Raw genomic sequence first — 57671 nt, forward strand, 5'->3', positions numbered from 1 at the left:
TTGAAAAACAATATGTCGCTTAATGCGGTGTCCAGTCTTACTGGAGCAGATCATTCTTTCTCTATCCAATTTTTATGTTCACAAAGCACGTCTAAAAGCGATTGGTATCGATATCGGTCAACAATTCGATGTTAGCCGTATGTGTCCAACACTTAAACGCTCTGAAATTATCGAAGTCCAGCCACTCGAAATTCCGCCTTGGTACAAAATGCCAGTTGTAGCCGAAACCAATATTTTACCTTTCAAAGCTTACGCATAGGAAATCACAATGTTAAAAATCGAAGTATTCAAAGAAGACGTAAAGGTCACACCTAGAACCATGCCAGGGAAAGACGGTAAGCCACCACGTACGATTTACGAACAAGATGCTTATGCACATCTACAAGGTCGCTTCCCAACACTTACGAAGGTTCAACTGGAAGAAGGTCAACCACCTTATGAAGCCGGATTTTATACCTTTCATAGCTCTTCTTATATCGTTAATAACTTTGGCACTGTGGAGCTAAAGAAGTACGGCAAAATCATCACACCTCTGGAGCTGGATTTATGATTTGGAATTTACCTAAGCGTACCATTCTCTATAAGGGTGGATTTATGATGGTGAGCCGTGAAGATGACCCTAAATATCAATGTACGTCTTGCTATAAATTATTCTGGGATGAGGAAGTCTATATTAGTGGATTCTTATCTAAGATTGAGTGTCCTAATTGCCAATCATCGTTACGAACGCTAACGGAAGAAGAGCCAATTATTACTGATTAAAACAAAGCCCGTAACTGATGAGACAGCTACGGGCTTTAACCACAACCAACTGAAACGGAGTTGATTATGACAGTTAAAGAATACACGCTATCAGACTTAGAATCTAAGCTTAATGAAATCTCTAATATTTCAATCTTCCTTGGTACTGGAGATTGTCCCAAAGAGATAGCTTACAATTTGCATGATCATATTAATGACCAGATTGAAGAGTTACAGGGAATGGTCAGCTTTATGCGAATCTACCCACAGATTCAGGCTCAAGAGCAGCTAGACAGCCCCCAGAAAGAACTTACGCCTTAGTGCGTATTATGGTTTTATGGTTAAGCTCGCTTTCTGCTGCTATAAGCTTGCTTGTAGAGCATAAAGGAGCAACAAACGAAGTTTGTATTGTTTGGCTTTCTAAAAGCTAACAGTGCGTATTATGTACGTGGGGTTAAAGTAAAAACGCACCTTTTTAATCGGGTGCGTTATCTCTTAAAACCTTGATTACTCTTCTATTTTTCTGTTTGTTAGGCAGCAAGCCAAACACGACATTTTGATCACTTTCACCCAAGATATCAGCGATGTGGAACGCCACGTCCCAATCCATACCGGATAGTCCTCTTCTCCAGTTGTAGAGCCTCTTCTCGCTAACCTTGAGTTTCTTCGCCAGTTGGTACTCTGAGGTCAGTTCGTACTTGGCTTTAACTCGATTCAAAAGCGCATTTGTATAGTTGATAACTTGCATGTTCATCCACGTCCTTTCAAACGATTAAAAGATAGAATCCGTCGAATTACCATCCCCGATACGCATTTCCCGTATTAGAAAAGTCATATAGGGTGAGGTAGAGCAGAGATATCAATGTTTGGAGGCGGGATGAATAACCAAGAATCGAAACTGGATGAGACATTAGCGGCAGCTGAGCAAGCGGCCAAACAAGGCAAGCTAACGTCGAGTGTCAGATTGGTGATTGTATCGCTGAGACAAATCGTTGAACGTCAAAAACCGTTGTTCAAAAACCATAACAACAGACCCTAAAGCGCGTCAAAGAGTGATGAAGACGAATCAGCATCAACGTTCCCCACACAAACGAAGTGCGCGGCCATTGGCCGCGCTCAATCGTGATCGCTGGAGAAAGTTACTCGAGAACCCCTCACAATATGACTACCTGTTGTCACGCTCGGGCAAATCGACACAACGCCAATACTTAACCGATATTGGCCGAGTGATGGACTACTTGGTGAGTGAGCTCGAGTTTCGTACCAGCAAAGTGGGCGTGGTGACGGCAAAAGGGTTCTTGTTGCGTACGTGGGCGAATGTGGCCAAAGGGACGGGCTTGCCGGAATGGCGCGTCAAACAGTGCGTGAGTTACGCGAAAGACCGAGGTTGGATCACTTCAAAGCAGCCACGAGAGAACATCAATGGCGATTGGTACGGCTTGGCGTCCATCAAGCGCATCACCGACAAGTATTTTCGCGATCTCGGTTTAAACGTGGCCTACGCGAATGCCAAACAGGCTGCGACTAAGAACCTCAAGAAAATGGCCGCCTCAACTGGCGTACACATCCGTTACCTCCTCACACCGATCACGTTACTGCGTAAGTTTGCCCGTCGTAGCACTCAACGTCATTACAGCCCTGTGCCTTAAGATCAAAGCTCAAACTGTCCCTCGATCCGCCTGAATCCCGATTTTTCGGGGTTTTTCGTCTCTATTCCTATCAAATTTCATCGATTCAACGCGGCAACCATGCCGTTGTGGATAACCGTTTCATTAACCGGTGTTTTATGGCGTTAACTACTCCATGAATTCAGTCTTTGAGATCACAACGCATAGTCTAAAGACTAATGATCTATCTAAAGATAGATGTAAGGGAGAGTTACTGTTACCCCGTGAAAAACGGGGATAACTTATAAGGAAGCGGCTCATCGAGCCCGCCAGCGAGCTGGAGCCTAGAGGCGCGAGAGGTGTTGTAGCATGGCGATAAACACCGAAAATGCTGGCACAGCAACGGCCAGTGAGTCGCTTCGCGACGGCCTGTTAGGAAAGCCAAGGCGAAATCGAAGTGCACATTTTAATTACTTAAACCTATTAAGTTTTACATTTTAATTGTTATAATCTATTAGTTAACGTCGAGAGACAGGGACACACCAACGTCGAGAGACAGAGGACAACACAATGACAATGCATCAACAGCGCTACCAACAATTGGTCAGCGAGCTTGAGCTCGTTGAACAAACGCTGACCCAAGCGGCGCCAGACTGGAGCACCGTTCCCACCTTTAAGAAACCCCTTGTCGCGATCCAAGCGGCCGAAGAAGCCAGCCAACAGGTGGCGACGACCATCCACTTGCTGAAATCCCTCATGAACAATTTCCATCTTCGTTTGAGCGAACTGGAGGCCAAGCATGGCCAGTAAGAATCCCGTCAAAGGTTACATCGCGTGCCCAACGCATGGCTGTGATGAGATCTGCACCGTGCACGCCGTTGGCGAGCATAAGCTCATCGAAGGCGGTGAGCCGCCTAAAAATAAGCGCCGCCTCGGTCAGCTCTATACCATTTGCCCCAGTTGCAAAACCAACCAAAGCGCGGGTAAACCGTTTCAAGATTGGTTACACAACCACATGGTATCGAGTCCAGATAAAGCGACCACTGGTTATAAAAACAGTATCAATGAGAAGCCTCACCCAACTAAGCCCCCAAAATCGAACGAAACCAAGCCCGATAAGGGCTCAAGCAATCCCGACAAACCCAAAGATAACCAACCCGCGCCGGTTACTACCCGATTAGGCTGGTCATTCTTGTTGCTGTTAAGCACCTGTGCGTTGTTGTGGTTTGGTTTAACGAAGAAAAAAGGAGTCACGCATGAGCAATGAAGCCCCATTCACGCCCGTGGAGAACGAACTGGATGAACGTGATCAACAAGCCGTTGAAGCGGTAGAAACCTTACGTGAAGCCCGAGAGCACGACGAGGCCGAGCCGTCAGAGACTCAAGACGCTTCGCCGGAGCCATTGGGTTTCGGGGAAGAAGATGCGCGCATGATGCTCTCTTACGGCTTAGGTGTTGTGGAGATGACCGTCGGCAGTGTGTTTGATGTGCCGTTTGAAATCGACACCCGAGCCGGTAACCAGTGGTTAGACGCCGCATCACCCATGCTGCAGAAGTACGGACCCGCCGGTTTGAAATGGTTCGGCCAGTATCAAGGCGAGTTTGTGTTTGCCATGGCCTCGATGACCTTGATTGGGGGTTGCGCCAAACAAGTGCGCCAACTTAAACAGGCTCAGGAGACAACTGAGCCCGAGACGCCGCAGGAGGTGGACAGTGAAGCTCCCCAATCCAGTGAACAAGAATAACGCCCACAATGCGGAGCACGTTTGTTACATGGGCACCACGGGCAGCTGCAAAACCACCGCCATTCGTCAGCTCAATTTCATTGAGCGTTCGTCTCAAGTGGTGATGTTCGATCCGTACAGCGAACACATCGAGGCGCCGCTCAAAGGCGGCCGTGTGCAAGCGTGCCACAGCTTTGATGAGTTCTACCACAAGGCGTGGTTTGCCCGAAAGAAAAAGGCCGCGTTTCGGTTGGCTCTGGTTGAGCAAGAGCGAACCCGAGAAAACCTCGAGTTGTTTGCCAACATGGTCTGGTCATTGGGCGATGGCCATCATCCGAAAAAGCTCCACTGTGTGATTGAAGAGTTGGCCAAGTTCACCAATACACCGTCAAAGCTCGATGGGTTAGCCGGCGAACTCTGGACGGGTGGCCGCGGCTTTGGCTTGGTGATGCACGCCACGTTTCAGCGCGGACAAGAAGTCCCCAAGACGGTGCTCGATGAATCCAAATATGTGTACGTCGGCGCGGTCAGCTCACGGCGCAATGCGAAGTACATTGCGGACTATTTTGATATTCCCATAGAGGCCATTCTGGGGCTGCAAAGCTGCGTTGATAGGGAGCATTTAGGGCGTAAAAAGTTCGCAGATTACATCTTAAAATCGCCGGGATTAGGCAAGTGGGAGCAAGGAAAAATCTACCCCAAACGATGACGGTAACCTAATAGGTTTAACTTTTAACCTAACAGGTTAAAGGCACTGGTCATTTTCATCTCTATACACCACGTTATCAGTATCAATCACTCTAAAGGAACTCCCATGAGATTGAACGTGAAAAATGTGGCGATTGTCGCCGGAATTGCCGCGGTAACGACGGGTGCGATCGTCTTTGCCGTGAATAATAAAGTCGGTGGCCTCGATAAGTTGTTGGGTCGCTCGGGCTGGTTTTAGAGGGGAATACGATGTCAGTCAAACCAATCAAATTGAACTCAATGGTTGGCGCGTCGTGGGGACAAAAAGGCACATTGCCTATCCCTAATGGCCCGACGTACCACGAGTTGGTACTGGAAACCAACGCCAGCGCCGCGGACATGCAGCGCATTGCGATAACGCTTAACGCCGAAGAGATTTACGTCTTAACCGGTGAAGAGCTCGTGATGCTTGAGCGCTATAAGCAGCGAGACGCCACGGCGGGGCATTTTGTGATCCCATTCAGTGACATCGTGGCGCGCACCAAAAATGGGGTGCGTTACACCGGTTTGGTCACCGAACTGGGTGACAATATTCACCTCGATATTCAATTCAAAGGCAAGGCGGCCAACGCGACGCCACTGTCTATCCAAGTGCATGCGTGGGTGAGCAACTCTCAAGCGATGCGTGTCTTGGTGCCGATGATCAAACGCGAAACCATGCCAGCCAATGCACAGGGCGAGAACGAGTTCACCAACTTGGTGACGAGTCCGCTCATCAGCATTCGTCGCATGCATTTCATGCACGATAAGATCAGCAAATTGGAAATTGAGCGCGACTTTGTCAAAGAGTACGAAGCCAACACCTTCATTTCAGAAGCCAATGCGAAACGCAATGAGCGCACGCCACAAGACGGTTATTTTCATTTTGACCCGATTGTTCGTGGGTTCTCCATTGACGAACTGTTTCCGACGCAGCACAGCTCCAACTTGAAATTCTCCGTGACCACCACCGATGTCCCAGGCTCAATCCCGATCTTGGTGGAGTCAGTGAAAGTCACGCGACCGGAAATGTTGCAGAGCGGCGCGGCCTAAGGAGCGCCAATGAACGCTTTTTTTGATGATCTGTTGGAGTTTGGCGCGGGCGCATTGGATTCGGTCGGGGAAAACGCCGACTGGCTGTTTCCCACTCATGACCAATCCACGAACCCTGATAAGACGCAGCAACCCAATCATCCTCAAGTGGATAACAAGGGGAATACGGTGACCACGCCGCAAGCTCAACCTCAGAAAGACAACACGATGTTGTACGTCGGAGGTGGGGTTGGTGTGCTGCTGGTCTTGATATTGGGCGCGCTGGCGTTTCGACGATAAGGAGACGGTGATGCCGTTACTGTTTTGGGGATTGGGTGGATTTGGGGTCGGCAGCCTGTTTGGGCTGAGTGCCGGCAAAGGACTCAATAAAGTGTTGCTTGTGGTGCTGTTGGTCGGGTCACTGATGTGGCTCAAAGGAGGGCGCTGATGCTTGGATCATTGACATCATTAACCGGTGGCGGTGGCCTTCAAGGGGGCGCAGCAGGACCCGCTACGTCCGGCACCTCGGGTAACACCACGAATAACAGTGGGTTTGAAGGCGGGCACATCAGCCTCGGTGAGCAACGCGGTATGCCGTGGTGGTTCATTGTGTTGATGGCGCTGTTTGCCTTGTATGCGTTATCTAAACGATAGCTTACAGCCAGCAAAGTGGGCGCACGTCCATCAACGGCTAAAACCAGCACTGAGAGACTATTACCAACACGCACAAACCCAAGTCACAAAAGGCTTAGAGGCAACGTATCAAATAAGTGACACTGTCATGTTGTTGCGTGGTGAAAGGCTGAAAAACCACACCAAAGAGCTGGTTGTGGTGGGGTTAGCGGGCGACATGGCCACCGGCACATTGGCCGCCGTCGAGCATGCGAAACAGCATGGCTTTGATTCGGTGCGAGCGCATTTTTATCGTGAGGGTGCCAAGCGATTCATTGCAAGACGATTGAAGTTACCGGTTCAGGAAATTGAACGCCACGGCGATGAACGGGTTTTACAAATAAGGTTAGCGGATATGGGTGGAAGAAGTTCTTCGAAAAGTCGTCAAAGCAACACCACGACGACCACAAACACCAGCAGCAGTGCGGCGGTCGGTGGCGACAATACCGGTGTGATGCTGTCGGGCGTCAGTGACTCGGACATCAATTTGACCATGACCGATCATGGCGCGATGGCCATTGCGGGACGTACCGCCGAAGAAGCGTTTGATTTTGGTACCCAAGCGTTAAGAGTCAATCAATCGGTGGTCGGAGATTCCTTGAACATGGTCGATAACTCGTTGCGTGTGGTCGATAACACCGTCGATGAAGCCTTTGGCTTTGGGACGTCAGCCCTAGAAGAGCAATCCGAAGTCAGTCAATACGCCATTGATTCGATCAAATCGATGGCCGGTCAACAAACCGAAACCACCAAAGCGGCGATTGCCTTAGCCAACAACGCGAAAGCGCGAGAGCAAACGGGCAGCAATGAATCCGACAATTCCACGTTGAAAAAATTATCCCTCATCCTTGGGATCATCGGCACGATGGTCACCATTGGGGTGGTCATGACAAGGCGCGCATCATGAAACAGACCCACACACTCGAGCCCAGCCAAACGCTGACGTTTAACGCCGGTCAATCCGGAAAGTACCTTATCTTGCGTGATACCACGCACTCGTTACTGCTGCAGGGCGATACCATGCGTCCAGTTGAGATCTTTGGTGGTGACACCGTTGATGTGTCCGCCTTTGACAAGCTCGAGCTGAACAATCATCAGTCAGTGGCGGTGACGTTTGAATACCAAGTATCAGATTTACTCATAATGACCAAGGCGCAGAAAATCAGCGTCAATAACGCGCTGTTGGTCAGTGAAATTGAAAAACCGGTGGACGTGAGAAAAGTGCAGGATCCCGTGCAGGTGAGTGAAGTGCAAGCGCCAGTGAGTGTGGCACAGATTGAAACGCCAGTATCGGTTCAAAAAGTACAAGAAGCGGTTAAGGTTAGTGACATTGTCACTCCAGTTAAAGTCTCAGAAATACAAACACCTACCAAGATTAGTGAGGTTCAAACACCGGTTAATGTCAATCGAGTGGCCGAGCCGGTGACGGTCGACCAAATCACACAGCCGTTGACCGTTGAACGTATTCAAAAACCGGTGAATGTCGAGGTTGGGAATGCGTCACTGGACGTGCAAGCGACCATCACCAACACCGAATTGAAAGTGACGTCGGATCCGGAGCGGGTGACGTTCGCCCAAATCGGCAATGGAACTCTGTCATTGACGGGGCGAACACAGACCATTCGCAGCAAAACCGCGAGAAAGGCGCTCATTTTACAAGCCGCTTCGACCAACAAAGCGTCGGTCATGGTGCAAGGGTTTTTGGAGTTACGCCCGGGTGGGCATTTGATGCTCAACACCAATCAAGCGGTGACGCTGAAAGGGGCTTCGAATGACGTCGTTCGATTAGGAGAAGCGCTATGATGCTGTCATTAACCAATCCTGAGATTGTCAGCGCTAATGATGGCGTGTTGAACGTGGAAGCGAAACACGACAATCAGATAAAATTCATTGTCGGCTCAAATCGAAAGGCGACGTTCCCACTTTCCAACCAGGTCGAATTGTTAGACTTGAGTATTGAGCGCTTTTTGCAAGCGCAAGCAACACCGCACAATCAGCGCCGCAGTGGGCCGCCCTTACTTCCGGCAAGAGCAGGTATCGTTCATATTCAATTTACCGCAGCCAATAATACGAGGGTGTCCTCTCGTGTACTGCATCTGTATTTTGCTTTGAATTTCTTTTATAGCTATCCAATATTTCTTATCAAACCGAAAGCTGCGACCAAGCTTGAGATAACCGTCTCCAACATTGATGCCAGCGTTACGCTGCATTCGAGACTCCTTGTGAAATCGGAGGACGAATGAGATGGCTAGTGTTACTTGCCAGTGGTTTACTGGCCGGAGTGTACCTCATGAATAAGAAAACTATCGATGAGACCGTCAGCGGCTTTGTATTATCCGCTCGAAGCGAAACCCGCATGTTGGGTGTGCATGGCGACTTAAAGAAAGTCGTGCGCCGAGCGTTAGAGCTGTCACCGTATGATTTTGGCATCACAGAAGGCCTACGTACGGCGAAACGCCAATACCAACTCTATCAGGAGGGCTTGAGCCAGCTCGATGGGGCTAAACGTCTCAGCCGGCACCAATCTGGCCATGCGATCGATTTCGTGGCTTACGATGAGAACAACAAGGTGACGTGGGACTTTAAGTACTACGACGCCATCAGTAAAGCCTTTAAACAAGCGGCGCGAGAGCTGAATGTCGCCATTGTTTGGGGTGGTGACTGGAAGAGCCTTAAAGACGGTCCGCACATTGAATTAAGTCGTCGGGTGTACACATGATTGGCGCGCTTGTTAATCTCGTGACCGGTGGTGTGTCTGCCTATAAGCAACACAATCAAAACCGAGCCGAAGCGCTTAAGCGCAAAGACGAACTTGAGAGCGAGAAGCATCAGGCGAGGGTGCGTCGACTTCAAAGCGGCGAAGAGCAGGCCAGTAGCCTCGATGAAGTCAGCATTCGAGAGCGGGGATTCAAAGATGAGTTCATTCTCTTGGTGGTGTTTGTGCCGCTTATCCTTTCGTTTATCCCCAATTACGCGCCCTATGTTGAGCAAGGCTTTGAGGCGCTGCAGGGCATCCCGAATCCGTATTGGTTTGTGGTGGGTGCGGTTGTAGTTGATACGCTTGGGATGCGCGCGATGGTGCGTTATCTTCTCGAGTTTTATGTCTCGCGCTGGAAGGGAAAATGATGGAATTTGTCGACACACTGGTCATCGCGCTGATAACTGGCTGTGTCTCAAGCCTTGGCACGATTGCGGCTTTGAAAACAGACATCAACTGGATAAAGCGAGTGCAGCAAGACCAAGAGCAACGGATACGAAAACTGGAGATACCGAATGAAAGGACACAAGTGCAAAGGCCGCCGACCAAACGGCCAACTTAAGAAAGGTTACACGATCAAGAACGGGCGCGTGGTTAGGGCGAACACCACACGAAAACGCTACAAGAAACGTCGATAAATCATATCAAGAAAAGGGCCATTTCCTTAGGGAAGTGGCCCTTCCTGTATTTCTTAAGACAACAATCTGCACTTTAGTCATCCAGTTTCACAGTTAATGATTTAAATCACTGTTATAACTAGGATTGATGATTATAATCTCTTCCCATAAATCAGACTAGACAGAAAAACTCTGTTTTTAAATGCAGAATTTTCTATCTAATAAGCGTTAGTTCTACTTATTAAATGGGCGTATTGGTTCATATGTGTGATTCACTTCTCATTCATATGCGCAGCTACTTCGATATTATTCTCAGGATTTATAAAACAACAATTGAGGTTAAAATGAGTGCTAGGTATTGCGACAAATGTGGTCAAAAAACAGAACATAAAGAATTGATTAAGCAAAAACCGTCCAAATATGGCAATAGTAAGAAAGAAAAGTTTAAGGAATTTATTGCGGGTTTTTTTGGTGGGATGGCTAGTCCAGCAGGAGCGTCACTAGATTTAATCGATCGCTATGTAGTTTGTTTAGAGTGTGGTACTAAAACATTAGAAAATCATGGCGATGAATTTCAATAAATTGTGTTTTGTCCAGTCTAAGTCGTAGAGCTAACAACAAGCAATTAAAGCAGACTGTCAACGCTTGGGATTTTCAACTCAGTTCAGTTTAAGTGATTTTGGTGGTAATTTTGAACGTATTAGTAGCGTTGTCAGCTACTTAATTGGGTGTTATGCGTCACTCCAACTAGAGAAGGTAACACAAGTGGAAAGTGGAGTTAAAAAATCAGTTCGGTATCTTGCCTTGGGTATTCTTATATATCCGTTTCTTTACATGCTACTCAACTTTATTATCCCGATTCTAATGGCAACTTTGGGCGAAGGTAGTAGCTCGTTGATTGAAATTTTTGAGTATCTCACCTGGTTTATAATGCCTTTTTTTTCGGTGTTTTATCTGTTAGCTTTCCATCACTTTTCGCGAGTGTTAGGTAAATGGCATCAACGAGTTGGGTATACTTTGGTTTTAGCCGCTGTGCTAATTGAAATAGCGATGCCTTGGATGGATTCAGGTCTGGTGTTTAAGACAGCATCTTTTCTATGTCAGCTTTTCGAGATAGGTATTTTAGTTAGTTGTCTGTTCGTTTTTAGCAGTAAGTTGGGGCCAAACTCTGAGCCCGGAATAACCATATATCGAACCGTTTAGGATTAATTCGTAACACGTGGCATTTTTACTATGCGTTGAATGTAGTTTTTATAGCGCAATGGTTTAGGGGGCGGTGCTAATGACTTAACTAGGCTGAAATCAAAAGTTTGAAATTATGTACGCAATTATCAAAATTATAATGGTTCTAACCTGTTTTGTACTTGGTCCTATTTTGGGGGAGTGTCCGAGTCCTGAGACTAAACTTGGGTGGGGGATTTACGTTGGCGCGTTAGTGCTTTGGGCGCTGATTGAGTATTTGATAAAAAGAGATGTAATACAATTTTGGAAGTTGCCAGAGGATTTGCAAGAATTCAATGGCAGAGTTTTTTGGTATGTTTTCTTCTTGGCAGTCATTGGGTTTGTGTTTTAGTGAGGAGCCTAGATTGAACTCATCAGCTAACAATAAATTTGTGTATGTTAGCAACGCTTAGCTCTTTGGGATTGAATTAACTTAAGTGTGTCTAGGTTGACTCATTGCACTAACAAGAGAGTTAAAACAGTTGGCTCAGTCTCGCCGTTCTACACATTTTAACTAACTGTTTATATCTGCTTAAACGGGCGTTATTTTCAAGGAAATATTTATATGTATTGGGATTTGATTGGTTCCGTATTAGCATCATTTGGTGGTGCTTCGGTCATTGTTATGGGCTTTGCTCATTTTTTAGGAAAGATTTGGTTAGATCAAATTTCTAAGCGAACTGCAGCAAAGTATAATGCAGAGTTGCTAACGCTGAAATCTAAAGGAAAATTAGCACTTTCTAGCTTTAAAACTAAAGCTGCGGCGGAACTAAAGAATAGAGAAGAGTTTAATGGAATATCCTTGGAAGTGTACCAAGGTTTCTTTCAGAATAGAGTGTCAACTTATCTCAAATTATTGAAAATAAAAAATGCCTATACTACAAAAATGCATGAAGACTTCATTACTGAAGAAGTCGAAGACTGGGGGAATGCATACTATTCAATTTATTCATCATTACGGGATTTAGTTATTGAAAATCAACTATATATCTCAAATGAACTAGAGCAGAGGTTCTCATTTCTTCGAATGAACGCTGCTGAGTATATTAAGGAAGCTGATAAGACGGAAGGTTATAGTTACGGGGATGACTCCAATGTTACCCAAGAGCGAGTATCAAAAGTCTACAAGAAGCTCGCATCTGAAACATATCAAGAAATGGAAGACTTCTTTAACCAATTAGACGCTGATGTAAAAAAACTACGTTCACGCATAGAAATGGACAAAAACTAACAAACTGTTTATGAGTGACAGGCAACGCGTGGCATTTCTGTTCCACCATAGTGTGTAAAAAGCGTTCTTTTAAGCGTTTTCTTCTTGTTTTTCAGTCTGCTTCTTTTGTTTTTTTCTCAACGCTTCCAGTATTTCTTTCATGCGCTCTGGGGTCGCTTTGGGCGCGTTTGGTGCCGGCGCTGTGCGGTTTGTAGAGCGGGGAAGTTGTGTTGCCATATTGTCTCCCTCCATTGAGGCCCATTCGGCGATGAACTCATGATATTCTTCAATTTTAGCCCCGATGTATTCTCGGTAACTGGTGTCAGTATAACACAAGTTGTCGTAGCGCTGAGGCCACACCTTCTTGTGGATCCCGTTACCGGATTGCTCGTCGACGTGGAACGCCATCGTCATCGCTGCATCTATTCTTGTTAACAGGCAAGATAGATTGTCGAGATCTTGATAAAATGTCGCCGCATGGAAGCCTCCAGAGCCCGTAAACATTAGCTCTCCGGTGGTCGCATTATTGCCGATGGGCATGTCTATCAACGCACCGGTGTTTTCCGTTACCGCAATCAAGCCAATCTCATCGCGTTCGTCGAGCGCTTGGGCTAACTGAATGTATTCCTCGTCAGAAATGAGAGCCAGAAGTACGGCTTGCGCGAGGATAATAGGGTGCTCATCACCCGAAAAAAAGATCACTTGTTCTAGACAAACAACGTGTTTGCGCGTCTCACAGTCGACTTCCAAACCGCTGACTTGGCTGGTCCACATGGCGTCGCCTGCGATGAAAACGTTCGGGCTAGCTATTATCGTTGTCATAACGTTCTACGTTCCTAAGGTCAAGAAGCTTATCTCAAGGGTTTTGGCTCTGAATGGCGCCGTTATTTGAATTTGGCCGGGATCCAGGGCTTGGGTGGCATACGTCGACCGCCGCGAAATGGCAAGGGGTGCTCCTTGGCTGGATAGTATTTCGGGGACTCAATTTTGCCGTGGAGCTCAACCAGTTGCCGGTGCTCGTCACGCCAGTACGCAAAACTGAGCAATTCCTTGGGATTGAATTCCCGATCTTCGGGGGTAATGAGGATCGCACGGTCAACGTTGATTCGAAATCCGTTCCAGCGATGATCCAACGGTAAGTAGCCACGGGCGTGAATGTTCATCAATTTTTCGGCCAGTGGATTGACCGGTACCGCGCCAGATAGCCAACGCTTGATCGTGATCGGTTGCACGTAAAAATACGCGGCGGCTTCATGAATGTCGTCGAAGTAGCGATTCAATAGATCGGCAAAACGGGGCGTGAGCATGTGATCTCCTTCAAGTTATCAAACATCCGTCTAATTATTTTTTCGATGACAAAACACTATTTTCATCGGTGAATTCGATGAAATCCATCGTCAAATTGGAAAAAAGAACAGTGACGAAAACTAGGTATAACGGAAAATGGAAGGACGAAAACTAATTAATGATCGTATTTATGTGGAAACATTTTGAATTTCAAGCAGCTATAACGAGCGTGTACGCAAAATCTGCAAGGACTAAGGTGCTGAAACCCCTCAGATTTCACGTACAATCGGTGCGTATTATGTACGTTATGTTAAATTGATTTCTGTGTTTATAAGGCAGGTATATTTATGCGATGCCCTGCCTTTATGTTGTATCGGTACTCTCTGAATTCTACTGTGTATTTAACCAGAGTGGCTATTTACCATAAAATACCTAATAACCAGTGATAATAATCTTCGATTTTACCCCTGGCATTAGTCAGAGCTTAACCGCCAGCAAATTTAACTTTGTAGCCTTTCTTTTCAAGGTGCGCTTTGAGCTTGTCACGAGCGTCGCCTTGAATCTCGATGTTGCCATCTTTTACTGAGCCGCCACAGCCACATACTTTTTTCAGTTCCGCAGCCATGAGTTTTAATGGTGCGTCATCTAGGTCTAAGCCTGTTACGATAGAAACGCCTTTGCCTTTACGGCCTTTGGTTTCTTTTTGGATTCGAACAATACCATCACCTTTAGGGCGCTGGACTTTCTCTTCTTCAGGTTTAATACGACCTGTTTCAGTTGAATATACTAGGCTCATAATTTTACTTCTTTTGCTGTGCTGCTTTTTGTTTTGCGAGTAAGAAAGCCTCTATATGACGCTGGATTGCAATCTTGCCACCTTTAATTAGGCGCCCGTTAAACATGCAATACCAAGCGTTAGGCTCACCGCTATCATTTTTAATTTGGTAACCATGGAAGTTTTCAGCTAAGCCACCACCAGACGCCCTCGACTTGTTTAACGCTGTGAATTCTTTCGGGTCAATAAGGGTCGCAGTATCAATCCACCAATCAATACTCTTTTTCACAGCAGGTAAATTGCCTTGAATAATGTTGTTTTTTAGCTTGGCACGCCAAACGGTGTTGTTTGCATCCGCTGATTGTAGAGGAACGCCTCGGTAAACTGAATTTGCCATATCCATTGATCATCGTTTTGTTTTCATTACGTTAATCATAAGTATACTTCTAATGATATCAAGCATAATATGGCAAAAACACCTGTTGAGGTACGGTAATTTGAGAAAAAAAGTCCCTATTTTATCGGACTCTGTGATAATTAATTCATTTGTTGAAAAATTAAACAGCCACGCGACAATTGAAATTATAGATGAGTTAACAGGATATCAGTACTCTCGAAACTCCTTGTTGGGTATCTACAGTGATTGGAATCGCTACCATTCGTTCTGTACTAAAAATCGTATCAACACACTCCCAGCATCCATCACTGCTGTTCGGCGTTTTCTTGAGACTGAATCAAGTGAAAGAAAATTTGCGTCTTTGAAACGTTACACTGCAACACTTAGCTTGTTGCATACTGTGTTGAGCTTTGCTAACCCAATCAAGCATAGGCAAGTTCGTTTTACCCTGCTCCACTTGCAATCTCGAATGGCTGGCGACGCTAAACAAACCAATGCCATGACATCCGCACACCTCACGGAGTTAAACACGTTACTTTCCCATGAGAAATCGAGCTTAAAAGAGATCAGAGATATCGCGATTTATAATGTGATGTTCGAGTGTGCTTTAAAGCGATCTGAACTAAGGGCGTTGTCGATGGATAATGTGGAGAGCGTTGAGAATGAGTACCAGATTACAATAAAAAATTTAGTGTATAGGCTATCGCGAGTAGCAAGCGCCGCACTTGAGCGTTGGTTTTCGTTTACTGGAACACAAGACGAGTTGCCTGTATTTCGTGCGATAGATAAACATGAAAATATCAGTCTGCAACCTTTAGATGATTCGTCGATCTACAGAATATTGAGAAGAGCAAGTGACTTACTTCAATTGGCTGACAACCACCATTTCTCCGGGAACTCTATTCGTGTAGGTGCCGCACAAGAACTGTCGAAACAAGGCCTTAAGGTGAGAGAAATCCAAGATTTTGGTCGTTGGCTCAGCCCTGCAATGCCTGCGCAATATGTGGGTTATTCGGGTACCTCTGAGAGTGAGAAGATGAAGTTTAAAGCACTAATCCCTTGGCAATGAGCTGATGGCTTTGTTAAGAGGCGGCTTGTTTATCTACGGTTTTTTATAGGCAGATTGTTAATAAACTGCTTAGTCAATCAACTGACTTTGCAAACCAAAAACTTCCGACTTAAAAACAAATAGCGCCTTGGCAGGTAAGCTCAAGGCGCTATTTGTTATCTAATGAGTTATATAAAACGGCTAAGATATTTTGGGTGAACTAAGAAATGCTTGTTCTCACGCAGTTCTCTAAGAACTGGCTGAATTTGTGGCCGTCATGTTCAACCATTTTTGGGAACATGGAAATTGGCGTCATACCTGGGAAGGTATTCACCTCGTTCAGGTAGATCTCATTGTCTTGTGTTAAGAAGAAATCGATACGAGACAAGTGACGAAGCTTCATCTGCGTGAATACCTTGCGGGCGCTGTCTGCAATCAATTCACGCTGTTCATCGGTTAAGTTAGTTGCTTCAACTTCAGTAATTGAGTGGCTGTCTGCACTGTACTTCTCTTCGTAAGAGTAAAATGCGCCATTAGGTGCAATCACCTCGCCTGGCTTGCTTATCTGTAGTTCGCCATCAATTTCATAAGCGGCAACTTCTAGCTCTCTTGGCACCACGGATTTCTCAATAAGCACTTGATCAGAGAAGGTAAATGCCTTGTTGATTGCTTCACTTAATTCTTCTGCTTGATTGACTTGGTAACAGCCAACGGAAGATCCCTGACGAGCCGCTTTGACGAACACTTTCCCCCAACTTTCAAAGGCTTGTGTCGCCTGTGCATGAGCTTGCTCAGTGTTGTCGGATAAGAACAGATAAGGCGTATTTGGGATACCCAGAGCGTCGTACCAAAGTTTTGATGTGATTTTATTGAAGCTGTTGTTGCTTGCTTCAGAACCACAACCTAGGTACGGAATCTTAGCCATTTCAAACAGTGATTGAATGTCACCTGTTTCGCCCGGGAAACCATGAATACATGGAACAATGAAATCGACTTTTGATTCTAAGTTGTCGCCACGTAAGGTTTGATCGTTAATATCAAGATAAACCAACTCACCAGAATCAAGACACCAGCCTTCGTTTTTAATTTCAACTCTCACAACGTTAAAATCTGCAACGCTATTAAGTTGTTCAAAAAGGTAATTGGCTGAAACGATCGACACTTCATGCTCTGAAGATCCACCGCCGCAAAGTAGAAGGATGTTTGTGGTGTTCATGGGTAAATTCGGTCCTTGAAACTAGGAATACTGACTTCAATGATAAACAAAAGTCGAAATAGGTACAGTGTTTTGAATGCTAAAATCGTCATCTAAGGAGTGAGCGATTAACTATTAAACAAAACTAACCGTCATAAAACAAAAGAAGGAGCATTTGCTCCTTCTTTATGATTTAAAACTTAGTTTAACTTGTTAAGCGTTGGGTATTCAGAGTTCTTGATATCATCAATGCTCTTAACGAATGGCTTTAAGTTTTGAAAACTGCTCGGCAAAGATGAAATCGCCTTTTTAGCGTCTAAGCGTGTCGCGTAGTCACCGTAAAGTACAGTGAACCACTTCGTGCCGTTAACCATTTTGTAGTTTTCCCAAATTGGCTGGGAAGTGGTTGGTAGCATTTTTACAAAAGAATCGACTTTGGCTTGGCTGCCAACAGCAACAACTTGAACTGTGTAACCAAAGCGTTGGTTCATGTCTTGTTGCTTCTTGGTTGGAGCTGTAATTGTTGCAACCGGCTTAGCTCTAGTCGTGTGAGTGATTTTTTGTTCTACAGGTGTGGTTCTGACAACGTTGACCACGTTCTCTTCAACAACGGCAGTCTGCTCAGATTGAGATACAACTGGAGCTTCAACTTTAGCCGTTTTGAACTCTTCTTGATAGCTATCTGACGTTACATTGGTAACGTAGTTGTCAGATACACATGCAGCCAAGAGCAGTGGCAAAGTCACAATTGCAAGTTTTTTCATGGAAAGCTCTATATCCTTAATAATAATTACTATAAATCATGCCGATACGTCGGTTTAGAATCAAGTTAACTTTGAGATTATACACCATTAGTGGGTGACCTATTTCACAAACTTTATGCAGTGTTTGCTTATTCATCTTAATTCGGTGAATTTGCCATCAACCCGTGAATGAAAAGTAAGTTACGATGAACTTACGTGCATTGCTAGGATATGTCTATGAATCATCTTGATCCCCTACTTAAACCCCGTTCAATCGCTGTTGTTGGTGCATCTCAACAAGAAACGCGCGCAGGATATATCGTCATGAACAATTTGTTGCACGGGGATTTTAAAGGTGCGGTGATGCCGGTAACACCAAAATACGATTCTGTCGCGGGCGTCCTCTCTTACAAAAACATCTTATCGCTGCCTATCGTGCCTGACCTTGCTATTTTGTGCACTAATGCGACACGCAATGTGGCTATTTTTGAAGAGTTGGCCGAGAAAGGCATCGCTTCCGTTATTGTGCTCTCCTCCGACATGCAACAGCAAAGTAATAGCGGTGGAACATTTGATGAGAGATGTATTGCAATCGCCAAAGCAAACAATATTCGGGTACTTGGTTCCAATAGCTTGGGAGTTATTGTTCCGTGGTTAAATTTGAATGCCTCTTTCTCTCCGGTGACGGCGCTGCCAGGTAAAATAGCCTTTGTTTCTCAATCCGCTGCAGTGTGTACAACGATTCTAGATTGGGCGAACGATAAAGAGATCGGCTTCTCGGCGTTTATCTCGATAGGTAATGGCAGTGACATAGAATTCTCAGAGCTGTTGGATTATCTGAGTACCGACTCTCACACCGAAGCAATATTGCTTTATGTTGATAGTATTAAAGATGCGAGGCGCTTTATCTCTGCTGCGCGTGCTGCGTCACGTAATAGACGAATTCTAGTGTTAAAAGGCGGACGAACCGCTAAAGGCCGGGCGGCGGCAATGCTACATACTGGCGGTGCCGATACGTTAGATATTATCTATGACTCAGCGATCCGACGCAGCGGCATGTTGCGAGTTAAGAACTTACACGAACTGTTTGCAGCGGTAGAGACTCTGACTCATTCAGTGCCATTACGTGGAGAGCGCTTGGCTATTGTGACCAACGGCGGCGGCCCTGCGATCATGGCGGTGGATACCCTTTTTGACCGTGGTGGTAAGCTTGCCGAGTTTTCTGAAGATACGCTAGAGAAACTCAATAAGGTTTTACCATTGAGTTGGTCTCAGAGTAATCCAATCGATATAGTTGGTGACGCCGGTGAGCAACGTTATATCGATACGATAAACATCTTGTTAGATGGTGATGAAGCGGACGCGATTCTTATCATGCACAGCCCTTCTGCGATCGCACATTCAGCTAAAACAGCTGAACGAATTATTGAAGCCATTAAAAAGCATCCTCGCCACAAGCGATTTAACATTCTAACGAATTGGTCTGGCGAGCTAACAGCAAAGCCAGCACGAAAGTTGTTTACCGAAGCGGGTTTTCCAACCTATCGAACACCTGAAAGTTCAGTGGTCGCATTCATGCACTTGGTCGAGTACAGGCGTAACCAGCGTCAGTTAATGGAAACGCCAACCACAGCAGAAAAAGTCCATATTGAAGATCTAGCAGATGCAAAAAATTGGATAGAACGTCAACTACTGGATAAAGATACAGTCAGCCTTGATACGCATCAAAACAGCCAATTTTTCAAGCACTTCAACCTAGATGTATTACCAACTTGGATAGCTTCTGATCCAAGTGAAGCGGTACATATTGCTGAAACGATTGGTTACCCAGTCGCAGTTAAACTACGTTCGCCAGACATTGCACACAAGTCGGACGTGCAAGGTGTCATGCTTAATTTAAGAAACAGCAATGAAGTCGCCAATGCGGCTCAGGCGATTCTCGATCGCTCTCAACTGTCGTTCCCTACTGCGCATATTCATGGCTTGTTAATTCAAGGAATGGCCAAACTCGCCGGCGGGCAGGAGCTACGTGTAAAAGTGACAACGGACGAAACCTTTGGTCCTATCATTTTACTTGGTCATGGAGGTTCTGAATGGGATGAATCCATTGACGCTGCTGCAGCCTTTCCACCTCTCAATATGACACTGGCGCGTTACTTGATCATTCGGGCGATAAAAAGTGGCAAGATTCGCCTGCAAAAACTACCTAACCCGATTGATATTGAAGGTCTCTCTGAATTGTTGGTGCGTATATCTCAGATGGTAGTGGATTGCCCTGAAATACATGATTTGGATATCCATCCAGTACTGGCCAATGGTGACAAGTTCACGATATTAGATGCCGATATCATCTTGAAAGCATACCAAGGCGATCCTCAAGAACGTCTTGCGATTCGCCCTTATCCAGTCGAATTGGAAGAGAATATCGTACTTAAGGACGGCACTGAGGTGTTGTTACGCCCGATCCTTCCTGAAGACGAGCCGCTTCATGCTGATTTTATTCATCGTGTATCCAAAGAAGACCTTTACAAGCGTTTCTTTAGTGATGTGGGTGAATTCAATCATGAGGCGTTGGCTAACTTTACTCAGATTGACTTTGATAGAGAAATTGCATTTGTGGTCGTTCGAAAGGAACAAGGCGTACCCGCGATTATTGGCGTATCGAGAGCGTTGATTAACCCAGAGAACACCGATGCAGAGTTCGCTATTCTGATACGTTCCGATCTGAAAGGTGTCGGATTAGGCCTCATTTTGATGACTAAGGTTATTGACTACTGTCGTACAAAGCAGACCAAGCAGATGTCGGGCATGACGATGCCGACCAACCGAGGGATGCTGACACTAGCCCAGAAGCTGGGCTTCGAGCTAGATATCAGTTTTGAAGACGGCACTGCAGATATGGTGTTGCCGTTACTTTAACGCCCATGTTTTTTTTAGGTGTTGAATACACCAAGACTTGGCGTCGCCCATTTTGTTACGTCGCCAAGCCATTACGATGTCGATAGGCTGTGGTTCGGTACCCGAAATTTGTTGTAGAACGCCAGATTCAATCAAAGGTTTAGCTACACTATTCGGTAAGGTGCCGATCCCTAACCCTGCAGTTAGAGCCTCTACCTTGGCTGGGAAGCTTGTTACGGTTAAACGTGGCTGCTTTTCTAGAATATTGATGCTTAATGCAGGTTGGTCACGCGCTGTATCTGCAATTGCGATAACCCTGTAACTTTCTCTCGCCTTTTGGTCGAAATCACCAGATCGCTTATGAACATAGTGATTCGATGCTGCAACCCATACCATTTCCATCTTACCGATAATGTCACTTTTCATATCGTTTGGTATGGTGTCAACCTTTGGGCACACCAATAAATCAGCTCGGCCGTCTGAAAGAGATTCCCAACATCCAGCTAGAATCTCTTCTTGTAATCGAACCCTAGTTTTACTTATTTTTCCGAGTTCATCGACTAATGGGAAGAAATTAGCAATCGGAATAATGCCATCAAAGGCAATCGTTAAATCCAACTCCCAGCCATTAGCAAGAATACTCGCGTCATTAACGAGCTGTTCAGTGGCACCAAGAATGATCCTTCCTTGCTCTAATATTAACTGCCCCGCTTCCGTGAAATTTGCACGGTGGCCTGAGCGATCAAAAATCATAATATCTAAGTCTTGTTCTAGCTTCTGGATTTGATAACTCAATGAAGAAGGTGCTCGGTCCATTTCATTAGCCGCTGCCGCAAAGCTTCCACGACGATCAATGGCATCTAATATGTGTAAGGCTTCAAGTGTTATTAGGCTATGCATAACTTTCCTACTTTGTAAGTGAGATCTAAATCACAAAAAGAGAAGCATTCACATGGTGAATGGAACTGAAAAACTCTTTTTAATACATGTGTTTAATAACGCTAATTATGAATTAGTTGATAATATTGAAAATTATTTAAATGCAAATAATAGTAATTATCATTTAGATCCAATATCATCTTTCGCAAATCAAGATGATATTATGGAACTAAGGTAACTATCAGATGTATAAGCAATCCCTACTCTCTGCTTCAATCGTTTTAGCGCTTTCATCAACATCAGCCTTTGCTGAAGATTATGCCCTATTTGACGAGGTTGTTGTATCAGCAACGCGTACCGAACAAAACAAAGAAGACGTTTCAAGCTCAATTGAGTCTGTCTCTGCAAAAGACATAGATAATCAAATGTCTAGCGACATAAAGCAAGCTCTTCAATACACGCCAGGAGTAGAAGCTCAAGGCGGTGGCCGTTTTGGTATTTCAGGCTTTAACATCCGCGGTGTTGAAGGTGATCGCGTTAAACTTATGGTAGATGGAGTTCAACAACCTACACCATATAACCCTGGCGCTTCTGAGCAACGTAAATATTCGAATGCGATCGAAGTCGATACATTAAGTGTCATAGAGGTGAATAAAGGCCCTGCTTCTACGCTTTACGGTTCAGATGCCATTGGTGGTGCAGTACTGCTAAGAACTAAAAATCCAGAGGATATGCTTAGAACTGACGGGGATGAAAACCGTTTTGGCATCAAATCTACCTATACATCTGCAGATGAACAGTTCAAGAACACAGTTTCTTGGGCGATGCGTAAAGATAAGTTAGAAACGATCGTTATGGCGACATACGCTCAAGGCCACGAGACAGAAACTCATTCATCAGGAAGCGAAGTTCAAGGTCCAGATCGTGGTGCAGAGAACCCAGCAGATACGGAATTAAGTAATATCCTAGCCAAAGCATTCTACAATGTATCAGATTCAAATAAGGTTGGTATTACGGTTGAGCATTACCAACGTCAATATGATGAAGATGAGCTAAACTACAATGGCTATCAGCTTATGCCGGGCTTTGTATATACTGATAATTACAACAAAGACACCAACAAACGTTTTCGTGCAACATTGGAACAACAGCTTAAGCTAAGCTCTTCAATTGCTGACTCTTTAGACTGGTCTCTAAGTTACCAAGACTCAAGTACTCTGAATAAAAACTACGATACAACTCGCTTCAACGGACGTCGACTTCGTGAGCGTGATGCTTCTGATGTAAACATGCAAGTTGATACACAGCTTTCGAAGCTAGTGAATATTGATGGTGCGGATCACGAATTCACATATGGTTTCACATACCTGAAGAATGACTTTGAGCTCGAAAACTACGACCATAAGTTTGACCGAGGCACTGTTACACCGGGTAGCACTGGTATCCCTGATGCAGAAATAACGCAATGGGGTGTGTTTGTTCAAGACCAAGCATTTTTCATGGAAGACAAGTTGATTGTAACTGGCGGTCTTCGTTATGACTCATTTGTTGCTGACCCATCAACGGATGAAGGCTACAAGACTCAATATGAGAAGAATAAAGATGACGCCGTCACAGCTAAGCTAGGTTCAGTTTACCACATCAATGATAACCTATCGGTATTTGGTCAAGTTGGGCAAGGGTTTAAAGCACCTTCAGTTTACGACCTCTACTACTTCTATACTCGAGGTGCCATCATTGAAGCTAACCCTAACTTGAAAGCCGAAAGAAGTATCTCTTACGAGCTTGGTCTTCGTGGCAATAATGAACATGCTCGCTTTGAACTAAGCACTTTCTACACTGATTACTCTGATTTCATTAACCAGACGAAAACGGGCAAACAAGGCGGTAAAGACGTATACACCAAAGAGAACTTAGATAAAGTAACTATCTATGGTGCAGAGCTTTCTTCAACGATTAATCTAGACACTTTGTTAGACGCACCATTTGGAACCTACACTCGTTTAGCGGTCGCTTATGCTGATGGTGAAGATAAATCTACGGGTAAATCCATTGACTCTGTAGCACCACTAACGGGTACGCTAGGTCTTGGAATCGAGCGCGAGACTTTTGGTTCAGCTTTAAATGTTAAGATGGTTGCTGCGAAAGATGAGTGGAACTCCGATGACAACGTAAACGTGGCTGGATACACAGTTGTTGATTTGACTGCTTATTACCGCCCTGTCACGGATTTAACCTTACGAGCGGGTCTATTCAACGCATTAAACAAAAAATATTGGCTGTACAATGACATGTCAGGCCGTGGGCACGATTCTAAGTTCAACACCGATATTAAGTCTCAACCGGGTCGTAACTGGGGTATATCTGCAAACTACGAGTTCTAACTGGTTAGAAATCTAGTTCGTTGTTGAGCTAAGTTTATTAAAGGCCTAGGTCATTAAAGATCTAGGTCGTTCCAAAATAAAGCCATACAAAAAAATACTGTAGAAACTAAAAAGCCAGCTTACGATAAGCTGGCTTTTGTTATTTCACTAAAAGTTGTATCAAAAAGGGGTAAAGTGAAATTATTTCTCTGCCATTTCTTTCTTAACCATTACTGCAGCAGCAATGATGAAAGTGATGATTAGGCCTAGTTCCATGATTAACTCCAAAGAAAATTAACATTAAACATATAATTCGCGAGCATGATAACAACAACCGATACAGAATGATACTTTTTAACCACCAAATCACTTTTTATTCGATTTAGATCAAAAAAGATGCCCTAGAGCATCTTTTTGTACGTTAACTATTCATGAAATCACTCAATCAACCAGGGAAACCATCAGGATTTGTTGATTGCCAGCGCCATGTATCTTCAGTCATTTCAGCCAGTGTGCGTGTCGCATTCCACCCCAGTTCTTTCTGAGCTTTCGCTGGGTCGGCCCAACACTCTGCGATATCTCCTGGACGATGCTCAACGAGTTTATAAGGTATCGCTTGGCCGCTCGCTTTCTCGAAGGCTTTAACCATATCTAATACACTTGAACCGTTGCCAGTACCTAGGTTATAGATGTGAAGACCGTCTTTACGCCCTACTTTCTCAAGTGCTGCAATGTGTCCATCAGACAGATCCATAACGTGGATGTAATCACGAACACCAGTGCCATCCTTTGTTGGGTAATCACTACCAAATACAGATAGGAATTCACGTCGGCCAACTGCAACTTGAGATACAAATGGCATTAGGTTGTTTGGAATACCACTTGGGTCTTCACCGAGTTCACCACTTGGGTGTGAACCTACGGGGTTAAAGTAACGTAATAACGTAATGCTCCAATCGGGGTTAGCCTTTTGGAAGTCAGTTAAGCACTCTTCAACCATGAGCTTGCTACGACCGTAAGGATTGGTTGCGCTTGTGGGAAAATCTTCTGTGATAGGAACACTAGCAGGATCGCCATAAACCGTTGCTGAAGAGCTGAATACTAATATTTTTACGTCAGCGTCACGCATTGCATCGACAAGGACTAACGTGCCATTTACATTGTTATCGTAGTATTCGAGAGGTTTGGCAACAGATTCGCCAACCGCTTTCAGGCCCGCAAAATGAATAACAGCTTCAATATTGTGTTGCTTCATGGTTTCAGTTAAAAGCGCTTTATCACGAATATCACCTTCAATGAAATCAGGACGAACGCCAGATACTTTTTCGATACGTCCTAAAACGCTTGGTTTACTGTTATACAAGTTATCGAAAAGTACAGGTGTCATACCTGCGTTAATCATCTGGATACTTGTGTGGCTACCAATGTAACCCATGCCACCTGTAACTAAAACATTCATGTTTAGCCGACCTTTAATTAAAACCACTTAACGTATCACTTATGATACAACAGCTTAGGGTTGAGTCACAAACGCCTATGGCAGATACACCGCACGAGAGAACAAAAATCGACCGGTGCGTTTCGCTTAGCCGTTCCTTCATTGCCAACCTTCAGAGTTACATCAATGTCGCCATATGATTCATCACCCTATGTTTGCTCCATAAACTGGAAACAAAGTAGATGGAACGCTGTTTGTCGATTGCTTCTTTTTCAATTATCTTTAACCATAGTTTCTATACGTTATTGATGAAAGGAAGCATTTTTCACAATCCATTCTTTAGCGGGTTTGATACATGCCGTGACCTCATAGTAAATGCAGTTCTTGGTGTCGAAAATTTGAGTTAGGTCACTGTTTATTTATGGTATTTATAAGACCGTCATTACTCACCTCAACGTAAAGGGTTAGCACCACGTGACAACGAAGATTTTGCTTAATTGCGACATGGGAGAAAGTTTCGGCAATTGGAAGATGGGCGATGACGAGTCGGTCATGGAATGGGTCGATATGGCAAACATCGCTTGTGGCTTTCACGCGTCTGATCCGCACGTTATGTCTAAGACCATAAAACTGGCGCAGTACTATCACACCCAAATTGGTGCCCACCCTGGTTATCAAGATTTAGTTGGGTTTGGTCGCCGTTCTATTCCTCATACCATGGACGAGATCAGTGAGCTAGTTTGTTATCAAGTCGGTGCACTACAAGCGCTGTGCCGCTATCACCACACCTCTGTTGGCTATGTGAAACCTCATGGCGCCCTTTACAACGATATGATGGCGAACATTGATGTGTTTAATGCCGTTGCCCAAGCCGTCGCTGAATTTAACATCCCCTTGATGATTCTCTCTTCATCAGACAATCAACAGTATCTAGATATTGCTGACGATCATGACTTACCCCTCTTGTTTGAAGCGTTTGCCGACCGTGCATACTTGAATAATGGGCAGTTATCGCCGCGAACTCAAAAAGGCTCGGTTTACGTCAACCAAGACGACATCTACAACCAAGTCATGCAAATCATTAACTACGGTTCAGTCACGACCATTGAAGGTGAAAGACTGCCTATTGAAGCCGATACCATTTGTGTTCATGGTGATAACCCCCAATCCATCGCATTAATTAGAAAAATCAGACAAGACCTCAACGCTTTTAACTAATATGAAGCGTGTGATTGGTATGACGCATGGCCTTATCGCTCGCCTTACGAGCACCTAACCAATTGCTCGTAAGGTCTAATTGCTTTGTATTGGTTTGGACACGGAAGTTAGAAACGCCAAATAAGCAAATAAGCAAATAAGCAAATAAGCAAATAAGCAAATAAGCAAATAAGCAAATGAAAGACACTAAGTAAATCAAAGGCAAGTAAAAGTATGGAAACGAAATGACGACGAATCAAATTGAATTCAATATAGCGCCAGTCGCGGAATGCAGCGTTTTGGTGACCTTGACGCTATCGCCTTCAAATAATCAATCTAGCGCCGAATATGCGCAGTACATGGCTCATTTTTCCGATGCTATTCGTCAACACTTAGCATCTGTATTGATGAATGTGACACCGGCTTACCAAACAATATTGGTCGATTACTTACCTTATAGAATTTCAGAACATCAGCTCATGGAACAACTCAACTCTTTGTTGAGTCATGCTATTTCGTCCTTCTCTAGTGTTAGTAAAACGCGTAACACTATCGAGCTTCCCGCTTATTACTCACCAGAAACAGCACTCGACTTAGACCGATATCAAGCCAAAGGCATGTCGCTAGATGAGATCATTCAACATCACACCTCACAGACTTACAGCGTCAGTGCCATTGGGTTTACGCCTGGTTTTGCGTTTATGTCTGATGTAGTCAACGAGCTTGCTTTGCCTCGTCATTCAACCCCACGCTTAAGTGTGCCGAAAGGCAGTATCGCCATCGCGGATACGAAAACGGCGGTGTATCCTTCGGACTCACCGGGCGGTTGGAATATTATTGGCAATTGCCCACTCGCACTGTTTGATCACAGCCAATTAAAGAACGCTGATACCACGCAAACGCCGCTGTCTCTGCTTAATGTCGGTGATACGGTCCGTTTCATCGCGATTTCAAAACAAGAATTTGTTGAACTTAGGTTTATGGAGATTAGTGGAGGTGTCGCTAATGGTTAAGACTAAAGCCAAACCAACGCTGACAGTCATTAAGCCCGGCCCGTTGAGTTTGATTCAAGACTTCGGACGATTTGGTGTCGCTCATCTCGGGTTGACACAAGGCGGCCCTGTTGATGATTACTCGTATAGCTGGGCCAATCACCTGCTCGGAAACCCAGTCAACCGAGCAGCGTTGGAAATCACGCTTGGGCAATGTGCGTTACGTATCGATTTTGATTGCGAAATGGCGTTGTGTGGTGGCGATTTACAAGCGAAGCTCGATGGCAAACCACAGTCTAACTGGCGTACTTTTCAAGCTTTTGCAGGGCAAGTTCTCTCATTTGGTTTACCTATAAATGGTCTAAGGGCGTATTTAGCCGTTAAGGGGGGCTTCGATGTTCCATCAACTCTTGATAGCTGTTCAACAGTGACTCGTGAAAAAATTGGTGGATTAACGCAAGATGGAGAGCCATGCCAGCAAGGGCAACACATTGCTTTTACCCAACACCAACTCTCTCGCTCGTTTAAAGCGTTGAGTGTCACCTTCCGATACACGCCTAATTACAACCTACCAGTGAACCTGCGAGTGATTGAAGGCTATCAAAGCGAGCTGTTCTCAGAGTCAGCAAAAGCGACTTTGTATAACGCACAGTATCATGTTGACCAAAATTCTAATCGCATGGGTTATCGACTCAGTGGCGACCCCGTGGACTCGCCTGACATTTCGCTATTGTCAGAAGGCATTGCCTTAGGTGCGATTCAAATCCCCCAAGATGGGCAACCTATTGTGTTGCTTAATGACAGACAGACTATTGGTGGCTATCCGAAGATTGGATGTGTCGCCAGAGTCGATTTACCGCGCTTAGCACAAGCCAAACCTGGACATGAAGTCTCGTTTAGTAAAGGTGATCGCTTAGGATTACAAGATGTGTGGTGCCAGTGGGCTCAATTTTTCGGCTACTAGTTTTTGCGATGTGTTATGTGCTAATTGCTATGTAGCTAAGAATCATTAGCTAGAGAGATGTCATTCGGATAAGTTTCGGTATCTAAGCAGGCATTTGAATGAAGATTCGGCTTACCTATCGCGCAAGCCGAATTGAAGATGTTCAGCGTAGTAGATTGTGACTGAGTATTAAGCGTGATCTTGGCCTGATACCTTTGCAAGGGCTTCTGGGTATCCGCGTTCTTGTGTCAAATCTATCGCTCTATTCTCAATATCACTTAGATTAAGTGACATTGTCACTGAATGTGTATCTTCAATCGATACTGATTCTGCGACATTAAACCAATGCTCAGCGACCTTTTGCGCAGCCTCTAAGGTTGAGGAAGCTTTGACGACTTCAAGTCGAGCATAGCGATCACCACAGAATGAAACGTCTGAAGCTCTTAAGCTCGGATCGGTTCCCGGAATCTGCTGTGCACCGAACAGAGGCTTACCACCTACCAGTGCAGAGCTGAAACTTGGGATGAACTGAGACATATGTGTTATCGCAGCTCGAGTTCTTAATTCGAGCTGCTCTTCACTCCAACCTGATACGATTTTCTTAAGAAGCTTAGAAGGCAGCTGAGGCTGTGATGAATCTGTTGATGATGAAACAAGCCCACCCTCAAACAGAGTAATCCCTTCTGTCATACCGTGAAGTTGGAATACACCATCAGCGTACGGTGTTAACTGAGCCATGCCTTGCGGTGTGCCTCTCGGGCCATGGAAGATAACCTCTGGCCACTCTTCCTTACATTCTTGCGAATACGGCCACTGCGTAACGTATGCGGCTTTGAACTCAACAAGCCTTTGTTGCTTAGAACCGACAAAGTCATCCACGATGCCCGTTTCAAAGCCACTTGCATTAATCAAGTAGTCGGTCGTTAGGTGACAGCTTTGGTTCTCAGCGTCTGTATAAGTCAAAGACCAACCTTGCGCTAACGATTCAACAGATTGTAATCGGCTGTTGGTTAACACGGTACAATTAGACTGTTGCCCCAAAGAGAGTTGAGCGGTTGCAGATAAGCGGAATACACTCCAACCATACTCTTGAACCATAGCAACAGGATACTTAAGGGTTTCTAGATCCGTATGTTTAGCGAAAGGAATACACCATTCATCAAGCGATATTGGTTTTAGAGGCTGTGTTTGAGTAGCAAGTGCTAGTAACTCTTCTTTACTATACAGCTTGTAATACTCTTCCGGTTTACCAAGCACTTGGTTGCTTTTATCTTGATTAACAAGCTCAGCATAAGCGTTCTTGATTATCTTTAGGCGCGGAAGAAGATCCAACGGCTCTCCACCATCACTGTGTGGAACAGCGATAATTGTCGGACGAATATTGATCGTATGGGGAAACAAGCGGACGGTATCAATTGACTGCGTGAGCAACTGAAGACACTGCTCTACAGAAATATCTCGATACAAATTGCCGCCAGCGTGCAGGTGGCAAATTGGTGGACCATTAACCAAACTCGGTCCTTTTTCCAAAATAGTGACCTTATAACCCAACTCACTAAAATGAATTGCGCTCGTCGTTCCGGCAATACCACCACCAACAATGGCAATAGAAGGCTGATTTGTATCCGTTTTGTTGTGGTTCATCGTGTTCTGTAGAATATGATTAACTGCCGCTATTCTACTTTTGTTCTGCTACGAATTAAAACACATTTTTATCAAGGTCTTAGATAGGCAGTATTTAATATCTATGTAAAAAACCTAAATAATCTCTTGACTCAATAACTCCAGATTGAGTTTTAAAGGTTATTATAACCGTCACATTTGTCCTAAGTGACGCCACATAAAGGCTGCCTCAGTACTCTTAAAACATAGATGTTAACTTATCCCTAAAGTTATCCACCGTTTTTGTGGATAACTGTTGATAACGTTCTTGCTAAGTTGCGCAAACCCTTTGTTTACAGGGACTAACCGCTGTTCATTAAATCGGCATTATTGCGCAATTAGTTTTAAAAAATACTAAAAAATTGGGAAATTAAGGTGCGATGTTCGTAACTTGTGCTACGCATTGGTCAAATAAAAAGCGGTCTAAAGAGACGTCTTATAAATAGTGAACGACTAAGTATAAGTAATGTCACTTTTAGACCGTTTTAAGCATTTGGTTAGATCTTGCTAGCGACTAACCAAAATCCTTGTTTACTGGTGCCAACAAACGTTTGATTAAGCTATTCACTACCGCGGCCAATGTGATAAACGTCAGCACGGGTAGCGCTATCCACAGTATTGGGTGGAGTGAAGGTTCTAACTCAAAGCCAAAGTTCATTACCCCTGCAACACTGAGTTCAGAACCTAGCGCAGCAATTGAGCCAGCTACTAACGCCATCACCCCGTATTCACACCAAATAGTGTTGAGAATACGCTTCTTACTCGCGCCTAAGGTTCGGTACAAGCGTATCTCTTGTTGTCTTTGAGATAAGCTCAGTCGCAACAGAGTGAAGATAAGCAATAGCCCCGCCACTACACCTAACGCGGCAAGTACGGTTATCGACCAAACAATCTGTTTGAGCAACTCTTGGATCTTGCTACCCATTTTACGAATGTCCATCAAACTCACGGTCGGGTGATTTCGAGATAATTCGTTGAGCATTTGGTTGTGTTGCTCTTCTAATCTGAAGCTCACCAACCAAGTAGAAGGAATAGCGCTTAAAACATCGGGAGTAAAAATGAAATAGAAGTTTGGCTTCATTTCACGCCATTCTACTTTTCGGATGCTGTTCACCTTGGCAGAGACGTTCTGGCTGTTGATTGTGAATGAAAGATCATCGCCAATTTTCAAACCAAGTTGCTCTGCGACATCGGATTCCACAGATACGCCCTGCTCTTGTGTCCAGCTGCCTTCTAATACTTCATTGTACTCAGGCAGGCTATCTCCCCAAGTGAAGTTGATCTCGCGACTTAGTGCATCTGTTTCTTCTGAGGTCTCGCTGTATTTCGCCGCCTCAACGCCGTTAATGGTTGTGAGCCTTCCTCGTATAATTGGAAACGCTTGAGTACGCTCTACTTCGTTTGCATCAATCGTCTCGAGATAACTGTCTTTCTCATAGCTCGCAATATTCAGCGCAAACGCATTAGGTGCGTTCTCGGGCAAAGTTTGCTGCCAATCTGACAACAAGTCACTTCTCACTAGCCATATGATCGATAACAGCATCAAAGACAGCGCTAAAGAACCAAATTGAATCCCTGTTGCTAATGGTGTGCGATTAATTCGGCTCAATGCCAAGCGCATAGATGTCGACGTCGGCAGTTGACCCACCAAACGCAGAACAAACGTACTGACAATCGCGAGTACTAAGAACAGGCAAGCGATACCCGCTAGAACTATCCATACCAACAGATTGTCACCGTACATCAGCATCATTGGAATAATAGGTACTAGCAACAACAGGTATTTCTTGTAGCTTTCATTAGACTGGTGACTTGATTGAATCACGCTGATTGCCGAAGTGCTTACCAAGCCAATTAACGGAATACCAAGAGCAGGCACACCAATGAGAATGCTTGATAAAATCGCCAAAATGACAGGTTCAATACCATAGCTAGGAAGTGGTGTTGGTAATAAGTCGCCCAGAGGTATACGAAGCAAAAATTCTAAGCCGATACCGATGGTAATTCCCAGTACTGCACCGATAACCACCAACAGAGACACCTGTACAGACAACCATTTAACGATCCACTGCTTGCTCGCACCTAAACTCTTAAGCATCGCAATGGTTTTACGACGACTCGCAACATAATGTTGGCAAGTGAGTACCAAAGTGGTCGCAGCCATGATCACAACGATAGCAACCGTTAGCGATAAGTATTGAGTCGTACTTTCGAACATCTCGTTGGTACGACTGGCTGAGTCTTGTGTACGCCAGCGATCACTTGGTGTCAGTTCGATACTGTCTTGTGCTGCTTTGAGTTTCGATTCATCACCATTTAAAAACAATCTAAAGCTAACACGGCTGCCAGGTTGAATAGCGCCAGTGGCATCGATGCCACTTGTATGAATCAGCACTGCGGGCATTTGTTGGAAAGGGTTAAAACTCAGGCCCGGTTCTTGAGCGATACGCCCTGTGATTGTTAAATCGGCATCGCCTATCGTGACATTGTCACCTATCTCAACTTCTAGCTGAGCAAATATACGCTCATCAAGCCACAATTCCCCCGGTTCAACATGATTGCTTGCCGCGTTATCTGCGCCTTCCAGTATCATTTCACCGCGTAAAGGGTAATTGCTCTCTACGGCTTTAACAGTAACCAACTGCATCGAGTTATCACTGAATGCCATGGTTGAGAAGCGAGTTAACTGAGAGCTTTCTAACTGTTCAACCTGAGTCAGGTCTAATAAAGGTTGGGGGATTGGGTTTGCCGATACAAATACACTGTCGGCGGTTAACGCATCTTTGCCCTGCTTTACGATCACTTGTTCCATACGCTCAGCTAAAGCTGAAAGCGCGAACACACAAGCTATAATGAGCGTTAGAGCGATGGATACCGGCCATAGCTGACCATGTCGAATCTCTTCGATGCTCCATGAAAACAGTCGTTTGTTCAGTCCGTGTGATGAATTCAATTTACACTTCCTCTATGTGACCGACATGCATTTTCAAGGTTCGCTGGCAACGCTGTGCGAGTTTAGGGTCGTGCGTGACGAGAACAAGCGTGGTGCCGTGCGATGAATTAAGTTCGAACAACAGCTCGACGATTTTCGCTGCCGTTTGTTGGTCTAGGTTGCCCGTTGGTTCATCGGCGAACAAAATTTTAGGCTTAATCATAAACGCACGAGCCAATGCTACCCTTTGTTGTTCACCACCGGACAGTTGAGACGGCAAGTGATCAAGCCTGTCTTTCAAGCCGACTGATTCAAGCAAAGCCGTCGCACGTTCGATGTCTTCGTCTTCACCTTTCAACAAACAAGGCAACGTGACGTTTTGCAGGGCAGAAAGGCTTGGGATCAATAAGAAGCTTTGGAAAACAAACCCAACGGATTCACTGCGGATTTTGGCTCTCGCTTCGTCATCAAGCTGTGATAGAGGTTGGCCTAACAAACTGATTTCGCCAGAAGTTGGCACATCGAGCCCTGCAAGCAGTGTCATTAACGTGGATTTACCCGCACCTGAAGTACCGACAATCGCAACCGTTTCACCCTCACGAATATCGATATCAACATGCTCTAAGATTGTTAAATGTTCTTGATTAGTAGACACTGTCTTGGAAACAGCTTCTGCTTTTATGATGGATGTATGCATGACTCGACTAATTTCCTTTTTATTCTTAATTATATTTTCAACCGCTTCTTTGGCTCAAGATACCGAGTTAGATTCTAAGTTACTGGTGCTTGGTGATAGCCTGAGTGCTGGTTATAACATGGACATCAAACAGAGTTGGCCAAGCCTGTTACCAGACGCGTTAGCAAAGCATGACAAAACGGTAACCGTGGTCAACGGAAGTATTTCTGGTGACACAACTGGCAATGGCTTAGCTCGTTTACCACAATTGCTTGAAGAACACGCCCCAGACACTGTTCTTATCGAACTCGGTGCGAATGATGGTCTTCGTGGATTCCCACCTAAGCTGATGTCTGCGAACCTTGATCAAATCATTAAGCAGATAAAAGCTGCGGGCGCGAAACCTATTATGATGAAGATTAAAATCCCACCGAATTACGGTAAGCGTTACAACCAGCAGTTTGAATACGTCTTTGCAGCGCTTGCTGATCAACAAAGCGTGCCACTTTTACCGTTTTTTCTAGAGCATATCATCCTCAAACCGGAGTGGATGATGAACGATGGACTGCATCCAAAACCAGAAGCTCAGCCTTGGATTGCTGAATTTGTCGCCAAAGAATTATATCAGTATCTTTAGGTTTTAATGGTCTAGCTCAATAAATTTTACACAGCTTTACGTTAGCCTGAGTGCATATCACCGTTAACTGTAAGGTTATTTATGCTGATCGAACCTATTATCAAGGGTGTGGTAGCCAAAAGCGCTCACCCTCTAGGCTGTCAAGAAGCCGTAAAGCAACAAATCAAGTTTGTTAAGAGTGCGCCGCAGATCAAAGATGGCCCTAAGCGAGTACTGATTATCGGTGCTTCCTCTGGCTTTGGCCTTGCCGCTCGCATTGCCCTTACCTTTGGCGGTGCAAAAGCTGACACCATCGGCGTCTCATTCGAGCGCGGTCCTAACGAAAAATCCCTAGGCAGCGCTGGTTGGTACAACAACATCTATTTCAAAAAAGAAGCCGAACGAGAGCAACGCACTGCTATCAACATTGTTGGCGACGCATTTTCACAAGAAACACGTTCACAAGTTGTCGAAGCCATTGAAACCTACTTCGAAGGTGAAGTGGATCTGATTATCTACAGCTTAGCCGCTGGCGTAAGACCCAAACCAAATACCGAAGAATTCTGGCGCTCTGCCATTAAGCCAATCGGTGAAAGCGTGACTGGTGCGACTATCTCCCTAGAACACGACAACTGGGTGACCAACACACTTGATGCTGCAACGGAAGAAGAAGCCGAAAGCACACTCAAAGTCATGGGCGGCGAAGATTGGGAACAGTGGATAGATGAGCTGATCAATGCTGAATCTATTGCCCCAGGTTGCAAAACCATTGCTTTTTCTTACGTTGGTCCAGAAGTCACGCACCCTATCTACTTAGACGGTACTTTGGGCCGCGCTAAAATAGACCTTCATCAAACCAGTCACGCACTTAACCTTGAACTAGCAAACTTTGGTGGTAATGCTTACGCGACCGTGTGTAAAGCATTAGTGACCAAAGCGAGTGTGTTCATTCCGGGGCTAAGCCCTTACCTACTCGCTTTATATAGAGTGATGAAAGAAAAAGAGACCCACGAAGGTTGTATCCAACAAATGCAACGCTTATTCAGCAGTAAGCTGTATGGACAAACCAAAGTACCACTTGATGGCGAGCGCCTAATTCGGATGGATGAATGGGAACTCGACCCAGAAACCCAAGCTCATGTGACTGAACTACTTGAAGCTATGGATGAAAACAACTTCCAATCAATCGGTGACTATCAAGGTTTTAAAGAAGAGTTTTTACAGTTGAACGGTTTTGCTCAACCATCGGTAGACTATAAAGAGAAACTTAACACTGATGATTTTATAAAGTTAAAGCCTTAATCGAAACTTATCTCATTACTGAGACCCAGATTCACATTTGAAAACCTCCGCAAAATTGCGGAGGTTTTTTTGTGCAACATTTCTTATACTTAGTTAATGTAATATTCACAGTTTATTTGGTTCATCTTAATTAACACAGGATGTGTTGATGCATTTAGCATAATTGACTCGGAGTCATATGAAGAAGATAAAAACGATAGACTTAGATATCCCTGACGATATGGCCTCCAGCTGGCAGAATATTGTCGACCTCTTAGCTCAAATCACTCAAGTGCCTGCTGCACTTATCATGCGTGTTCATACCAACTACATTGAAGTTTTCTCTACCAGCCACAGTCGGGATAACCCTTATAACAAAGGCGATTCTGAAACATTAGGAAATGGGCTTTACTGCGAAACGGTGATGGAGTCTCAGCAGCAGCTTTTAGTACCCAATGCGCTTGCCGATGTTGATTGGAAAAACAACCCCGACACAAAGCTTGGCTTAATCTCTTATTGTGGCATTCCGCTATTTTGGCCTAACGGCGAATTGTTCGGCACCATTTGTATCTTGGACTCGAAAGAAAATCACTACACGCCTACCTATATTAAGCTATTAGAAAGCTTTCGCACCTCTATAGAATCTCAATTAAAAACCTTGTTTCAACACGCTAAGCTCACTCAAATGAATCGTGACTTAAAAAGCCGAGTTGCGACTCGCACTAAAGATCTCGCGAGTCTTAATTATTCATTAAACCAAGAGATTGATAAGCGCAGAGCGGCAGAACAAGAGATCAATTTCCAAAAAAATCACGATCTCGGCACGGGTTTTTTGAACCGAAGTGCTTTTGAATCGCGCTTAGATCAGAAGTTGTTGTCACAACAAAGGTTTACTGGTGGCTCACTCGCAGTAATCCATATTGGATTTACTAATGGCAGGCGCATTCAAGCTCGATATGGCTACAACGCGTTAGACCAAGTGCTTGTTGAATACCGGCAACGCATCGACAGTATCTCTGATGTCGAGGTACTAACTGCGCGCCCTACTTCAGTTGACCTTGTGTTGGCGTTCAGCGTTAAAGATTTGCACCAGCGTATCGAAGAACTATGCCAGACATTAGTAAAAGTGGGTCATTCAGAATTTGACATCGGTAGTGACAAAGTTCATCTGCATGCCTTTATAGGGATTGCGATTACTGATCACGACGATGGTGCTGACAGTATTATCCAAAAATCTTCAGAAGCGATGCTGGCATGTAAAGATTCCGGACAGAAGTTCGCTTACTATTCTCAGTCTCATGCTGAAGAACAAAGCCATATTAATAAGATTGAAGGTTATTTACTCCAAGCGGTTCGCAATGATGACCTTATGCTCTATTTTCAGCCTAAAGTATGCCCGTTGACTCATCGCTGGGTTGGTGCAGAGGCTCTACTGCGTTGGCGACACCCCGTTTTGGGAGATATCTCTAACGAAACCTTAATACACATGGCCGAGCAAAACGGGTTAATTTTCGAAGTAGGAAATTTTGCTCTGCGCAACGCGATTGAGCAAGCGAAAGAGTGGTCCGAATACGTTGAAGATTTCAAAATAGCCGTAAACGTATCTGCTATTCAATTAAAGAATGTTGATTTCGCAGACCAAATTATTCACCTGTTGGAAACCTATCACCTAGAACCTCATTTCTTAGAACTTGAAGTCACGGAAAGTTGCCTCATTGCAGATGAAGTCGTCGCGAAAAACACATTGGAATCGTTACACAACATTGGCGTTACATTGTCACTGGACGACTTTGGGACGGGCTATGCCTCATTCAGTTACCTTAAGAAATTCCCATTCGATACGATTAAAATTGATAAGAGCTTCATCGACCAAATGCTCAACTCACAGGAAGACTCAGAGATCGTTCGGTCCATAGTCCAAATCGCGAAAAAGCTCGACTTAAAAGTCACGATTGAAGGCATTGAATCGGAGGTTCAGGAGCAATTTATCATCAATGAAGGCTGTGATGTGGGACAAGGTTACCTTTATGGCAAGCCAATGCCGAGCCAAGAATTCGAACACAGCTTAATCAATCAAAACTATTTGGGGACAACTCGTTACGCTTAAGGCGAAAAAGAGCACTTTGTTTTGGATTTAGGCCTACTTTCTCTTTACTCTATAGGTGGTGATTTTTATAATCGCCGCCTTTCTGTTTTATCTTCCCTTTATATAGGCATTCCTCGTTATGGATCAGTTGACTGCAAAGCTTAAAAAGCTCGAAAAACAAAACTTCCGCGCATATCAACAAATTAAAGGTCAATACGACTTTGCTGATTTCGAATTACACATCGACCACGTTCAAGGTGACCCGTATGCATCATCTTCACGTTTTCGCGCAACACGCGCTTGGTCGTTAACAGGGTTAGATTGGCTTAAAGAAAAATCTTACGAATACCAAGTAGCAGCGCGTGATTTTATTGCACGTAGCTTCTCTGAATTTGCTAAGCAAGAAGCGACCGTGTCTATCGCACTAACAGGCCAAACTGTTTTGGATAACACATCTGTGGTTTTCACCGAGCACGGTATCGAAATTCGTTTTCGTATCAACCTACCCGCTGATGGTCGTAGTATTCTTGCAAAGAAAGCAATCAACATCATTACATTCTATTTGCCTAAGTTTATTCGTCGCGCAACGCTTGAACGCGAACTCAACATCGAAGCGATGATTAAGCATTGTGAAACTGTTGAAGACCAAGACGCATTGCGTGCTCAATTGGAAGAAAACAACCTAGCAGCATTCGTTGCAAATGGCAGTGTATTACCTCGTATTGCAGGTAACTGCGACCTGCCAATGAAAGGCGCGGTTCCTTTCCTAGCACCAGAGTCTTTAAGTGTGACGCTAAACGCGCCAAACCAAGGTGATGTGACTGGCCTGGGTATTCCTAAAGGCATCACGCTGATCGTTGGTGGTGGTTTCCATGGTAAATCTACACTATTGAACGCCGTTGAACGTTCTATCTATAACCATATTCCTGGTGATGGCCGTGAAGGTATCGTGACTGCGACCGATACGATGAAGATCCGTGCTGAAGATGGCCGATGTGTACACAACTTGAATCTTTCAAACTACATCAACCATTTACCAATGCAGAAAGACACGTCTAATTTCAGCACACAAGATGCATCAGGTTCTACATCGCAAGCGGCTTGGCTACAAGAATCGATTGAAGCAGGCGTTCAAACGCTCCTTATCGATGAAGATACGTCAGCGACTAACTTCATGATTCGTGACGAACGTATGCAAGCGCTAGTATCAAAAGGTGCTGAGCCAATCACTCCACTTGTTGACCGTATTGGCCAACTACGTGAAGAGATGGATATCTCTACCATTGTTGTAATGGGTGGTTCTGGCGATTACCTAGACGTGGCTGACACTGTGATTCAAATGCACGACTACCAAGCAGTAGACGTAACTGATAAAGCACAAGAAGTCATCGCTCAACACCCTGCTCAGCGAACTAACGAATGTGAGACCGCATTAGAAACGTTTGTTCCTCGTTCGTTAAACCGTGCAGCATTGATGAACATTCTTACTGACGGCAAATTCCGAGTTAACGCAAAAGGCAAAGAGTCACTGCGTTTTGGCAAGGAATTCGCGGACCTTTCTGCATTAGAGCAGTTAGAATCAACGTCAGAAGTGAACGCGATTGGTTGGGCCTGGTTCCAGTTTGCACAAACTCCAGGTTGGTCAAACAACCCTGCTAAAGAGTTTAGCGCTATCTTAAGCGATGAGTGGCACGTGAACATGCCAAACTACGGTGACTTAGCGAAACCAAGAGTATTGGATGTAATGGCCGCACTAAACCGTATGCGTAAATCTCAGTTCAAACCTTCGAACTCGAACTCCAACTCGAACTAATATGTCGCGTTAAGTTAACCTTATCTCGTATTACGGCTCTCATTTATGAGGGCCGTTTTTTTCGTTCAATTCCTATATTTCTAACTGATTCACCCACTCTTTACGTGACTACATTGTTGGTCAGCGCTCTAATCATAGAAATCCCCAAAATCATGACACAACTTTTACAAAACTATGGCGATATTCAGATAAAGTTCCGACTCGATAGGTGTAACTAAATGTAACAGACTCTTGAGGCTTCAATGAATCATAAACGCGTTAAGATGCGTGACCATAAAATCGAAGTAAACCTATTCAAAAACCGTGTAATCGTGGCGTTTTGTGGGATCTTACTGTTCACTCTCGTCTTAGTCGCCAACCTGTACCGACTTCAAGTCGACAATTTTGAAAGCTATCAAACTCGTGCTGATGGCAACAGAATCAAAGTATTGCCTATCGCGCCTACTCGCGGGCTAATTTACGATCGTAATGGTGTGTTGCTTGCCGAGAACAAGCTTGTGTTTAATCTAACGATGATTCCCGAGCAAACAGATGATGTCGATACCATGCTCGCCAAGCTCGACAAATACATCCCGCGTGATGTTGAGCAGATCGCTCGATTTAAAAAACGTTATCACAACACGCGCCGTTTCAAATCTGTCACTATATTAGAGAACCTAAGTGAAGAAGAGATTGCTAAGTTCTCGGTGCACCAGTACCAATTCCCCGGCTTATCGATTGATACGAACTTAAAGCGCTTTTACCCAAATGGAGAGGTGCTGACACATGTCTTAGGGTATGTGGCACACATCAATGATAGTGACCTAAAGAAGCTAGAAGAAAAAGGCATCGAAGCGAATTATCAAGCGACGACCATTATCGGTAAGCTCGGTGTCGAACGCTATTACGAAGATATCCTACACGGAACCAAAGGCTATCAAGAAGTTGAAGTAAACAGTCGTGGCCGTGTTGTTCGGACTATTGAGTACGTGTCGCCAGTTGCAGGCAAAGACATAGTATTAAATATTGACCTTGAACTGCAAAAATACGTATTTGAGCAACTTGATCACCGAACCGGAAGTGCGGTTATCCTCGATCCGAAAGACAACAGTGTACTGGCGATGGCATCTAGCCCAAGTTATGACCCTAATCTATTTGTCGACGGCATTTCGAGTAAGAATTACCAACGTCTATTGAATGACCCTGCTCACCCGTTGGTGAATCGCACCACACTGGGCGTTTACCCTCCAGCATCCACCATAAAACCATTTATGGCCGTTGCTGGATTACAAGAGCATGTTATATCAGAAAACACCATTCGTGATGATCACGGTTCATGGCAAATTCCCGGTTCCAAACGCAACTCTAAATCATGGCGAGACTGGAAACGCTGGGGTCACGGTCCTGTTGACGTAACTCAAGCGATTGAAGAGTCGGTGGATTCATTCTTCTATCAAACCGCCTTTGATTTAGGTATCGACCGCATCTCAAGTTGGATGAATCGCTTTGGTTTTGGTGAACCTACGGGCATCGATATCTATGAAGAAAGTACCGCCAACATGCCAACTCGAGAGTGGAAGATGATGCGTTATCGTACCCCTTGGTATCAAGGTGACACCGTCCCTATTGGTATTGGTCAAGGGTATTGGACATCCACGCCAATGCAACTTGCCAAAGCAACCTCGGTACTAGTTAATCATGGGAAGGTAATGCCACCTCATATCTTGAGAGCTACCTTAGATCACGGTGAAGATTTTGATACGCAAAAACTGGTTGAACCTGAGCCGATGCTGTCGATCACTGAAGTACCAGACGAGATATGGGATGTACCTATTAATGCGATGCGACTCGTAAACCACGGCAGTCGAGGTAGCGGCAGACGTGCATTTAAAGGAGCTGATTACACTAGCGGCGGTAAATCGGGTACAGCCCAAGTATTTGATCTTGCGAAAGATCAGGTCTACAACTCCAAGAAACTGGCTCGGCATTTACTCGACCACGCGCTTTACACGGCATTCGCACCTTACGAACACCCTGAATATGTTGCGACTGTGGTCATCGAGCACGGTAATGGTGGTTCCAAGGTCGGTGCTCCTTATATCCGTAAAGTACTCGACTATGCATTCGAACATAAGAGTGGAGAAAACAAAGATCACTCATAGCACAATAAATGAAGTTGTAACGACGCTTAATCTAGTAACAACGCATAGCCTAGTAACAATACAAGCATAATGACGACAAAGCCCCACTTGTGTCACTCACAACATGGGGCTTTCAATTTTATATAGGGCTTAAATTTCACTCTAAAGAGTCAATAAACAGCGCAGTAAGAGTTACGTCGATTATGAACTTCGTAATACATGCCACGCCTCACAAAGCGTCTGGAATTTTGCCGTATTGCCCTCGTCTCTATCGGGATGCCACCGCAACGCCAGCTGTCGCCAACGCTTTCTAATTTCCTTATGCGTTGCGTCTACAGGGAGATCAAATAACTTCAATGCACGGTTTTTATCTAAATTGAGCGTATCAGCGCCAACAAACTTTCTGTACCGAGTCCAAAACTCGTTCAGCAGCCTTTTGACTTCACCTTCATCCGCTTCATAGTTAGTCCAATTAGTGTAGTAGTCTCGAAGAGGGTCTTGGTGATCAATGCTGTGGCTATTTCCATGATAGCTTCCATTCATTAATTCAATATCCATTGCTTGAACTTGAAGCCAACCATCAGGGTGCAAGGTTTCTTGAAGCTGATACAGCGCATTCATAATGAGAAAGTTCTTTTTAAATAACTCCTTCTCGGGTGCTGCATCTAATACAGGCATAAACCCAAGGTCGTTTAGATAAGCCGCCAGTGTGTGTACTTTCCATCCACTTGGTTTTCGCTTAAGCACTTCCATAATGGGCCAGAGCAAAGGGTTCTCCATATGGCTATGAAAGCTCGCTCTCACACCTTGATTATTCGACATAGTTGGCTCATTTGGGTTATTAAGTTGTTAGCTTGTTAGGCATGATGAATTGCCCTAGGTCAGTGGGCTGACTTCTCTTAATTGAAAGCGATTTTCTACGATTTGTCGAGCTTAATGGAACACCACATTCAATTGCTTGGCTCAAGAGCCCGTTATCCATCAAAATTACGCAGCTAAGGTGACCAGTAATTGGCTATGATTGGTTTAGCTCTTTGGAAAAACAAAAAAAGGCCAGCAATTTTGCTGACCTCTGATATCTATACCAATTTTAGCACAAGGAACTAGTTAATTAGATAACACCAAGCTCTCTTAGACGTTCCATTAGGTATTCATTTGCGGTGTACTTCTCAGACAGTACAACTTCCGGTTTTGGGTGAAGGAATAGTGGCAAAGAGATACGAGATTTCTCTTGGCGTTCACCTGATGGATTAATTACACGGTGAGTTGTCGATGGGAAGTAACCACCTGATGCTTCTTGAAGCATGTCACCAATGTTTATGATCATATTACCGAAGTCACATGGAACATCTAACCACTCGTCATTCTGAGCTTTAACTTGAAGGCCCGGCTCATTTGCTGCAGGAAGAACAGTCAGTAAGTTGATGTCTTCGTGAGCAGCTGCGCGGATAGCACCTGGCTCTTCATCGCCTTGCATTGGTGGGTAATGAAGAACGCGAAGCAGTGTTTGTTCGCTGCCATTAATCATTTCAGAAAGCGCGATTGAGAACTTCTCTTGTACTTCTTGAGGCGCATGTGCTTCAACCCAACCTAATAGTTCTTGAGCAAAAGCATTAGCACGTTGGTAGTAATCTAGAATCTGTTCTTTTAACTGTTCAGGAATCTGACCCCAAGGGTATACGTGAAAGTATTCTTTGATGTCTTTTACAGTGTGGCCCTTAGCAACTTCAGAAACAGAAGGTGGAAAATATCCATCTTGTGTTTCAACATTGAAGTGGAAGTTCTCTTTCTCTTCAGAAATGAAGAATTGGTACCAGTTCTCGTAAATTGACTCAACAAGCTCTTTTGGGATGGGGTGATTCTTAAGAACACCAAAACCCGTTTCACGTAGAGATCGAACAAATTGTTCTGCTGCGTCGTCAGCAAGGTAATCGACAGTTTCCAGTTTCATGACTTTTCTTTCTTGTTATGTAGTAATGCAATGATTTTAAGGATCGCTTTGTTGTAAATCAAACTTTTGTGAAACTCCGCCAACCGTTTGTCTAGATACTGGGCGATAACACTACTTTTCAACAAATCTAGTGATTAGAACACAATTGAACACTGTTCATTATTATGTAACTATACAAAAAACTTATAAAGGATCTGATGATGACAATTACGCCACTTGCTCAAAATAGACCTCTACTCTCACTAACTGCTGTCTATCTTGTTATCTTTCTCTTTTCAGCCTTTGCGCCATCTTCAAGAGCCGTTTGGATCGCTGAGATCGTCCCAGCTCTCGGTATTCTTATCGGGATATGGTGGTTATCCACCAAGCTCACCTTTTCTAAGACAGCTTATGCTCTGTTGTTTATCTGGCTTATTTTGCACACGATAGGCGCAAAATATACCTTCGCAGAAGTGCCATTTGACTGGTTCAATAACCTTATTGGCTCTGAGCGCAATAACTTTGACCGAGTAGCCCATTTCTCCATTGGTCTTTATGCCTATCCACTCGCAGAGTATTTGATTCGTAAGAAATTGGCTCAGCCGATACTAGCCTGTTTCTTTGCCCTATTTGCGATCATGAGTGTTGCAGCAGGTTATGAAATTATTGAGTGGTGGTATGCAGAGATTGCAGGTGGTGATGAAGGTATCGCGTTCCTTGGCTCACAAGGTGATATTTGGGATGCACAGAAAGACATGCTGTGTGATACAACGGGTGCGATTGTCTCGCTATTACTGTTGCAACTTCAAGGACGAGTTAGAGCTCAGTAGTTCGTAGATAGCCCGCTCAACTTCTTGCTTAAAAGTTAATTAGTCGATTTAAATGCCACACACATGATGTGCTGCGGCATTTATTCTTCTCAACTACTTCATCGTTACCTTGCCACCCACAAACTTGTAGGCAGGCGTACCTCGAACCAAAGTATCTCGCGCAAATTCAATTCCACATTCAGGGCACACACAAGGGTCTTTTGTGAAATCTTCAACGATCCGTTCCTTAAAACACTTTACGAGCACCCCTTTGCCGCCTTTCCGATATTTAAAAAGTTGCGTTTTGCATTTCGCACAGAAAATCTGAACCGTTTTAGTCGGTTGTTTTTTGTTTGGTTTAGCCATAGAAGTTAATGATTGAACCCTTTATTTCTTAAGTTTAGGTGCGACAAGAACCAAGCTTATCCCAAGTAAGATAACAGTCGATGAGATAATAAATTGCATAGTAACAGGTTCAGATAACAACAAAACGCCACCAAGTGTCGCGATAACGGGAACAGAAAGCTGTGCAATGGATGCGACCACTGTATCCAGTTTTTTCACCACGTAATACCACAAACTATAACCCACACCAGAAGCCACTGAGCCCGACAATATTGCGTAAATCAAGCCTTGTTCTGTGATGGATATTTGCGATGCCACATTAGGGATGACAAGTAACAGGCTTACTAACACAAGGATCACTAACGAGCTAAATCCAAAGTTGGCAGTAGTGGATTGCAACGCGTTCGTGGATTTCTTACCCGCAAGTGTATAAATCCCCCAACCTACTCCAGCCAGAGCCATCAATATGATGGAGGTTATATCGGGCGAACTTGTCGAATCCGTCGGCATGAGTAAGTAAACGAGCCCAGAAACTGACAACAAACAACCGCACCACTCTAACAATGACATTCTATTGCCAGCTATCAGGTGCGCGGCAATCATCGTAAATTGAACCGCGACAAACAGAACCAAAGCACCGAGACCTGCACCAAGCTCTAGGTAAGCAAACGAGAAGCCAAACATATAAACGAGGAGTGACAATATTGATGTGAATTGAAACGGTAATTTGAGCTTTGTCTCTACCGACGTGTCGTTGTTTACTAGCTCCTCTCTAGACTTACAGTGGGAAGACAAAGTGAATAAAATCAGAAGTGTAAGCGCACCCGATATGATACGAACGATCGAGAAACTCAAAGGATCAATCGTTTGATCCATCAAAGCCCAACGACACAACACTGAATTGGCAGCAAACGCCACCAGCGTTATAAATGTGATCATCACCGTTTGCATCGTGTTGTCCTAATCAAGTTATCTCTGGTCTTAGTCAACGTCCGGTTTTACCCAAACTTGGCTAAAGTCGAACCAACCCAGTGCATTGCACTTGGCGTTCTGCAGCGTACCGCATTGATCTTTGTTAACGCCTAACCAACAGTGGAACATTGGAATCAATTGATTGCTTTGCACCAATTGTTTACCTAACTGTCTTGCTGGGAATTGCTCGAATTCGCCCGAGCGCCAACGATCGATCATGTGACACCATTGATCGAAGTCTTCTGCCGGGCTAGATTCATCGAGAAAGCTGTAATCCATCAACCAGCCCGCTAACGCGTCATCTCTATTGTTGGCGATACCCATTGGATTGATCCAAATATCGACATTATCGGCGTGTGGAGGATCGGTTTCGTAACCATAAAGTTCAACGTCGACGTCATATTGCTTCAACACTGTAACAATAGCCTTCGCAAGTGTTGGAAACATTGGGTGTTGGCATTGGTAAGCCAATCTAATGGTTGGTTTCGCATTCGCTGGTGGACAAACCGGCGTGTTCAACTTGATGTCATACCAACCGGGCTTTATCCCATAAGCGTGTAACACTCCCAAATCGATAACAGTTTCTTTCGGAATGTGTACAAACAGATCGGCCGCATTCAAAGTATTAGATAAAAATTGCGCCCATGCAGGATCTTGTGCGATGCCCTTTTTCCGATTCAACAGTAGATAGGTACAGCCGGGATCAAGTTCGACTTCGTCGCTATCGCCGCGATCCGCCATTACAGGCTTAGAAAGACTTGGGTAAACCATTGAAGAGTAAGCCTCATCAACAACCCAAACCTCAACACGATCAATCAATGGCCTAAAACCAAAATATCCGTTAAAAGCCGTTAGCACGAGTTGCTTCTCATCGTTCTTTTCAATGCGATAAGGGCCAGTACCAATCGGTCGAATATCGTAGTCTTCACCACGTAAAATCATCGGTAAGGTGACTTTGGCAACAGATTCAGTCAGAGCGAGTGGGAAGTGTTTATCTGGTCGCGTTAAAAAGACATCAACCACACAGTTTGCCGGAGAAGAGACGTCTTTTATATGTGAGAACATATTGAGAGGTTCGAGTGCTAGCAGCGTATCCACAACATGATTAGTTAACAAAGGCTCTCCGTTATGAAAACGGACTCCGGGTCTCAAGAAGAATCGCCATTGATAATCGCTGATTTTTTGCCATGAATGAGCAAGATCGGGCTGTAATTGATCGTTCTCATCCAAACGTGTTAACCCACTGAATACCTGACAGGTAATATGCTGCTCAGATCGTCGCATCGACTTTGTCGGGTTAAGCATAGAAAGCGGTCGGTAATAAGGCAAACGAATAACCTGCTCACCTTCCTGGTATTGCACACCCAAGTAATTTTGAATAACTTGAGTCAGCTTGGCTGCATTGTGATCAAGCACTGACAGCGCTTGTCCAATTTTACCTTCTTGTAAGTAGCGTCTTGCTAAGTTTTCACTGACATCGCAACGATTCTGCTTAAAAATAAGTTGAGATAACTTGCCTCGCCCAGCCGCAGGTAACCACTCAACCCATCCTTCTTCTTCAAGCTTATTGAGTACCATCCGGGCATTACGACGGGTACAACAAAGTACATCCGTGATGTCGTCGAGCTGAACATCAGAATCTTTACCATCGAAGTATTCAAACAGGGTTTCAAATTGAACGCGAAGTCTTGGGCTGCTCATAAAGAGGAAAACTTATTCAAAGGATATTGAATTCAGTTTCCCTATTTTAAGACTTAAAATCAATCTTACTGATGTGATTTTCTTGCGATTTATTAGGTATGGTGTCCTAATGTTTGATTCAAATAGAAGGTCTAAGTACTTTTGCAGTATACGATTACATCACATCGCAGCCGATTTCATTGGCAATATCTCGGAGCTGCTGTTCGTTGTCTAATTTAATCGACCACTTGCATTCAGAACCATTGGCTGAAATGACATTTGCCCCTTTTCCTATCAGTTGGATTGCATCAACTTGAGCTTGTAGCGTTACTCTGTGCTCACCATCCAAACGAACGACAAGCTCATGTGCGGTTGCGATGATTTTCCCACTTTTAAACGTTATGACCATGGATTTCTCGGACTATTTTTAAATACAGCTTACTTCTTATAAATACAAACACAGCTAACTAATGCTTAGCCTATTATCGCTTATGTTTCTTCACGGCAATAGTTAAACGACTTGTACAGACTAAGCGTTGACGCTCATCAGTGATGTTTATCTGCCATACTTGGGTAGACACACCCAAGTGAATAGGCTCAGCAGTACCGACAACATGACCTTCGCGCATGGATCTAACGTGGTTTGCGTTGATATCTAGCCCAACGCAATAGTAGCCTTCTGGAACGCAAAAATTAGCAGCCAATGAGCCAAGCGTTTCTGCTAATACAACCGATGCGCCGCCATGGAGCATACCTAAAGGTTGGTGGGTAAAATGACAAACCGGCATGGTTGCCACCAAAGAGTTGTCGTTGACCTCGGTGTATACAATATTGAGGTGTTCAATTAAGGTATTTTTTGAGGTCGCGTTGAAGATCTCTAGGTCAACGGGCTTTTTCCAAATACTCATGTAGGTTCCTTAATTATTGGCTTTGTTATCGCGTGTGCAGTTTTATCATCGTTAATAGGTTGATAAAACCAATAACGTTAGCATTACTGCTGGGATTATTACCGAAATAGTTATCTTACTGCTACTAGCTATTACACAAGTTGATGTTAACATGCATAAAAACCGAATACACAGAGGATATTGTATGACGTCATGGATGAAGTTTGCCTCGCTTCTTACACTCGCTGGGCTAAGTGCATGCAGCGCTTCCCCAACAGGCAGAAACCAATTACTGCTTTTTTCAGATAAAGATATGTCTCAGCTTGGAGCACAGTCTTTTGAACAAATGAAGAAAGAACAACCCATCAGCAAAGATGCAAAAACGAACGCTTATGTACAGTGCGTTGCAAACAGCATCACGCAATACATTCCTAAACAAGGTTTTAGTGAATGGGAAGTTGTTGTCTTTGACAGTGACCAAGTAAACGCATTCGCCCTACCAGGCGGAAAAATTGGCGTATATACCGGGTTGCTTAAGGTAGCGGTTAATCAAGACCAACTCGCAACAGTTATCGGACACGAAGTGGCGCACGTTTTAGCAGACCACAGTAACGAGCGCCTATCTCAGTCTCAAATCGCTAACACTGGCTTATCGGTTACTAGCATCGCATTAGGCGCATCAGAATACAGCCAATATCAAGGTATGACGATGGCTGCTTTAGGTTTAGGCGTTCAGTACGGCGTTATTCTACCGTATGGACGAACTCAAGAGTCTGAAGCCGATGTTGTTGGCCTAGAGTATATGGCTAGAGCTGGATTTGATCCTAACCAAAGTGTCGACCTATGGCAAAACATGGCGAAGGCATCGGGTGGTAATCAGCCCCCAGAACTGCTTTCTACACACCCTTCGCACAGTACGCGTATCAAAGATCTGCAAGCGACGATCAAAACGCTTCCCCAATCGGGTTCTCCAAGACCAAGTTGCAAAGCGTAATTTTACACTTGTCTAGACGCTAAACTTCGAATACAAAAATGCCCTATCCATATTGGCTAGGGCATTTTTTTGTTTTGGTTCTTGTTAAGTACCAAGAATTTGCAATGGTAGGCTTAATAGCTGATCACCAGTAGATGCAAAATACCAGATAACACCAATCAAACTACTCACTAAACCCACATACCAAACAAACGACACGACTTGACCGTATTTGTCTAATGGCAACAAGTGACTGTGGTGACGCCCTTTCCATTCGAACAGTATTTCCACACTACCCATAATCAATAAGAAACCAAACAAAGTCAGATTCAACTGATAACTCAGTACCACACCAGCAACAGCTGCTGCGATACACAATACAATACCAAGCACGCTGTTCATTGAGAAACTGATACTTTTCAGTACATGTCCGCCATCGAGAGGCAGAATTGGCAATAGATTAAACAAGTTCAATAGCGCGTTAAATACCGCAAGCCCAGCAAAGAACATCTCGCCAGTGATCCAGTACAACACCATAAACACCAAAGACAATATCAATCCGAACAATGGCCCCATGATTGAGATAACTACATCCTGCCAGCGCGTATTGATCTTCTCATCGGATAACGCTAAACCACCAAGGAATGGTATCAAATAGATGCCTTTGGTCTTCATACCAAAGTATTTCATCGCTCTAATATGGCCGTATTCATGGAACATAAGGCAAGCGATTAGAGCTAAAGCAAATTGAATTGAAAACAGCCATGAATACGCAGCCAAGCTCGCTGAGGCAAGTACGACTTTGATTAGCTTGGCACTTTTTAATGCTTTCATACCAAGCGACACTAATCCAATTAAGCTAAAACGCTTCTCAGGTTTAGGTGCTACAACGGGAGTTTGTTGCTCGATGTCTTTAGTGTCGCGGTTACCTTCGGCAATCGTTTGACCATTGACGGAGGCTTTGTAGTACATCTCAAATGGCTGCCATTGAACTGACGCTTTGACGTGACACTGCAACGTATCTTCGCCAGATTGCAACATGAATGAGTGAGTTCGAGCATTATCTTGCTCAGAGGTCGCATCCAGTTGAGACACAAGTGTATTATCCCAGAACAGCTGTTGCCAACCAGCCATTGAACCTTCTAAACGAAGCGGTTTTCCAAGAAACTCTATCGCGAGTAATTCCAAACTTAAATTCCAATTTAATGCCATCGTAAATGAAACCGTATTATGCCGATTTAGCGATTAACGGTAAACACAAACGAAGTTGTTACATATTTAAGCAATTGAACACTATTTATTCCGATAATGCGCATAAACATTCTGGTCACACCTCCAACCACGAATAAACCATTGATTGTATGCATATTATAAATGTTAAAGTCCCGCCCCTTAAAATTATAACTTCACAAAATGATAACTCATTCTTTGACTTTACATGAAACATGAATTTAACATGTCATTTACATTGGAGCATCACAAATAAGAATGCTCAGTGTGTTTTCAACAATAAGAATGAGATTTGATGCCCTAGGAGGGTCAAGGATGAAAACAATACAACGCTCTCTCGTTTCGCTTTCTGTACTATTTGCATGTAATTCACTTGCGGCTGGTTTCCAAGTCGCTGAGCACTCTGCCTCAGGTCTTGGACGCGCGTTTTCAGGTGAAGGTGCAGTTGCCGACAACGCGAGTGTACTTGCGAGAAACCCCGCTGCAATGACCCTATTTGATACAGCCCAATTTTCAGGCGCGGTTTCTGTCGTTGATCCAGAAGTAGACATTACTCAAAACAATGTTCCAGGTTCTGGCGGGCAAAGTCAGACATCTAAAGACGTCGCTCCCCTTCAGATTGTACCTGGTGCTTACTACATTAGTCCAATCAATGAACAATGGGCTTGGGGCATTGGTATGTTTTCCAACTACGGTGTTGCTACCGATTACCCAGATGATATCTACGCAGGTGATCTAGCTGGTGATACATCACTAATGTCTGTCAATTTAAACCCAAACGTAGCGTATAGAATTGACGACCAATTCAGCATTGGTGCTGGTGTAAACCTTGTTTACGCAGAAGCAGAGCTCAACCGACACCATGGTGCTATTGGTGAATTTGCTAACGAGTCCTACTCTAAAAAGCTAATCAGTATGACTGGCGAAACATTCGCATTTGGTTGGAATGTGGGTGGCTTATATGAATTGAATGAAAACAATCGATTTTCTATCGCTTATCGTTCGGAAGTTGACCTTGATTTTGACGATGGTGATTTCAAAGATTACACCGGTGGAATCGTACAAGGTAGCGCAACTGCAACGACTGGCCGCTTAAAAATTACCTTACCTTCAATTATTGAAATATCGGCTTTCCACCAACTGACCGAACAGTGGGCTATCCACTACGGTTGGCAACAAACGGGTTGGAGCAGTTTTAAAGAACTTAAAGCCACCAGTCCAGATTGTAAAGATGGTGTGTGTTTTAAAAAGACAGAACACTACGAGGATAACAACCGCTACTCGTTGGGTGCGACTTATCAGTTGAATCAAGAGTGGACACTAAGGGCGGGTCTTGCCTATGACGAGCAAGCTGGTCAAGCAACGTTAAGTATCCCAGATAGCGATCGTTACTGGTACAGCACTGGCTTGACTTACCAATACAGCCCAGATCTTTCTATTGATGCTGGTTTTGCACTTGTACAAAGTAAAGATGGTGATTTCACGGAAACTAACGAACTGGGTCAAAAGCTTGAGTTTTCAGGTGATGCAGTAGCTTACCTATCTGCAATTCAATTGAACTACACCTTTAACTAAACGGAATTCAAACATGAAAAAGTTATTTAGTGTTTCGCTGCTTGCTTCGGCGATATTTCTTGCAGGTTGTGGTGATGACTCTTCGAGTTCAGGTGCCTCAACTGCCGTTAAATATGAGCAGTACATTCAAGATTCACTGGCTCGCACAACGAGTATTAAGTTTCATCTAAGTGGTGCGAACAAAGCGGTTCCACTGCCAAGCTTTGCTCTGATGGACACGACGGATGGCACTCTCGGGTTACCAACGGGTGGCAAAGATTCGTTAACGAATCCAATCGCGGCAATGAACACCATGGATGGCTGGTCTACTTCGATGCCAATCGTTATGAATTTCGAAGGTACCGGTCTTGCCGACGGTGTCGCGACTGGCGGCGTTTACATTCTAAAACTTAGCAGTTCATTAACATCCACAACAGCGCCAAAGGTTACAGGCGTGTTGACTCTAGGTGCGCACTTTAATGTGTTATCTAGCGCTGCAACGGATGCCTTTACTATTGTATTTAAAGATTCACTCGATGCTTCAAGCGAATACGTGTTGGCACTGTCGAATGAACTGACCGATGTTAATGGCGACCCGGTAGGTATGTCGTCAAGCTACGCAGCTTTGAAGTCAAGTTCAGTAATATATACTGACGGAAGCTTAGCTCAAGCACAGAAAGTGACTCAAGGCGTCGAGAAGATCTTCGCCGGAGCGAACGCTCAAGGTGCAATTACTCTTGATACTGAGAACATCATTTACTCGACGTGGTTTACCACCGAGTCGGTTGGCGGTTCGCTTTTCGCGACAAAAGCAGCAACAGCGACTGGGTTGGCTTCTGCGAACCTAAATGGTGTATGGAAAGGCAGTGCAAACCCTAATTCGGTTGACCTAAAAGCCGCTTACACTATGTCCTTTAATCCTGCAGTCACATTCAAAACAGCATTAGCCAATGACACTGATTTTGATAAATACATTGGTGGCGGCGACTCGACTAAGATTGCTAAAGCCAAATTTGCTATTGGGGCGATGTACGATGCATCAAGTGCAGATGTCAATGTAAGTCAAGGGTCGGTTAAGTTACCTCACTACTTAGAAACAAGCAGCAGCAAATGGAATACTCAGCCGTTTGAATCCGCTATGCCTAGCCTAGCTAAGGTTTCAAATGCTCTAAGTAATAGTGCAGAAAAGGCGAACATGGCCGCTCAACTTATTGCTGCTGGTATTGATGCAAGTATATTAGCGACGAGTCAAACAGAGCAGCTTAAACTCATTGGTTTAAACCTGACTCTTAAAGATGGTTCAGCACTTGATAGCGAGCGAGTCATCACCAAATACTCACCTGTCCCTCAAGTTAAATCATTAGAAGACGTCGAATTCTTACTGTTTACTCCAAATGGTTCTGATCCTACTAATGTTGTGATCTACCAACACGGTATCACCTCAGCGAAAGAAAACGCTTATGCTTTCGCTTACAACCTTGCAAAAGCTGGTGTAGCAGTATTGGCCATTGACTTACCGCTCCACGGTACACGTAGTTTAGATGATACTCGTTCGGCAAATACTGACGTTTTGGCTTATCTAAACTTAGCGAACTTACCCGTCGCTCGCGATAACGTACGTCAAAGTGCACTTGATGTTATGGGCTTACGCGCATCGTTAGCTGTTTCATTAAAAGCTCTCAGACTCGGTACTTCTCCATTGAAGGCATTTAATCTAACTACTGGCTCACAAGTGAAGTTCTTAGGCCACTCGCTAGGTGGTATTGTTGGAACAACAGCAGTTGCAGCCTCTAACCGTACTCTCGGTAGTGTCGCAGCTAATTCGCTTTACTCATTCAGTTCAGCAGCGATAGAAAACTCAGGCGGTCAGATATCTAACCTTCTACTGGGTTCTACAGAGTTTGGCCCTCAAGTTAAGCACAGCGTTGCATTGAGCGCTTCAACTGAATACGCAGGTTTCGCAACCGCGAACTGTGGAAGCCTCTCTAGCAAACAGTGTTACACAACGTTTGAAGCAAACGCGACTGCAGCACAGAAAGCAACCATGACAGCCGCTTTTCAGCAGTTCGCTTACGCTGCACAAACTGTGTTGGATACTGTTGATCCATTTACCAATGCTGCTTATCTAGTTGCTTCTGGCTCACCGGTTCTGCCTATTTATATGGGGCAAGTACAAGGTGATGATACAGTACCAAATTCTGTAGCTAACGCTCCGTTTGCGGGAACGCAACCGTTAGCAACAAAGCTAGGCTTAAAAGAGGTCGATTCAAAAAATCTAACTGTTGACGGTGCGAAGGACTTTGTTAAGTTCAGTGATGTTGCTGCACACAGTACGTTTGTAATACCGCAAGATACCACTACACCAACACCTTTGGACGCAGGTCATCATGTAAGCATGCAGACACAAGCTGTAGACTTCTTGATCGACAACGCGTTAACTTCAGCATCTATTACTGCTTCTTTCTTGGAATAAAAATAGTTGCAACTAAACAAATGCCAGCCTAACCGCTGGCATTTTTGTTTCTACCACCAACCAAACATCCCTAGTTAACCGTTTGCATAAAACGTTAAAACACAAATGGTTGATCTCGGCTAAAATTAATCAAGACAGAATACCGTACGACCTCTTTCTTTATTGTAAATAAAGTGGATAATAGCCCCGTAATTAATACCTAATAAATGTGAGTCCATTATGTCTTCTGAAGCTACTATGCTAGAACGCTGCCAATCTAAATGTGAACTATGTGGTTCTGATTCTTCTCTTACTGCGTACGCAGTGCCGCCACACAGCCACGTAACAGTGGATCACGGCATCATGGTATGTGACAAATGCCTTGGTGAGATTGACGAGCCTAAAGATATCAACCACTGGCGCTGCCTAAGCGACAGCATGTGGAGTCAAGAGGCACCAGTTCAAGTAACGGCATGGCGTCAACTTACTCGTCTGAACACTGAAAGCTGGGCTCAAGACGCACTAGACATGATGTACCTTGAAGAAGAAACATCAGTTTGGGCACAAATCGGCATGTCTGCTGATGATAAGCCTCTTGATGTGAACGGCGTTGAACTTAAAAAAGGTGACGACGTAACAGTAATCAAAGATCTGCCAATCAAAGGTACTAACCAAGTGATTAAGCAAGGTACTGTTATCCGTGGCATCAGCGTTGGTGACGATCCTAAGCTTGTTTCTGGTAAAACAAACGGCGGTCAATCAATGTACGTAATCGCTGAGTTCTGCCGTAAGAAGTAATGACTTTTTACTCGTAGAATTAAAAAAGGCGCTCTATTGAGCGCCTTTCTTGTATCTACTATCTAACCATTCTTAGTTTAGTTATTTCTCAACCAAACGTCTTGGTTTTTAGGTGCTTTCTTCTTTTTCTTCTTGCCTGTACCAGCCGGTGGAGCAACGGGTTTTAACGCAGCAACAAGTGCAGCGGTTGCTTCTTCATCCACTTCAAAGCCTTCGATTTGCTCACGCTCAAGACGAATTTTGTTCTTCTTCTCGATGATTGTGAAGTGATGGTAGTCTTCGTGATCGATCAAAGATAATGCTAAACCAACCTCACCTGCACGACCGCTTCGGCCAATACGGTGCATGTAGTCTGATGGGCTACGTGGTAAGTCAAAGTTGATAACTACAGGAAGCTTTTCAATATCCAGACCACGTGCCGCGATGTCTGTCGCGATAAGAACGTCAATCTCGCCAGATTTGAAATCTTCAAGAATACGAGTACGTGAACCCTGCCCTTTATCGCCGTGGAATACTTCTGCGATGATACCGCGCTTGTAAAGCTTGTCTGCAAGGTGCTCACAGCTGTTTTTCGCGTTTACGAAGATAAGAGCTTGGCGCCATTCGTGCTGTTGAATCAGGTGCGCTAACAATGCTGTCTTACGACCTTTTTCTACTTCGAATACACGCTGAACCAATGTGCTCGCATTAGCACTTTGAAGTTGAACTTCAATTGGATCATTCAGTAGTTCGTGAGTCAGCGTTTTAACTTGCTCGGGGAAAGTCGCAGAGAACAACAAGGTTTGTTTTTTGCTTGGCAGAAGTTTCAAGATCGCGTCTAGTTCTTCTGTAAAACCAAGGCTTAACATTCGGTCAGCTTCATCAAGCACTAACGTTTTTACTTTATCTAGCTTGATAGCATTGCTTGAGATCAGATCCAGTAAACGACCCGGTGTCGCCACCAAGATATCAGTGCCGCCACGTAGCGCTTGCATCTGAGTGCTTACCGATACACCACCAAATACACAAACCGTTTTGATCGCACCATTGAAGTGTACTGCGTAAGACTTAACGCTGTCGGCTACTTGCTTAGCAAGCTCACGTGTAGGCACCAAGATAAGGCCAGACACAAAGTTACCTTTGCCTGCTCTGCGGTCTAAAGGTGCATCTTCATGGATTTGTTGTAACAGCGGCAGTGCAAATGCTGCAGTTTTACCTGAACCCGTATTTGCACCTGCAATTAGGTCGCTTCCTGCTAACACACTTGGAATAACTTGCGCTTGGATAGGCGTTGGCTGTTGGTATTCAAGCTCTGTTAAACGAGCCATCAAAGGAGAGATTAGGCCAAGATCAGAGAAGTTGGTTGGTGTTGTGGTGTTAGTCATTAATTGCAGGAACTCAAAGCTAAAATAATAGCGCGCTATATTAACGTATTTCAGCAGTATTACGTAACTAAATCGCCCCTTTCTCCCGTGTTTCAGCGATTAAGCCCCTCTAAAACACATCCAGATATCAAGTTATCGCAAATTTAGTTAAGCCACCCTGCTACCGTTTGCTCTGGCGTGTACGAGTTGAGCTCGGTTAACCAAACGGCTACTGCATCTGGCTTAGCGACTAGTGGCTCGAAATCGATATTGAATTGCCAATCAGACTCACCACGTTGATAGCCGTCGTAAACCACGACAAAATCGTGCTCAAGTTTCTTACCTCTGTTCTCGCCTCCTTTAACGCTGGTGACTTCGTTCATCGCTAACAAAGCAATATGAGCGACATAATCCCCTTTGCCTTCGTAACTCACGCTGAACGTATCGCCTTTATGGTTCACTGTTAATTTGGGATGAGTTTGTTGTTGGAGCGAAGGCAACGTTCTGTCTTGCCAATTAAAGTAACCACGCCACTCTTTTCCATCGACAACAAAGCCCGGTGTATAAACGCCACTTGTTACGCCATAAGCTTTGTATAAACGCTGCTTCTGACTGAATGCCTTGCTGGCGAACTTGTCTCCCCAGCCTAAGTAGTCCCAGTAGTCTACGTGATAAGCAAGCGGTATGACCTCGGTCCAAAGTTTTGGATGCTCTGCAAAAGTACTAAGGTACGTGTCAGCAGGCGGACAACTAGAACAACCTTCAGAGGTAAACAGCTCAATAACCTGAGCAGGCTGGCCTTCGTTACTCCACGTTTGTGCATACGACACAGAAGAATGGGCGCCGATTGGCAAGGCAAGTAAACAGAGTTTAATCAATGATGAATTGCGTGTGGCGTGTGACATACCATGATCCTTGTACAAAGCGAATTGATTGGCGCTCAAATACAGACCGTTATGCCTAAGTATTTCTTTCAGGTGATGAGTTTCTTTCAGGTGCTGGGTTTATTTCAGATGCTTAGTTTATTTCAGATAGACAGCTTGTTTTAG

The 57671-nt window shown here is 44.4% G+C and carries 60 protein-coding genes and 1 pseudogene; 39 read left to right on the plus strand and 22 right to left on the minus strand.

All coding sequences use genetic code 11. The features are described from left to right. Nucleotides 1–55: 55 nt before the first annotated feature. The 3 genes and pseudogenes from ACED59_RS12800 to ACED59_RS12810 form a co-directional block, all read left to right on the plus strand. Nucleotides 56–259: pseudogene (locus ACED59_RS12800) on the plus strand (phage/plasmid replication protein); the annotation flags it as partial. Between the two features lie 9 nt (nt 260–268). After that, complete coding sequence (locus tag ACED59_RS12805) at nt 269–550, plus strand: single-stranded DNA-binding protein (RefSeq protein WP_371704979.1); 282 nt, start codon at nt 269–271, stop codon at nt 548–550. A gap of 278 nt (nt 551–828) precedes the next feature. Continuing rightward, complete coding sequence (locus tag ACED59_RS12810) at nt 829–1062, plus strand: RstC protein (RefSeq protein WP_371704980.1); 234 nt, start codon at nt 829–831, stop codon at nt 1060–1062. Nucleotides 1063–1216: 154 nt separating this feature from the next. Here ACED59_RS12810 and ACED59_RS12815 read toward each other — a convergent pair whose 3' ends face one another. Next, nucleotides 1217–1489, minus strand: a complete 273-nt coding sequence (locus ACED59_RS12815) for a helix-turn-helix transcriptional regulator (RefSeq protein ID WP_048666317.1) — start codon at nt 1487–1489, stop codon at nt 1217–1219. 129 nt (nt 1490–1618) lie between these two features. Here ACED59_RS12815 and ACED59_RS12820 point away from each other — a divergent pair, with 129 nt between their 5' ends. From ACED59_RS12820 to ACED59_RS12915, 20 genes are all read left to right on the plus strand, one after another. Continuing rightward, complete coding sequence (locus ACED59_RS12820) at nt 1619–1780, plus strand: hypothetical protein (protein WP_017093600.1); 162 nt, start codon at nt 1619–1621, stop codon at nt 1778–1780. Nucleotides 1781–1796: 16 nt separating this feature from the next. Beyond that, nucleotides 1797–2390 (plus strand): hypothetical protein, encoded by a 594-nt coding sequence (locus ACED59_RS12825; protein ID WP_371704981.1) that lies wholly within the window; start codon nt 1797–1799, stop codon nt 2388–2390. A 528-nt stretch (nt 2391–2918) separates the two neighbouring features. After that, entirely contained in the window at nt 2919–3158 is a 240-nt protein-coding gene (locus tag ACED59_RS12830) for a hypothetical protein (RefSeq protein ID WP_017093602.1), read from the plus strand. Next, entirely contained in the window at nt 3148–3615 is a 468-nt protein-coding gene (locus ACED59_RS12835; RefSeq protein WP_371704982.1) for a hypothetical protein, read from the plus strand. The genes ACED59_RS12830 and ACED59_RS12835 overlap by 11 nt, the downstream gene beginning before the upstream one ends. Next, nucleotides 3605–4093 (plus strand): hypothetical protein, encoded by a 489-nt coding sequence (locus tag ACED59_RS12840; protein WP_231904644.1) that lies wholly within the window; start codon nt 3605–3607, stop codon nt 4091–4093. The genes ACED59_RS12835 and ACED59_RS12840 overlap by 11 nt, the downstream gene beginning before the upstream one ends. Next, the gene (locus ACED59_RS12845) at nt 4062–4781 is read left to right on the plus strand and encodes a hypothetical protein (RefSeq protein ID WP_285955048.1); all 720 of its coding nucleotides are present in this window, start codon (nt 4062–4064) and stop codon (nt 4779–4781) included. The genes ACED59_RS12840 and ACED59_RS12845 overlap by 32 nt, the downstream gene beginning before the upstream one ends. 105 nt (nt 4782–4886) lie before the next feature. Further along, nucleotides 4887–5018, plus strand: a complete 132-nt coding sequence (locus ACED59_RS12850) for a hypothetical protein (RefSeq protein ID WP_016787086.1) — start codon at nt 4887–4889, stop codon at nt 5016–5018. An 11-nt stretch (nt 5019–5029) separates the two neighbouring features. After that, a complete protein-coding gene (locus ACED59_RS12855; protein WP_017100413.1) occupies nt 5030–5851 on the plus strand; it encodes a major capsid protein P2 in 822 nt (273 codons plus the stop codon). A gap of 9 nt (nt 5852–5860) precedes the next feature. Further along, entirely contained in the window at nt 5861–6130 is a 270-nt protein-coding gene (locus ACED59_RS12860; RefSeq protein WP_017100412.1) for a hypothetical protein, read from the plus strand. A 147-nt stretch (nt 6131–6277) separates the two neighbouring features. Beyond that, a complete protein-coding gene (locus ACED59_RS12865; RefSeq protein ID WP_016787082.1) occupies nt 6278–6484 on the plus strand; it encodes a hypothetical protein in 207 nt (68 codons plus the stop codon). Nucleotides 6485–6611: 127 nt separating this feature from the next. Further along, nucleotides 6612–7409 (plus strand): hypothetical protein, encoded by a 798-nt coding sequence (locus ACED59_RS12870; RefSeq protein ID WP_371704983.1) that lies wholly within the window; start codon nt 6612–6614, stop codon nt 7407–7409. Next, nucleotides 7406–8305 carry a hypothetical protein gene (locus tag ACED59_RS12875; RefSeq protein WP_371704984.1) on the plus strand — a complete coding sequence of 300 codons (900 nt, stop codon included), beginning with the start codon at nt 7406–7408 and terminating at the stop codon, nt 8303–8305. The genes ACED59_RS12870 and ACED59_RS12875 overlap by 4 nt, the downstream gene beginning before the upstream one ends. Further along, entirely contained in the window at nt 8302–8745 is a 444-nt protein-coding gene (locus tag ACED59_RS12880; RefSeq protein WP_371704985.1) for a hypothetical protein, read from the plus strand. The genes ACED59_RS12875 and ACED59_RS12880 overlap by 4 nt, the downstream gene beginning before the upstream one ends. Beyond that, the gene (locus ACED59_RS12885) at nt 8742–9221 is read left to right on the plus strand and encodes a M15 family metallopeptidase (protein WP_371704986.1); all 480 of its coding nucleotides are present in this window, start codon (nt 8742–8744) and stop codon (nt 9219–9221) included. Before ACED59_RS12880 ends, ACED59_RS12885 begins: the two co-directional genes overlap by 4 nt. Further along, nucleotides 9218–9628, plus strand: a complete 411-nt coding sequence (locus ACED59_RS12890) for a hypothetical protein (RefSeq protein ID WP_102533710.1) — start codon at nt 9218–9220, stop codon at nt 9626–9628. Before ACED59_RS12885 ends, ACED59_RS12890 begins: the two co-directional genes overlap by 4 nt. Continuing rightward, nucleotides 9625–9822, plus strand: a complete 198-nt coding sequence (locus tag ACED59_RS12895; protein ID WP_017083697.1) for a hypothetical protein — start codon at nt 9625–9627, stop codon at nt 9820–9822. Before ACED59_RS12890 ends, ACED59_RS12895 begins: the two co-directional genes overlap by 4 nt. Continuing rightward, nucleotides 9776–9898, plus strand: a complete 123-nt coding sequence (locus tag ACED59_RS12900) for a hypothetical protein (protein WP_269461004.1) — start codon at nt 9776–9778, stop codon at nt 9896–9898. Before ACED59_RS12895 ends, ACED59_RS12900 begins: the two co-directional genes overlap by 47 nt. A 323-nt stretch (nt 9899–10221) precedes the next feature. Beyond that, the gene (locus ACED59_RS12905; protein ID WP_371704998.1) at nt 10222–10458 is read left to right on the plus strand and encodes a hypothetical protein; all 237 of its coding nucleotides are present in this window, start codon (nt 10222–10224) and stop codon (nt 10456–10458) included. A 184-nt stretch (nt 10459–10642) separates the two neighbouring features. Then, complete coding sequence (locus ACED59_RS12910; RefSeq protein ID WP_371704987.1) at nt 10643–11080, plus strand: hypothetical protein; 438 nt, start codon at nt 10643–10645, stop codon at nt 11078–11080. A 583-nt stretch (nt 11081–11663) separates the two neighbouring features. Beyond that, nucleotides 11664–12329 (plus strand): hypothetical protein, encoded by a 666-nt coding sequence (locus ACED59_RS12915; protein WP_371704988.1) that lies wholly within the window; start codon nt 11664–11666, stop codon nt 12327–12329. Between the two features lie 69 nt (nt 12330–12398). Here the strand turns inward: ACED59_RS12915 and ACED59_RS12920 are convergent, their stop codons facing one another. From ACED59_RS12920 to ACED59_RS12935, 4 genes are all read right to left on the minus strand, one after another. After that, nucleotides 12399–13130: a hypothetical protein gene (locus ACED59_RS12920; protein WP_371704989.1), complete on the minus strand. Its 732-nt coding sequence runs from the start codon at nt 13128–13130 to the stop codon at nt 12399–12401. Nucleotides 13131–13192: 62 nt separating this feature from the next. Further along, nucleotides 13193–13615 (minus strand): DUF3653 domain-containing protein, encoded by a 423-nt coding sequence (locus ACED59_RS12925; protein ID WP_371704990.1) that lies wholly within the window; start codon nt 13613–13615, stop codon nt 13193–13195. A 464-nt stretch (nt 13616–14079) separates the two neighbouring features. After that, entirely contained in the window at nt 14080–14391 is a 312-nt protein-coding gene (gene yciH / locus ACED59_RS12930) for a stress response translation initiation inhibitor YciH (RefSeq protein WP_009845368.1), read from the minus strand. Nucleotides 14392–14395: 4 nt separating this feature from the next. Continuing rightward, the gene (locus ACED59_RS12935; RefSeq protein ID WP_029222765.1) at nt 14396–14767 is read right to left on the minus strand and encodes a DUF3319 domain-containing protein; all 372 of its coding nucleotides are present in this window, start codon (nt 14765–14767) and stop codon (nt 14396–14398) included. Between the two features lie 100 nt (nt 14768–14867). On the opposite strand from ACED59_RS12935, the gene ACED59_RS12940 reads away from it, so the two are divergent. Continuing rightward, nucleotides 14868–15836: a tyrosine-type recombinase/integrase gene (locus tag ACED59_RS12940; protein ID WP_017097919.1), complete on the plus strand. Its 969-nt coding sequence runs from the start codon at nt 14868–14870 to the stop codon at nt 15834–15836. A 199-nt stretch (nt 15837–16035) separates the two neighbouring features. On the opposite strand, the gene ACED59_RS12945 is transcribed toward ACED59_RS12940, so the two are convergent. Further along, nucleotides 16036–17031 (minus strand): D-alanine--D-alanine ligase, encoded by a 996-nt coding sequence (locus ACED59_RS12945; protein WP_009845371.1) that lies wholly within the window; start codon nt 17029–17031, stop codon nt 16036–16038. A gap of 179 nt (nt 17032–17210) precedes the next feature. Next, complete coding sequence (locus ACED59_RS12950) at nt 17211–17774, minus strand: SPOR domain-containing protein (protein WP_009845372.1); 564 nt, start codon at nt 17772–17774, stop codon at nt 17211–17213. A 216-nt stretch (nt 17775–17990) separates the two neighbouring features. Here ACED59_RS12950 and ACED59_RS12955 point away from each other — a divergent pair, with 216 nt between their 5' ends. Continuing rightward, nucleotides 17991–20672, plus strand: coding sequence for a bifunctional acetate--CoA ligase family protein/GNAT family N-acetyltransferase (locus ACED59_RS12955; RefSeq protein WP_017097920.1), 2682 nt, complete (start codon nt 17991–17993; stop codon nt 20670–20672). Here the strand turns inward: ACED59_RS12955 and ACED59_RS12960 are convergent. Continuing rightward, nucleotides 20664–21551, minus strand: coding sequence for a LysR family transcriptional regulator (locus tag ACED59_RS12960; RefSeq protein ID WP_017097921.1), 888 nt, complete (start codon nt 21549–21551; stop codon nt 20664–20666). The two genes, ACED59_RS12955 and ACED59_RS12960, sit on opposite strands and share 9 nt — an antisense overlap. Nucleotides 21552–21775: 224 nt before the next feature. Here ACED59_RS12960 and ACED59_RS12965 point away from each other — a divergent pair, with 224 nt between their 5' ends. Then, nucleotides 21776–23914, plus strand: a complete 2139-nt coding sequence (locus tag ACED59_RS12965) for a TonB-dependent hemoglobin/transferrin/lactoferrin family receptor (RefSeq protein WP_017097922.1) — start codon at nt 21776–21778, stop codon at nt 23912–23914. Between the two features lie 424 nt (nt 23915–24338). Here the strand turns inward: ACED59_RS12965 and galE are convergent, their stop codons facing one another. Continuing rightward, nucleotides 24339–25352 (minus strand): UDP-glucose 4-epimerase GalE, encoded by a 1014-nt coding sequence (gene galE / locus ACED59_RS12970; RefSeq protein WP_371704991.1) that lies wholly within the window; start codon nt 25350–25352, stop codon nt 24339–24341. A 453-nt stretch (nt 25353–25805) separates the two neighbouring features. On the opposite strand from galE, the gene ACED59_RS12975 reads away from it, so the two are divergent. The 3 genes from ACED59_RS12975 (at nt 25806) to ACED59_RS12985 (ending at nt 28484) form a co-directional block, all read left to right on the plus strand. Continuing rightward, a complete protein-coding gene (locus ACED59_RS12975) occupies nt 25806–26549 on the plus strand; it encodes a 5-oxoprolinase subunit PxpA (protein WP_029223943.1) in 744 nt (247 codons plus the stop codon). Between the two features lie 224 nt (nt 26550–26773). Then, nucleotides 26774–27541 carry an allophanate hydrolase subunit 1 gene (locus tag ACED59_RS12980; RefSeq protein WP_017097924.1) on the plus strand — a complete coding sequence of 256 codons (768 nt, stop codon included), beginning with the start codon at nt 26774–26776 and terminating at the stop codon, nt 27539–27541. Next, the gene (locus ACED59_RS12985) at nt 27534–28484 is read left to right on the plus strand and encodes a biotin-dependent carboxyltransferase family protein (RefSeq protein WP_029223944.1); all 951 of its coding nucleotides are present in this window, start codon (nt 27534–27536) and stop codon (nt 28482–28484) included. Before ACED59_RS12980 ends, ACED59_RS12985 begins: the two co-directional genes overlap by 8 nt. Nucleotides 28485–28652: 168 nt before the next feature. Here ACED59_RS12985 and ACED59_RS12990 read toward each other — a convergent pair whose 3' ends face one another. The 3 genes from ACED59_RS12990 to ACED59_RS13000 form a co-directional block, all read right to left on the minus strand. After that, nucleotides 28653–30107 (minus strand): FAD-dependent oxidoreductase, encoded by a 1455-nt coding sequence (locus ACED59_RS12990; RefSeq protein WP_017097926.1) that lies wholly within the window; start codon nt 30105–30107, stop codon nt 28653–28655. Between the two features lie 532 nt (nt 30108–30639). Further along, complete coding sequence (locus ACED59_RS12995) at nt 30640–33078, minus strand: ABC transporter permease (RefSeq protein WP_017097927.1); 2439 nt, start codon at nt 33076–33078, stop codon at nt 30640–30642. Nucleotide 33079: 1 nt separating this feature from the next. Then, nucleotides 33080–33754, minus strand: a complete 675-nt coding sequence (locus ACED59_RS13000) for an ABC transporter ATP-binding protein (protein WP_009845334.1) — start codon at nt 33752–33754, stop codon at nt 33080–33082. Here ACED59_RS13000 and ACED59_RS13005 point away from each other — a divergent pair. The 5 genes from ACED59_RS13005 to mrdA all read left to right on the plus strand — a co-directional run bounded on the left by ACED59_RS13005 (nt 33753) and on the right by mrdA (nt 41670). Further along, nucleotides 33753–34370, plus strand: a complete 618-nt coding sequence (locus ACED59_RS13005) for an arylesterase (RefSeq protein WP_012600647.1) — start codon at nt 33753–33755, stop codon at nt 34368–34370. The two genes, ACED59_RS13000 and ACED59_RS13005, sit on opposite strands and share 2 nt — an antisense overlap. An 81-nt stretch (nt 34371–34451) precedes the next feature. Then, nucleotides 34452–35651, plus strand: a complete 1200-nt coding sequence (gene fabV, locus ACED59_RS13010; protein ID WP_017097928.1) for an enoyl-ACP reductase FabV — start codon at nt 34452–34454, stop codon at nt 35649–35651. Between the two features lie 178 nt (nt 35652–35829). Next, nucleotides 35830–37737, plus strand: a complete 1908-nt coding sequence (locus ACED59_RS13015; RefSeq protein WP_017097929.1) for a GGDEF and EAL domain-containing protein — start codon at nt 35830–35832, stop codon at nt 37735–37737. 118 nt (nt 37738–37855) lie between these two features. Continuing rightward, nucleotides 37856–39529, plus strand: coding sequence for a P-loop domain-containing protein (locus ACED59_RS13020; protein WP_371704992.1), 1674 nt, complete (start codon nt 37856–37858; stop codon nt 39527–39529). A 242-nt stretch (nt 39530–39771) separates the two neighbouring features. After that, nucleotides 39772–41670 carry a penicillin-binding protein 2 gene (gene mrdA / locus ACED59_RS13025; RefSeq protein WP_017097931.1) on the plus strand — a complete coding sequence of 633 codons (1899 nt, stop codon included), beginning with the start codon at nt 39772–39774 and terminating at the stop codon, nt 41668–41670. A 180-nt stretch (nt 41671–41850) separates the two neighbouring features. Here the strand turns inward: mrdA and ACED59_RS13030 are convergent, their stop codons facing one another. Then, entirely contained in the window at nt 41851–42471 is a 621-nt protein-coding gene (locus tag ACED59_RS13030) for a DNA-J related domain-containing protein (protein WP_009845328.1), read from the minus strand. 289 nt (nt 42472–42760) lie between these two features. Next, a complete protein-coding gene (locus ACED59_RS13035; RefSeq protein ID WP_009845327.1) occupies nt 42761–43600 on the minus strand; it encodes an isopenicillin N synthase family oxygenase in 840 nt (279 codons plus the stop codon). Between the two features lie 200 nt (nt 43601–43800). Here ACED59_RS13035 and ACED59_RS13040 point away from each other — a divergent pair, with 200 nt between their 5' ends. Continuing rightward, nucleotides 43801–44409: a DUF2238 domain-containing protein gene (locus tag ACED59_RS13040; RefSeq protein ID WP_029223945.1), complete on the plus strand. Its 609-nt coding sequence runs from the start codon at nt 43801–43803 to the stop codon at nt 44407–44409. Nucleotides 44410–44502: 93 nt separating this feature from the next. Here the strand turns inward: ACED59_RS13040 and ACED59_RS13045 are convergent, their stop codons facing one another. The 5 genes from ACED59_RS13045 to ACED59_RS13065 all read right to left on the minus strand — a co-directional run bounded on the left by ACED59_RS13045 (nt 44503) and on the right by ACED59_RS13065 (nt 48293). Beyond that, nucleotides 44503–44754 (minus strand): hypothetical protein, encoded by a 252-nt coding sequence (locus ACED59_RS13045; RefSeq protein ID WP_017097933.1) that lies wholly within the window; start codon nt 44752–44754, stop codon nt 44503–44505. A 21-nt stretch (nt 44755–44775) separates the two neighbouring features. Then, nucleotides 44776–45684, minus strand: a complete 909-nt coding sequence (locus ACED59_RS13050) for a DMT family transporter (protein ID WP_017097934.1) — start codon at nt 45682–45684, stop codon at nt 44776–44778. A gap of 30 nt (nt 45685–45714) precedes the next feature. Then, complete coding sequence (locus tag ACED59_RS13055; RefSeq protein ID WP_012600656.1) at nt 45715–47406, minus strand: SgrR family transcriptional regulator; 1692 nt, start codon at nt 47404–47406, stop codon at nt 45715–45717. A 154-nt stretch (nt 47407–47560) separates the two neighbouring features. Further along, on the minus strand, nt 47561–47794 hold the full coding sequence (locus ACED59_RS13060) for a DUF3389 domain-containing protein (RefSeq protein WP_009845322.1): 234 nt from the start codon (nt 47792–47794) through the stop codon (nt 47561–47563). Nucleotides 47795–47867: 73 nt separating this feature from the next. After that, a complete protein-coding gene (locus tag ACED59_RS13065) occupies nt 47868–48293 on the minus strand; it encodes a hotdog fold thioesterase (protein ID WP_017097935.1) in 426 nt (141 codons plus the stop codon). A 184-nt stretch (nt 48294–48477) separates the two neighbouring features. Between ACED59_RS13065 and ACED59_RS13070 the strand changes: the two genes are divergently transcribed. Next, on the plus strand, nt 48478–49266 hold the full coding sequence (locus ACED59_RS13070) for a M48 family metallopeptidase (RefSeq protein ID WP_017097936.1): 789 nt from the start codon (nt 48478–48480) through the stop codon (nt 49264–49266). An 84-nt stretch (nt 49267–49350) separates the two neighbouring features. On the opposite strand, the gene ACED59_RS13075 is transcribed toward ACED59_RS13070, so the two are convergent. Then, nucleotides 49351–50433 carry a site-2 protease family protein gene (locus tag ACED59_RS13075; protein ID WP_029222770.1) on the minus strand — a complete coding sequence of 361 codons (1083 nt, stop codon included), beginning with the start codon at nt 50431–50433 and terminating at the stop codon, nt 49351–49353. 357 nt (nt 50434–50790) lie between these two features. On the opposite strand from ACED59_RS13075, the gene ACED59_RS13080 reads away from it, so the two are divergent. The 3 genes from ACED59_RS13080 to ACED59_RS13090 all read left to right on the plus strand — a co-directional run bounded on the left by ACED59_RS13080 (nt 50791) and on the right by ACED59_RS13090 (nt 55279). Further along, a complete protein-coding gene (locus tag ACED59_RS13080) occupies nt 50791–52050 on the plus strand; it encodes an outer membrane protein transport protein (protein ID WP_017097938.1) in 1260 nt (419 codons plus the stop codon). A 13-nt stretch (nt 52051–52063) separates the two neighbouring features. After that, nucleotides 52064–54502 (plus strand): VolA/Pla-1 family phospholipase, encoded by a 2439-nt coding sequence (locus ACED59_RS13085; RefSeq protein WP_371704993.1) that lies wholly within the window; start codon nt 52064–52066, stop codon nt 54500–54502. Between the two features lie 219 nt (nt 54503–54721). Then, complete coding sequence (locus tag ACED59_RS13090) at nt 54722–55279, plus strand: PhnA domain-containing protein (protein ID WP_009845316.1); 558 nt, start codon at nt 54722–54724, stop codon at nt 55277–55279. Between the two features lie 77 nt (nt 55280–55356). On the opposite strand, the gene ACED59_RS13095 is transcribed toward ACED59_RS13090, so the two are convergent. Next, on the minus strand, nt 55357–56643 hold the full coding sequence (locus ACED59_RS13095) for a DEAD/DEAH box helicase (protein WP_371704994.1): 1287 nt from the start codon (nt 56641–56643) through the stop codon (nt 55357–55359). Between the two features lie 143 nt (nt 56644–56786). Next, nucleotides 56787–57527 carry a DUF1223 domain-containing protein gene (locus tag ACED59_RS13100; protein WP_029223946.1) on the minus strand — a complete coding sequence of 247 codons (741 nt, stop codon included), beginning with the start codon at nt 57525–57527 and terminating at the stop codon, nt 56787–56789. Nucleotides 57528–57671: the final 144 nt, after the last annotated feature.

The sequence above is a fragment of the Vibrio sp. FF266 genome (genome assembly GCF_041439695.1).
GTDB classification, from domain to species: Bacteria; Pseudomonadota; Gammaproteobacteria; order Enterobacterales; family Vibrionaceae; genus Vibrio; species Vibrio tasmaniensis_A.

Bases quoted from the DNA above. Each gene is read 5' to 3' on its own strand.
- yciH (WP_009845368.1), bottom strand. From the start codon at position 14,391: ATGAGCCTAGTATATTCAACTGAAACAGGTCGTATTAAACCTGAAGAA.
- ACED59_RS13060 (WP_009845322.1), bottom strand. From the start codon at position 47,794: ATGGTCATAACGTTTAAAAGTGGGAAAATCATCGCAACCGCACATGAG.
- ACED59_RS13020 (WP_371704992.1), top strand. From the start codon at position 37,856: ATGGATCAGTTGACTGCAAAGCTTAAAAAGCTCGAAAAACAAAACTTC.
- ACED59_RS12950 (WP_009845372.1), bottom strand. From the start codon at position 17,774: ATGAAAAAACTTGCAATTGTGACTTTGCCACTGCTCTTGGCTGCATGT.
- ACED59_RS12885 (WP_371704986.1), top strand. From the start codon at position 8,742: ATGAGATGGCTAGTGTTACTTGCCAGTGGTTTACTGGCCGGAGTGTAC.
- ACED59_RS13000 (WP_009845334.1), bottom strand. From the start codon at position 33,754: ATGCATACATCCATCATAAAAGCAGAAGCTGTTTCCAAGACAGTGTCT.
- ACED59_RS13080 (WP_017097938.1), top strand. From the start codon at position 50,791: ATGAAAACAATACAACGCTCTCTCGTTTCGCTTTCTGTACTATTTGCA.
- ACED59_RS12965 (WP_017097922.1), top strand. From the start codon at position 21,776: ATGTATAAGCAATCCCTACTCTCTGCTTCAATCGTTTTAGCGCTTTCA.
- ACED59_RS12925 (WP_371704990.1), bottom strand. From the start codon at position 13,615: ATGCTCACGCCCCGTTTTGCCGATCTATTGAATCGCTACTTCGACGAC.
- ACED59_RS13005 (WP_012600647.1), top strand. From the start codon at position 33,753: ATGACTCGACTAATTTCCTTTTTATTCTTAATTATATTTTCAACCGCT.
- ACED59_RS12820 (WP_017093600.1), top strand. From the start codon at position 1,619: ATGAATAACCAAGAATCGAAACTGGATGAGACATTAGCGGCAGCTGAG.
- ACED59_RS12915 (WP_371704988.1), top strand. From the start codon at position 11,664: ATGTATTGGGATTTGATTGGTTCCGTATTAGCATCATTTGGTGGTGCT.
- ACED59_RS12990 (WP_017097926.1), bottom strand. From the start codon at position 30,107: ATGAACCACAACAAAACGGATACAAATCAGCCTTCTATTGCCATTGTT.
- ACED59_RS13070 (WP_017097936.1), top strand. From the start codon at position 48,478: ATGACGTCATGGATGAAGTTTGCCTCGCTTCTTACACTCGCTGGGCTA.
- ACED59_RS12810 (WP_371704980.1), top strand. From the start codon at position 829: ATGACAGTTAAAGAATACACGCTATCAGACTTAGAATCTAAGCTTAAT.
- ACED59_RS12835 (WP_371704982.1), top strand. From the start codon at position 3,148: ATGGCCAGTAAGAATCCCGTCAAAGGTTACATCGCGTGCCCAACGCAT.
- ACED59_RS12870 (WP_371704983.1), top strand. From the start codon at position 6,612: ATGTTGTTGCGTGGTGAAAGGCTGAAAAACCACACCAAAGAGCTGGTT.
- ACED59_RS12880 (WP_371704985.1), top strand. From the start codon at position 8,302: ATGATGCTGTCATTAACCAATCCTGAGATTGTCAGCGCTAATGATGGC.
- ACED59_RS12890 (WP_102533710.1), top strand. From the start codon at position 9,218: ATGATTGGCGCGCTTGTTAATCTCGTGACCGGTGGTGTGTCTGCCTAT.
- ACED59_RS12960 (WP_017097921.1), bottom strand. From the start codon at position 21,551: ATGCATAGCCTAATAACACTTGAAGCCTTACACATATTAGATGCCATT.
- ACED59_RS13015 (WP_017097929.1), top strand. From the start codon at position 35,830: ATGAAGAAGATAAAAACGATAGACTTAGATATCCCTGACGATATGGCC.
- ACED59_RS13100 (WP_029223946.1), bottom strand. From the start codon at position 57,527: ATGTCACACGCCACACGCAATTCATCATTGATTAAACTCTGTTTACTT.
- ACED59_RS12860 (WP_017100412.1), top strand. From the start codon at position 5,861: ATGAACGCTTTTTTTGATGATCTGTTGGAGTTTGGCGCGGGCGCATTG.
- ACED59_RS13085 (WP_371704993.1), top strand. From the start codon at position 52,064: ATGAAAAAGTTATTTAGTGTTTCGCTGCTTGCTTCGGCGATATTTCTT.
- ACED59_RS13090 (WP_009845316.1), top strand. From the start codon at position 54,722: ATGTCTTCTGAAGCTACTATGCTAGAACGCTGCCAATCTAAATGTGAA.
- ACED59_RS13050 (WP_017097934.1), bottom strand. From the start codon at position 45,684: ATGCAAACGGTGATGATCACATTTATAACGCTGGTGGCGTTTGCTGCC.
- ACED59_RS12980 (WP_017097924.1), top strand. From the start codon at position 26,774: ATGACGACGAATCAAATTGAATTCAATATAGCGCCAGTCGCGGAATGC.
- ACED59_RS13045 (WP_017097933.1), bottom strand. From the start codon at position 44,754: ATGGCTAAACCAAACAAAAAACAACCGACTAAAACGGTTCAGATTTTC.
- mrdA (WP_017097931.1), top strand. From the start codon at position 39,772: ATGAATCATAAACGCGTTAAGATGCGTGACCATAAAATCGAAGTAAAC.
- ACED59_RS12825 (WP_371704981.1), top strand. From the start codon at position 1,797: ATGAAGACGAATCAGCATCAACGTTCCCCACACAAACGAAGTGCGCGG.
- fabV (WP_017097928.1), top strand. From the start codon at position 34,452: ATGCTGATCGAACCTATTATCAAGGGTGTGGTAGCCAAAAGCGCTCAC.
- ACED59_RS12875 (WP_371704984.1), top strand. From the start codon at position 7,406: ATGAAACAGACCCACACACTCGAGCCCAGCCAAACGCTGACGTTTAAC.
- ACED59_RS12920 (WP_371704989.1), bottom strand. From the start codon at position 13,130: ATGACAACGATAATAGCTAGCCCGAACGTTTTCATCGCAGGCGACGCC.
- ACED59_RS13030 (WP_009845328.1), bottom strand. From the start codon at position 42,471: ATGTCGAATAATCAAGGTGTGAGAGCGAGCTTTCATAGCCATATGGAG.
- ACED59_RS12855 (WP_017100413.1), top strand. From the start codon at position 5,030: ATGTCAGTCAAACCAATCAAATTGAACTCAATGGTTGGCGCGTCGTGG.
- ACED59_RS12840 (WP_231904644.1), top strand. From the start codon at position 3,605: ATGAGCAATGAAGCCCCATTCACGCCCGTGGAGAACGAACTGGATGAA.
- galE (WP_371704991.1), bottom strand. From the start codon at position 25,352: ATGAATGTTTTAGTTACAGGTGGCATGGGTTACATTGGTAGCCACACA.
- ACED59_RS12955 (WP_017097920.1), top strand. From the start codon at position 17,991: ATGAATCATCTTGATCCCCTACTTAAACCCCGTTCAATCGCTGTTGTT.
- ACED59_RS13055 (WP_012600656.1), bottom strand. From the start codon at position 47,406: ATGAGCAGCCCAAGACTTCGCGTTCAATTTGAAACCCTGTTTGAATAC.
- ACED59_RS12935 (WP_029222765.1), bottom strand. From the start codon at position 14,767: ATGGCAAATTCAGTTTACCGAGGCGTTCCTCTACAATCAGCGGATGCA.
- ACED59_RS12850 (WP_016787086.1), top strand. From the start codon at position 4,887: ATGAGATTGAACGTGAAAAATGTGGCGATTGTCGCCGGAATTGCCGCG.
- ACED59_RS12905 (WP_371704998.1), top strand. From the start codon at position 10,222: ATGAGTGCTAGGTATTGCGACAAATGTGGTCAAAAAACAGAACATAAA.
- ACED59_RS12985 (WP_029223944.1), top strand. From the start codon at position 27,534: ATGGTTAAGACTAAAGCCAAACCAACGCTGACAGTCATTAAGCCCGGC.
- ACED59_RS12895 (WP_017083697.1), top strand. From the start codon at position 9,625: ATGATGGAATTTGTCGACACACTGGTCATCGCGCTGATAACTGGCTGT.
- ACED59_RS13065 (WP_017097935.1), bottom strand. From the start codon at position 48,293: ATGAGTATTTGGAAAAAGCCCGTTGACCTAGAGATCTTCAACGCGACC.
- ACED59_RS12830 (WP_017093602.1), top strand. From the start codon at position 2,919: ATGACAATGCATCAACAGCGCTACCAACAATTGGTCAGCGAGCTTGAG.
- ACED59_RS13035 (WP_009845327.1), bottom strand. From the start codon at position 43,600: ATGAAACTGGAAACTGTCGATTACCTTGCTGACGACGCAGCAGAACAA.
- ACED59_RS12900 (WP_269461004.1), top strand. From the start codon at position 9,776: ATGAAAGGACACAAGTGCAAAGGCCGCCGACCAAACGGCCAACTTAAG.
- ACED59_RS12815 (WP_048666317.1), bottom strand. From the start codon at position 1,489: ATGCAAGTTATCAACTATACAAATGCGCTTTTGAATCGAGTTAAAGCC.
- ACED59_RS12945 (WP_009845371.1), bottom strand. From the start codon at position 17,031: ATGAACACCACAAACATCCTTCTACTTTGCGGCGGTGGATCTTCAGAG.
- ACED59_RS13040 (WP_029223945.1), top strand. From the start codon at position 43,801: ATGACAATTACGCCACTTGCTCAAAATAGACCTCTACTCTCACTAACT.
- ACED59_RS12805 (WP_371704979.1), top strand. From the start codon at position 269: ATGTTAAAAATCGAAGTATTCAAAGAAGACGTAAAGGTCACACCTAGA.
- ACED59_RS12865 (WP_016787082.1), top strand. From the start codon at position 6,278: ATGCTTGGATCATTGACATCATTAACCGGTGGCGGTGGCCTTCAAGGG.
- ACED59_RS13095 (WP_371704994.1), bottom strand. From the start codon at position 56,643: ATGACTAACACCACAACACCAACCAACTTCTCTGATCTTGGCCTAATC.